This window comes from Nocardia grenadensis (assembly GCF_050942415.1).
Classification (GTDB): Bacteria; Actinomycetota; Actinomycetes; order Mycobacteriales; family Mycobacteriaceae; genus Nocardia; species Nocardia grenadensis.
In genome coordinates, this window is the sequence record NZ_CP192054.1 from 5783142 (window position 1) to 5840132 (window position 56991).

56 protein-coding genes and 4 tRNA genes (2 of these 60 running past the window's edge) are annotated in these 56991 nt (G+C 66.3%); 23 read left to right on the forward strand and 37 right to left on the reverse strand.

Translation table 11 applies throughout. The features are described 5' to 3' along the window. Nucleotides 1–42: the beginning of a helix-turn-helix transcriptional regulator gene (locus tag ACQPYS_RS26275; protein WP_433491117.1), read on the reverse strand. Its footprint begins 975 nt before the window's first position; 42 of the gene's 1017 nt are visible here — the first part of the coding sequence; it begins with the start codon at nt 40–42; its stop codon lies beyond the left edge, outside the window. A 90-nt stretch (nt 43–132) separates the two neighbouring features. Here ACQPYS_RS26275 and ACQPYS_RS26280 point away from each other — a divergent pair, with 90 nt between their 5' ends. The 5 genes from ACQPYS_RS26280 (at nt 133) to ACQPYS_RS26300 (ending at nt 7215) form a co-directional block, all read left to right on the forward strand. Next, nucleotides 133–1434 (forward strand): FAD-dependent oxidoreductase, encoded by a 1302-nt coding sequence (locus tag ACQPYS_RS26280; protein WP_433491118.1) that lies wholly within the window; start codon nt 133–135, stop codon nt 1432–1434. Between the two features lie 151 nt (nt 1435–1585). Continuing rightward, complete coding sequence (locus tag ACQPYS_RS26285; RefSeq protein WP_433491119.1) at nt 1586–3106, forward strand: FAD-dependent monooxygenase; 1521 nt, start codon at nt 1586–1588, stop codon at nt 3104–3106. Continuing rightward, entirely contained in the window at nt 3103–3660 is a 558-nt protein-coding gene (locus ACQPYS_RS26290) for a TetR/AcrR family transcriptional regulator (protein WP_063041873.1), read from the forward strand. Before ACQPYS_RS26285 ends, ACQPYS_RS26290 begins: the two co-directional genes overlap by 4 nt. A gap of 256 nt (nt 3661–3916) precedes the next feature. Further along, complete coding sequence (locus ACQPYS_RS26295; RefSeq protein WP_433491120.1) at nt 3917–6268, forward strand: arylsulfatase; 2352 nt, start codon at nt 3917–3919, stop codon at nt 6266–6268. A gap of 47 nt (nt 6269–6315) precedes the next feature. Then, on the forward strand, nt 6316–7215 hold the full coding sequence (locus ACQPYS_RS26300) for a formylglycine-generating enzyme family protein (RefSeq protein ID WP_433493138.1): 900 nt from the start codon (nt 6316–6318) through the stop codon (nt 7213–7215). 158 nt (nt 7216–7373) lie between these two features. Here the strand turns inward: ACQPYS_RS26300 and ACQPYS_RS26305 are convergent, their stop codons facing one another. From ACQPYS_RS26305 to ACQPYS_RS26345, 9 genes are all read right to left on the reverse strand, one after another. Next, nucleotides 7374–7772 (reverse strand): PIN domain-containing protein, encoded by a 399-nt coding sequence (locus ACQPYS_RS26305; RefSeq protein WP_431941203.1) that lies wholly within the window; start codon nt 7770–7772, stop codon nt 7374–7376. Continuing rightward, nucleotides 7757–8020: a type II toxin-antitoxin system Phd/YefM family antitoxin gene (locus ACQPYS_RS26310; RefSeq protein WP_431941204.1), complete on the reverse strand. Its 264-nt coding sequence runs from the start codon at nt 8018–8020 to the stop codon at nt 7757–7759. The genes ACQPYS_RS26305 and ACQPYS_RS26310 overlap by 16 nt, the downstream gene beginning before the upstream one ends. 117 nt (nt 8021–8137) lie before the next feature. After that, complete coding sequence (gene tuf / locus ACQPYS_RS26315) at nt 8138–9328, reverse strand: elongation factor Tu (protein WP_063041877.1); 1191 nt, start codon at nt 9326–9328, stop codon at nt 8138–8140. Between the two features lie 85 nt (nt 9329–9413). Beyond that, nucleotides 9414–11516, reverse strand: a complete 2103-nt coding sequence (gene fusA, locus ACQPYS_RS26320; protein ID WP_063041879.1) for an elongation factor G — start codon at nt 11514–11516, stop codon at nt 9414–9416. A 126-nt stretch (nt 11517–11642) separates the two neighbouring features. Continuing rightward, nucleotides 11643–12113, reverse strand: coding sequence for a 30S ribosomal protein S7 (gene rpsG / locus ACQPYS_RS26325; protein WP_030525248.1), 471 nt, complete (start codon nt 12111–12113; stop codon nt 11643–11645). A gap of 1 nt (nt 12114) precedes the next feature. After that, nucleotides 12115–12489 (reverse strand): 30S ribosomal protein S12, encoded by a 375-nt coding sequence (rpsL, locus tag ACQPYS_RS26330; RefSeq protein ID WP_063041881.1) that lies wholly within the window; start codon nt 12487–12489, stop codon nt 12115–12117. Between the two features lie 408 nt (nt 12490–12897). After that, nucleotides 12898–13452 carry a DUF3558 domain-containing protein gene (locus tag ACQPYS_RS26335; protein WP_433491121.1) on the reverse strand — a complete coding sequence of 185 codons (555 nt, stop codon included), beginning with the start codon at nt 13450–13452 and terminating at the stop codon, nt 12898–12900. 5 nt (nt 13453–13457) lie between these two features. Beyond that, entirely contained in the window at nt 13458–13988 is a 531-nt protein-coding gene (locus tag ACQPYS_RS26340; protein ID WP_063041944.1) for a DUF3558 domain-containing protein, read from the reverse strand. Nucleotides 13989–14094: 106 nt separating this feature from the next. Then, nucleotides 14095–15069 carry an NADPH:quinone oxidoreductase family protein gene (locus tag ACQPYS_RS26345; RefSeq protein WP_433491122.1) on the reverse strand — a complete coding sequence of 325 codons (975 nt, stop codon included), beginning with the start codon at nt 15067–15069 and terminating at the stop codon, nt 14095–14097. Between the two features lie 249 nt (nt 15070–15318). Here ACQPYS_RS26345 and ACQPYS_RS26350 point away from each other — a divergent pair, with 249 nt between their 5' ends. The 3 genes from ACQPYS_RS26350 to ACQPYS_RS26360 all read left to right on the forward strand — a co-directional run bounded on the left by ACQPYS_RS26350 (nt 15319) and on the right by ACQPYS_RS26360 (nt 17676). Beyond that, nucleotides 15319–15651: a type VII secretion target gene (locus ACQPYS_RS26350; RefSeq protein WP_433491123.1), complete on the forward strand. Its 333-nt coding sequence runs from the start codon at nt 15319–15321 to the stop codon at nt 15649–15651. Next, nucleotides 15648–16778, forward strand: a complete 1131-nt coding sequence (locus ACQPYS_RS26355; protein ID WP_433491124.1) for a transglycosylase SLT domain-containing protein — start codon at nt 15648–15650, stop codon at nt 16776–16778. Before ACQPYS_RS26350 ends, ACQPYS_RS26355 begins: the two co-directional genes overlap by 4 nt. A 127-nt stretch (nt 16779–16905) precedes the next feature. Next, the gene (locus tag ACQPYS_RS26360) at nt 16906–17676 is read left to right on the forward strand and encodes an acyl-[acyl-carrier-protein] thioesterase (RefSeq protein WP_063041892.1); all 771 of its coding nucleotides are present in this window, start codon (nt 16906–16908) and stop codon (nt 17674–17676) included. Nucleotides 17677–17839: 163 nt separating this feature from the next. Here ACQPYS_RS26360 and ACQPYS_RS26365 read toward each other — a convergent pair whose 3' ends face one another. After that, nucleotides 17840–19516: a 4Fe-4S binding protein gene (locus ACQPYS_RS26365; protein ID WP_433491125.1), complete on the reverse strand. Its 1677-nt coding sequence runs from the start codon at nt 19514–19516 to the stop codon at nt 17840–17842. A 176-nt stretch (nt 19517–19692) separates the two neighbouring features. Between ACQPYS_RS26365 and ACQPYS_RS26370 the strand changes: the two genes are divergently transcribed. Next, nucleotides 19693–20184: a SixA phosphatase family protein gene (locus tag ACQPYS_RS26370; RefSeq protein WP_433491126.1), complete on the forward strand. Its 492-nt coding sequence runs from the start codon at nt 19693–19695 to the stop codon at nt 20182–20184. A gap of 3 nt (nt 20185–20187) precedes the next feature. On the opposite strand, the gene ACQPYS_RS26375 is transcribed toward ACQPYS_RS26370, so the two are convergent. After that, nucleotides 20188–20388 carry a hypothetical protein gene (locus ACQPYS_RS26375; RefSeq protein ID WP_063041896.1) on the reverse strand — a complete coding sequence of 67 codons (201 nt, stop codon included), beginning with the start codon at nt 20386–20388 and terminating at the stop codon, nt 20188–20190. A gap of 200 nt (nt 20389–20588) precedes the next feature. On the opposite strand from ACQPYS_RS26375, the gene ACQPYS_RS26380 reads away from it, so the two are divergent. The 4 genes from ACQPYS_RS26380 to ACQPYS_RS26395 all read left to right on the forward strand — a co-directional run bounded on the left by ACQPYS_RS26380 (nt 20589) and on the right by ACQPYS_RS26395 (nt 23468). Then, nucleotides 20589–20891, forward strand: coding sequence for a GNAT family N-acetyltransferase (locus tag ACQPYS_RS26380; RefSeq protein ID WP_063041898.1), 303 nt, complete (start codon nt 20589–20591; stop codon nt 20889–20891). Further along, nucleotides 20884–21867, forward strand: coding sequence for a pirin family protein (locus ACQPYS_RS26385; protein ID WP_433491127.1), 984 nt, complete (start codon nt 20884–20886; stop codon nt 21865–21867). Before ACQPYS_RS26380 ends, ACQPYS_RS26385 begins: the two co-directional genes overlap by 8 nt. A gap of 127 nt (nt 21868–21994) precedes the next feature. Continuing rightward, nucleotides 21995–22441 (forward strand): MerR family transcriptional regulator, encoded by a 447-nt coding sequence (locus ACQPYS_RS26390; RefSeq protein WP_433491128.1) that lies wholly within the window; start codon nt 21995–21997, stop codon nt 22439–22441. A gap of 16 nt (nt 22442–22457) precedes the next feature. Next, complete coding sequence (locus ACQPYS_RS26395) at nt 22458–23468, forward strand: aldo/keto reductase (protein ID WP_433491129.1); 1011 nt, start codon at nt 22458–22460, stop codon at nt 23466–23468. Here the strand turns inward: ACQPYS_RS26395 and ACQPYS_RS26400 are convergent. Further along, entirely contained in the window at nt 23429–24319 is an 891-nt protein-coding gene (locus ACQPYS_RS26400) for a helix-turn-helix transcriptional regulator (protein WP_063041904.1), read from the reverse strand. The genes ACQPYS_RS26395 and ACQPYS_RS26400 overlap by 40 nt on opposite strands. A gap of 101 nt (nt 24320–24420) precedes the next feature. On the opposite strand from ACQPYS_RS26400, the gene ACQPYS_RS26405 reads away from it, so the two are divergent. Then, nucleotides 24421–25434: an aldo/keto reductase gene (locus ACQPYS_RS26405; RefSeq protein WP_433491130.1), complete on the forward strand. Its 1014-nt coding sequence runs from the start codon at nt 24421–24423 to the stop codon at nt 25432–25434. A gap of 156 nt (nt 25435–25590) precedes the next feature. Here ACQPYS_RS26405 and ACQPYS_RS26410 read toward each other — a convergent pair whose 3' ends face one another. From ACQPYS_RS26410 to ACQPYS_RS26420, 3 genes are all read right to left on the reverse strand, one after another. Further along, nucleotides 25591–26064, reverse strand: coding sequence for an SRPBCC family protein (locus ACQPYS_RS26410; RefSeq protein WP_063041908.1), 474 nt, complete (start codon nt 26062–26064; stop codon nt 25591–25593). After that, nucleotides 26061–26216: a hypothetical protein gene (locus tag ACQPYS_RS26415; protein WP_433491131.1), complete on the reverse strand. Its 156-nt coding sequence runs from the start codon at nt 26214–26216 to the stop codon at nt 26061–26063. The genes ACQPYS_RS26410 and ACQPYS_RS26415 overlap by 4 nt, the downstream gene beginning before the upstream one ends. Before the next feature lie 176 nt (nt 26217–26392). After that, on the reverse strand, nt 26393–26812 hold the full coding sequence (locus ACQPYS_RS26420) for a VOC family protein (protein ID WP_433491132.1): 420 nt from the start codon (nt 26810–26812) through the stop codon (nt 26393–26395). Nucleotides 26813–26899: 87 nt separating this feature from the next. Here ACQPYS_RS26420 and ACQPYS_RS26425 point away from each other — a divergent pair, with 87 nt between their 5' ends. Further along, nucleotides 26900–27355, forward strand: coding sequence for a MarR family winged helix-turn-helix transcriptional regulator (locus tag ACQPYS_RS26425; protein ID WP_433491133.1), 456 nt, complete (start codon nt 26900–26902; stop codon nt 27353–27355). Nucleotides 27356–27380: 25 nt separating this feature from the next. Here the strand turns inward: ACQPYS_RS26425 and cynS are convergent, their stop codons facing one another. Then, on the reverse strand, nt 27381–27830 hold the full coding sequence (cynS, locus tag ACQPYS_RS26430; protein ID WP_063041914.1) for a cyanase: 450 nt from the start codon (nt 27828–27830) through the stop codon (nt 27381–27383). A 249-nt stretch (nt 27831–28079) separates the two neighbouring features. Here cynS and ACQPYS_RS26435 point away from each other — a divergent pair, with 249 nt between their 5' ends. After that, nucleotides 28080–28994, forward strand: coding sequence for a formate/nitrite transporter family protein (locus tag ACQPYS_RS26435; protein ID WP_433491134.1), 915 nt, complete (start codon nt 28080–28082; stop codon nt 28992–28994). On the opposite strand, the gene ACQPYS_RS26440 is transcribed toward ACQPYS_RS26435, so the two are convergent. The 17 genes from ACQPYS_RS26440 to ACQPYS_RS26520 form a co-directional block, all read right to left on the reverse strand. Beyond that, nucleotides 28940–31132, reverse strand: a complete 2193-nt coding sequence (locus ACQPYS_RS26440) for a hypothetical protein (protein WP_433491135.1) — start codon at nt 31130–31132, stop codon at nt 28940–28942. The two genes, ACQPYS_RS26435 and ACQPYS_RS26440, sit on opposite strands and share 55 nt — an antisense overlap. Nucleotides 31133–31601: 469 nt before the next feature. Then, complete coding sequence (locus ACQPYS_RS26445; protein WP_433491136.1) at nt 31602–35555, reverse strand: DNA-directed RNA polymerase subunit beta'; 3954 nt, start codon at nt 35553–35555, stop codon at nt 31602–31604. Between the two features lie 110 nt (nt 35556–35665). Then, nucleotides 35666–39190, reverse strand: a complete 3525-nt coding sequence (locus tag ACQPYS_RS26450; protein ID WP_433491137.1) for a DNA-directed RNA polymerase subunit beta — start codon at nt 39188–39190, stop codon at nt 35666–35668. Between the two features lie 557 nt (nt 39191–39747). Continuing rightward, a complete protein-coding gene (locus tag ACQPYS_RS26455) occupies nt 39748–40830 on the reverse strand; it encodes an ABC transporter ATP-binding protein (RefSeq protein ID WP_245664645.1) in 1083 nt (360 codons plus the stop codon). A 258-nt stretch (nt 40831–41088) separates the two neighbouring features. Further along, complete coding sequence (gene rplL / locus ACQPYS_RS26460) at nt 41089–41469, reverse strand: 50S ribosomal protein L7/L12 (protein ID WP_030525645.1); 381 nt, start codon at nt 41467–41469, stop codon at nt 41089–41091. A 75-nt stretch (nt 41470–41544) separates the two neighbouring features. Next, nucleotides 41545–42084 carry a 50S ribosomal protein L10 gene (rplJ, locus tag ACQPYS_RS26465; protein WP_063038094.1) on the reverse strand — a complete coding sequence of 180 codons (540 nt, stop codon included), beginning with the start codon at nt 42082–42084 and terminating at the stop codon, nt 41545–41547. A gap of 209 nt (nt 42085–42293) precedes the next feature. Beyond that, nucleotides 42294–42989, reverse strand: a complete 696-nt coding sequence (locus ACQPYS_RS26470) for an NADPH-dependent FMN reductase (protein ID WP_433491138.1) — start codon at nt 42987–42989, stop codon at nt 42294–42296. A gap of 137 nt (nt 42990–43126) precedes the next feature. Further along, nucleotides 43127–43840 (reverse strand): 50S ribosomal protein L1, encoded by a 714-nt coding sequence (gene rplA / locus ACQPYS_RS26475; RefSeq protein WP_030525642.1) that lies wholly within the window; start codon nt 43838–43840, stop codon nt 43127–43129. 205 nt (nt 43841–44045) lie between these two features. Next, nucleotides 44046–44480: a 50S ribosomal protein L11 gene (rplK, locus tag ACQPYS_RS26480; protein WP_063038098.1), complete on the reverse strand. Its 435-nt coding sequence runs from the start codon at nt 44478–44480 to the stop codon at nt 44046–44048. An 82-nt stretch (nt 44481–44562) separates the two neighbouring features. Further along, entirely contained in the window at nt 44563–45342 is a 780-nt protein-coding gene (nusG, locus tag ACQPYS_RS26485; protein WP_063038100.1) for a transcription termination/antitermination protein NusG, read from the reverse strand. Between the two features lie 116 nt (nt 45343–45458). After that, nucleotides 45459–45860, reverse strand: coding sequence for a preprotein translocase subunit SecE (secE, locus tag ACQPYS_RS26490; RefSeq protein WP_063038102.1), 402 nt, complete (start codon nt 45858–45860; stop codon nt 45459–45461). Nucleotides 45861–45891: 31 nt separating this feature from the next. Then, nucleotides 45892–45964: transfer RNA gene (locus tag ACQPYS_RS26495), tRNA-Trp, on the reverse strand. Between the two features lie 273 nt (nt 45965–46237). Then, nucleotides 46238–47290 carry a fused (3R)-hydroxyacyl-ACP dehydratase subunits HadA/HadB gene (locus tag ACQPYS_RS26500; protein WP_063038110.1) on the reverse strand — a complete coding sequence of 351 codons (1053 nt, stop codon included), beginning with the start codon at nt 47288–47290 and terminating at the stop codon, nt 46238–46240. Nucleotides 47291–47613: 323 nt separating this feature from the next. Beyond that, on the reverse strand, nt 47614–47784 hold the full coding sequence (gene rpmG / locus ACQPYS_RS26505; protein ID WP_011211653.1) for a 50S ribosomal protein L33: 171 nt from the start codon (nt 47782–47784) through the stop codon (nt 47614–47616). 44 nt (nt 47785–47828) lie between these two features. Further along, nucleotides 47829–47901, reverse strand: a tRNA-Met gene (locus tag ACQPYS_RS26510). Nucleotides 47902–47971: 70 nt separating this feature from the next. Then, nucleotides 47972–48044 (reverse strand) — tRNA-Thr (locus ACQPYS_RS26515). Between the two features lie 198 nt (nt 48045–48242). Continuing rightward, nucleotides 48243–48328 (reverse strand) — tRNA-Tyr (locus ACQPYS_RS26520). 196 nt (nt 48329–48524) lie between these two features. On the opposite strand from ACQPYS_RS26520, the gene ACQPYS_RS26525 reads away from it, so the two are divergent. Beyond that, nucleotides 48525–49016, forward strand: coding sequence for a YajQ family cyclic di-GMP-binding protein (locus tag ACQPYS_RS26525; RefSeq protein WP_063038104.1), 492 nt, complete (start codon nt 48525–48527; stop codon nt 49014–49016). A 25-nt stretch (nt 49017–49041) separates the two neighbouring features. Here the strand turns inward: ACQPYS_RS26525 and htpX are convergent, their stop codons facing one another. Both htpX and ACQPYS_RS26535 read right to left on the reverse strand, forming a co-directional pair. Continuing rightward, entirely contained in the window at nt 49042–49911 is an 870-nt protein-coding gene (htpX, locus tag ACQPYS_RS26530; protein WP_431941929.1) for a zinc metalloprotease HtpX, read from the reverse strand. A 457-nt stretch (nt 49912–50368) separates the two neighbouring features. Next, nucleotides 50369–51391 (reverse strand): polyprenyl synthetase family protein, encoded by a 1023-nt coding sequence (locus ACQPYS_RS26535; RefSeq protein ID WP_431941928.1) that lies wholly within the window; start codon nt 51389–51391, stop codon nt 50369–50371. A gap of 541 nt (nt 51392–51932) precedes the next feature. On the opposite strand from ACQPYS_RS26535, the gene ACQPYS_RS26540 reads away from it, so the two are divergent. Genes ACQPYS_RS26540 through ACQPYS_RS26550 form a run of 3 tightly spaced genes read left to right on the forward strand, consistent with a single transcriptional unit; the run spans nt 51933 to nt 54145 of the window. Beyond that, nucleotides 51933–53204, forward strand: a complete 1272-nt coding sequence (locus tag ACQPYS_RS26540; protein WP_433491139.1) for a geranylgeranyl reductase family protein — start codon at nt 51933–51935, stop codon at nt 53202–53204. Nucleotides 53205–53212: 8 nt separating this feature from the next. Then, nucleotides 53213–53662, forward strand: coding sequence for a helix-turn-helix transcriptional regulator (locus ACQPYS_RS26545; RefSeq protein WP_063038118.1), 450 nt, complete (start codon nt 53213–53215; stop codon nt 53660–53662). Nucleotides 53663–53680: 18 nt separating this feature from the next. Next, complete coding sequence (locus ACQPYS_RS26550; protein WP_431941934.1) at nt 53681–54145, forward strand: VOC family protein; 465 nt, start codon at nt 53681–53683, stop codon at nt 54143–54145. A gap of 74 nt (nt 54146–54219) precedes the next feature. Here ACQPYS_RS26550 and ACQPYS_RS26555 read toward each other — a convergent pair whose 3' ends face one another. Continuing rightward, a complete protein-coding gene (locus ACQPYS_RS26555; protein WP_063038114.1) occupies nt 54220–54726 on the reverse strand; it encodes a DUF2505 domain-containing protein in 507 nt (168 codons plus the stop codon). A 160-nt stretch (nt 54727–54886) separates the two neighbouring features. Between ACQPYS_RS26555 and ACQPYS_RS26560 the strand changes: the two genes are divergently transcribed. The 3 genes in view from ACQPYS_RS26560 to ACQPYS_RS26570 are tightly spaced (at most 41 nt apart) and all read left to right on the forward strand, a layout consistent with a single transcriptional unit that may run on beyond the window. Then, a complete protein-coding gene (locus ACQPYS_RS26560; protein WP_431941933.1) occupies nt 54887–55450 on the forward strand; it encodes a DUF3592 domain-containing protein in 564 nt (187 codons plus the stop codon). Nucleotides 55451–55454: 4 nt separating this feature from the next. After that, on the forward strand, nt 55455–56597 hold the full coding sequence (locus ACQPYS_RS26565) for a glycosyltransferase family 4 protein (protein WP_433491140.1): 1143 nt from the start codon (nt 55455–55457) through the stop codon (nt 56595–56597). Between the two features lie 41 nt (nt 56598–56638). Beyond that, nucleotides 56639–56991, forward strand: the beginning of a protein-coding gene (locus tag ACQPYS_RS26570; protein ID WP_433491141.1) for a demethylmenaquinone methyltransferase. 355 nt of this gene lie beyond the right edge of the window; 353 of the gene's 708 nt are visible here — the first part of the coding sequence; its start codon is at nt 56639–56641; its stop codon lies beyond the right edge, outside the window.

Sequence of the window (56991 nt, forward strand, 5' to 3'; positions counted from 1 at the left end):
CAGCGACAGTAGGCGCAGTGCGCGCCGGGAGGTATCGGCCACCGTACCAAAGTAGTGGACATTCGACGGCCACTACCGATGGCAGTGTCGGTCCGGCAATCATCCGACAACAGCTCGAGGGGCCGAAGTACAGTGCATATCATCATCGTCGGAGGCGGAATCGGCGGTCTGGCGCTGGCCGCCGGACTACGCCGGCACGGATTCGAGGTATCGGTTTTCGAGCGCGACCGCGATGTCGCGGAGACCGCGGGTTACCACATCACACTCGACGGCCGCGCACAGGCGGCGCTCCGGGAACTCGTCGCACCGGAGATCCTCGAACGGCTCTTGCGATCGGCGTCGGCGTTGCGGCTGCGCGACCGGGACGCGCTCTGGGACCGGCGCGGGCATCTGCTGGCATTTGGGCCGCGGCTCGAGGACAACCCCGGCGTGGATATCGACCGCATCACCCTGCGGACCGTGCTCGCCGACGCGGTCGGACCCGACCTGCATCCGGGTTGGACGGTCACCGGGATCGCCCGCGCCGCGGACGGCGCACCGTCGGCGGTATTCGCAGACGGGGCCGCGCACCAAGGCGATCTCCTGGTAGGCGCGGACGGTGCCCACTCGATGGTCGCCCGATATCTGGCAGGCGGCCCCACCAACGAACCCACCGGGATAATCGGATTCTCCGGGCGGACCGGCGCCGAACACCTCGGTGCGGCCGAGCGGCACCGCCTCGGAGCGCGTTCGGGTATGGCGATCGGCCCGCACGCCACGGCGCTGTACATCGGTTTCCTCGACCCGGTGGGCAATGCCCTGCTCGACGCGCCCGCGGGCCGAGAGGCGATCACGACCGGACCGACCTATATCTGGGGCGCGATGTTCCCCGAGTCCGCCGCGACCGATGCGATGCGCACGCTCCGCGGCACGGCATTGCGGTCCGCGCTTCTCACTGCTTTCGGCCGCCGCGGCTGGAGTCGGCACACCCTCGAGGTAATCGAACGAGCCAAGCCGGGCAGTATCGCCGCCTTCCGCTTCAACGCCGCATCGACCCGGGCCCAGGACCTGGCCCCATGGGCCGCCGGGTCTGTCACAGCGCTCGGCGATGCCGTCCACGCCACCCCGCCCACCGCGGGTATGGGGGCCGGAGCCGCCATTCGCGATGCCGCGAGTCTGGTCGCGAACCTGCGCGCGGTCGCGTCCGGCACAACCACGCTGCCGGTGGCGGTGAGCAGTTTCGAGGCGGAGATGCGGATACGAGGAAGCGAGACCCTGATCGCGGCCATGCGGACCGTCCGCTGGATGCGAGCCACCGATACCCGGCTCGGCGCGGCTGTCACCGCGACGGCGACGCCGGTGCTGGCCGCGGCCCATCGGCTAGGGCGCAGACACCGAGCCGACCGTCCGGCGGCAGAAGCCCGGACAGGGGACAGGGTCCGGCGACACGGGTGATCCATCGAGTCGGGCCTGCTCACCCACCGGCCCGACTCGAGGATTTACCGGCGCCCTACGATTCTGTCCACCCACACCCACCCTGATGTACCATTTGGTACATGTCGATGTATTCCACTGTGGTCGACAGTTGTATCCGTGGGAGTGTGCAATGAGCGTTCTCGTGGTCGGGGCAGGCCCGACCGGTATGGTGACCGGTCTCGTGCTGGCTGCAAACGGCATCCGGTGTCGTGTACTGGAACGGCGCACCGGCCCGAGCGACGGCTCCCGGGCACTCGGGTTGCAGGCCCGGTCGATGGAGCTACTCGCCGGCCTGGGCCTCGCCGACGAGATCGAACGTGTTGCCTATCGCCTCAGCGGAGCATCCATCATGCGGGGCGACGCGGAACTGTCCCGGTTGGTGTGGGTACCCCCGCGGAGCCCTTACCCCTATACCTATGTTCTCCCGCAACCCGGGCTCGAAAGCATACTCCGCGAGGCACTGCGCGCGGCCGGCGTGGAGATCGAGTACGGCGCGGATGTGCAGTACCTCGACCACGACGACGAGCGGGTAGGCGTGCGCCTCGATGATGGACGTCTTCTCGAGTGCGAGTGGCTGGTAGGCGCCGACGGGGCTCGCAGCACGATACGCGAGGCGCTCGGCATCTCGTTCACCGGCGGCGCAACCGGTGAAACCTACTATCTCGGCGATATCCGCCTGGAATCGAAGATGTCCTTTCAGGACAGTGCCATGTGGCTCGGACCGGCCGGTCCGCTCATGCTGATGCGTCTGCCCGGTGGCGACAGGCTCTGGCGGGTATTCGCCGATATGAGTGATCAAGCCCGTCGAGCGGAACTGCGTGAGCCCGGCATCACCGAGTTGCAACGTCTCGTCGACGAACGTGGTACCGGAGGTACGCGGATCACCGAGGTCGAGTGGACATCGATCTTCCGTACCCGGGTGTGCCTGGCCGATGAGTACCGGCGAAATCGTGTTTTCCTGGCAGGCGATGCCGCCCACGTCTTCCCCCCATTCGGCGGGCAGGGGATGAATCTGGGTATCCAGGATGCGGTCGATCTGGCATGGCGGCTGGCGCAGGTGGAATCGGGCGCATCCCCGAATCTGCTGGACGACTACGAAACCGAGCGTCGGCCGGTAGCCGTATCCACCATTCGCGACGTCGAGAGGCGCCGGCGGATGTACGCTCTGCGCAATCCTGTTGTTCGTTCCCTGCGTGACGCGGCACTCCGGCTCGGGGCAGGGTTTCCGGGGGCTGCCCGGCAGGCGAGTCTGCAGAACTCGCAACTGACGGTGCGATACGGCGACCGGTCACGGTGGCCGTTCACACCCCGCCCGGCCATCGGTGATCGCGCGCCCGACGCCGTCCTCGCAGACGGAACGGTGCACGACCGTCTGGCCGTTACGCATTTCACGCTGCTGCACTTCCGCTCCGGGAACCGAATCGAGGAGTCCGGTGAACTCCCGGAAGCCGCCGGCGCGACCGAACGGATGATCGTGGTACCAATCGATGACGAAACAGATCCGCGGAGCGAGGCACGAAAACGGTATTCGATGCGCGGCGGGGGGTTCGTCCTGGTCCGCCCGGACGGCCACGTGGCATATCGCGGTAACGAATTCACCGAAGTCCACCGCGCCCTCGCGCGATTCACCGGCAGCGACCGAGTGATATGAGCAGCGCACGAGAAGCCCTCCTGGACCGCGCCGTCGCCTGGTTCACCGAACACGGCGTGGGTGATACGAGCATGCGGACGATCGCCGACGGTATCGGTACCAGCCACCGAATGCTGAACTATCATTTCGGTTCTCGCGAGGGGCTGCTGACGGCGGTGGTCACCGCAACGTGGGGACAGCAGTACCGCGCGCTGGCGGACCTGCTCGAATCCCCCATAGATCCCTACACCGCCGCTTACGCCCTCTGGGATCGAATGGCCGATCAAGCGGCGCAGTTGGGGCCGTTGTTCTTCGAGGTCGCCGCAGCGGCGATGCAGGACAAGCCATGGGCCGCGCCACTCGGGCAATGGATCATGGAATGGAAGACCACCCTCGCGATACTGTTCACCCGGATCGGCCGCGATCCGGAACAGGCGGCCCTGTCGGCACAGATGACCCTCGCAATGGCGCGTGGGCTGCTGTTCGAGCTCGCGCTCACCGACGGGAACGACCGGGCCGCGGCGGATACCGCGATCCGCAGTTTCCTCGAGTCGATCCGCACGCCGAATGGGTGAATCCGGCAGCGGAAGATCCGCTCATACCTCGGGTCAGCGCAAGCCTGCCTCGCTGTGGTCCGGTCACAGTTCGGCCGATATCGGGCTACTGTTCGGCCCCGCGCCCTGAGCCGGGCGCGGGGGGCCGATAGTCTTGCGCAGGTCTATCGGTATCCGAGGACAGCCGCGCAGATCTGCTATCGACGCGATAATTCGCCCGGGTCATGAGGACCTCGGTGGTACGCACTGTTTGCCCATCACCGTCTTGGAGGTGGTCATGTCCGAGCAGTTCCGAGGACGTATCGCACTCGATATCCGTGATTCGGTCGCCGACTGGGCGCCATATATAGAGCCCAACGCACCGCAGGACGCACCCAACGTGCTCTACCTGGTGTGGGACGATATCGGCATCGGCACCTGGGACTGCTACGGCGGTCTGGTCGAGATGCCGAATATGCGCCGGATCGCCGACCGCGGAATCCAATTCACGCAATTCCACACGACCGCGCTGTGCTCGCCGAGCCGGGCCTCGCTGCTCACCGGCCGGAACGCGACATCGGTGGGTATGGCGACCATCGAAGAATTCACCGACGGATTTCCCAGTATGTCCGGCCGGATTCCGGCAGAGACGGCGCTGTGCTCCGAGGTCCTGTCCGAGCGGGGCTGGAACACCTATGCGGTCGGCAAATGGCATCTGACTCCACTGGAGGAAGAAAATCTCGCCGCCTCGAAGCGGAATTGGCCGCTGGGGCGCGGTTTCGAGAGGTTCTACGGTTTCCTCGGCGGCGAAGCCGACCAGTGGTATCCGAGCCTCGTCTACGACAACCATCCGATCTCCCCGCCCTACGCCCCGGAGGACGGCTATCACTTGTCCAGGGATCTCACGGACAGATCCATCGAGTTCATCCGCGATTCGAAGGTGATCGCCCCCGCCAAGCCCTGGTTTCTCTATCTGAGTCCCGGCTGCGGCCATGCCCCACACCACGCGCCCGCGGAATGGGCCGACCGGTACCGCGGACGCTTCGATATGGGTTACGAGAAATACCGCGAAACCGTCCTGGACAACCAGAAGCGTATGGGGCTGGTGCCGGAGAACACCGAGCTCTCGCCCATGAATCCGTACTCGTCCGCGACGAGCGCGGACGGCATACCGTGGCCGGCATTGGACACGGTGCGACCGTGGGATTCGCTGTCGGAGGACGAGAAGCGCTTGTTCCGGAGGCAGGCCGAGGTATTCGCCGGGTATCTCTCCTACACCGATGATCGGATCGGCCGGTTGTTGGACTACCTCGAGGAAAGCGGTCAGCTGGACAATACGATCATTGTCGTCCTGTCGGACAACGGGGCCAGCGGCGAAGGCGGCCCGAACGGCTCGGCCAACGAGATGAAGTTCTTCAACGGCTATATCGACACCACCGACGACAGCCTGGCGCGCCTCGACGAACTCGGCTCGCCGACGACCTACAACCACTACAGCATCGGCTGGGCAATGGCGTTCAACACCCCGTACAAGCTGTACAAGCGCTACGCCTCGCACGAGGGCGGTATCGCCGACCCGTGCCTGGTGTCCTGGCCCGCCGGAATATCGGCCCGGGGCGAACTACGCCACCAGTACCTCAATGTCTGCGATATCACGCCGACGGTGTACGAGCTACTCGGCATCACACCACCGGAAACGGTCCGCAACGTGCCGCAGCGGCCCCTCGAGGGCGTGAGCTTCCGAGCCCTGCTCGACGACCCGGACGCCGACACCGGCAAGCACACGCAGTTCTATTCGATGCTGGGCACGCGCGGAATCTGGCATCGCGGCTGGTTCGCCGACACCGTGCACGCGGCCTGCCCGTCCGGCTGGGGGAAATTCGATACCGACCGCTGGGAGCTGTTCCATCTCGAGAACGATCGCAGCCAGCTGCGCGATCTCGCCGAAGAGCACCCGGAGAAGCTGGCGGAGTTGAAAGCGCTGTGGTTCGCCGAAGCGGAGAAGTACAACGGTATGCCGCTCAACGACCTCGACGTCGTATCCATGATGACGCGTGACCGCCCCACCTACGGCAAAGCACGGGATCAGGTGGCCTACTACCCCGGCACGGCAGAGGTGGGACCCGGCGCGGCCCTGGAGATCAGTGGCCGGTCGTTCGCATTGCTCGCCGAGACGACGATCACTGACACGGCAGCCGCGGGGGTGCTGTTCGCCCACGGCGGGCGGCTCGGCGGGCACACTTTGTTCCTGGAGAACGGAATCCTCCACTATCTCTACAACTTCCTCGGCGAAGAGGACCAGGTCATCGTCGCCGATCGTCCGGTACCGGCCGGTGATCACATTCTCGGAGTGCGCTACGAGCGGCGCGGAACACGCTCGGACAACTTCACCCCCACCGGCGAGGCCGTTCTCTATATCGACGAGGAGCCGGTGGGTTCGTTCGCCGATATGCGCATTCAACCCACCGTGTTCTCCGGTGTCGGCGAGGGGGTTCGCGTCGGGCGGGACGGCGGCCGGCCGATGACCACACGCTATCGGGCTCCGTTTCCGTTCACCGGTGGCATCGTGCACAAGGTCGTCGCGGATGTGAGCGGAAAACCGTATCAGGACCTGGAATTGACTGTGGCCTCGGCATTCTCACGCGATTGAGGAGCCAGGATCCGGCCGCCAAGCCCGGCACCGAGACCCGCCGCGGGATGCTCCGTATTCCCGGCGGTGAGTTCGCGATGGGATCCGCGGATTTCTTCCCCGAGGAGCGGCCCGTCCATCGGGTGCAGGTGAATCCCTTCTGGATCGACGCGCACCCGGTGACCAACGCCGCATTCCGGCGTTTCGTCAAGCAGACCGGGTACGTGACCGTCGCGGAGACCGCCCCGGCGGCCGAGGACTATCCGGAGGCGGATCCCGGAAGCCTGGTCGCCGGGGCATTGGTGTTCCGACCTACCTCGCGGCCTGTGCCGCTGGACAACTGGCAACGCTGGTGGCGTTATGTTCCCGGCGCGAATTGGCGCCGGCCACAGGGGCCCGGCAGCACGCTGGAAGGTCTCGACCGGCACCCCGTGACCCAGGTGGCATACGCCGATGCCGCGGCATACGCGGCCTGGGCGGGTAAACAGCTGCCGACGGAAGCAGAGTGGGAGTACGCGGCCCGTGGCGGGCTGGACTCGGCCGCCTACATCTGGGGCGAGGAACCGGAACCCACCGGCCGGCGCATGGCCAATATCTGGACCGGCGAATTCCCCTGGCAATTTTATCCCGGCCGCGGGCAGAAACCTGTCCCCGGCACCACCGCGGTCGGCACCTATGCGCCCAACGGGTACGGCCTGTCCGATATGGCCGGCAATGTCTGGGAGTGGACCGGCGACCGCTACCGGAACGCACACACCCGGCCGTCCTGCTGCGCCCCAGGCAATCCCCACCTCGACCGGCCCGATCCGGATACCGCACGGCGGTTTCCCCGGCACGTCGTAAAAGGCGGCTCCTACCTGTGCTCCGCGAACTACTGCCTACGCTACCGGCCCGCCGCCCGGCAGGGACAGACCGAGGACACCGCCACATGCCACCTCAGCTTCCGGTGCGTGGTGCGTGAACTGTGACCGGCATTCCAGACGAGTACTGCGCCGCTCTTTTCGGAGCGACGCCGTTCGCAGCGATTCCGCGAATCACTCGAGATCTTCATGACGCGACCGGCGCCGACGGTCGGCCACCCTCGCGGATCCTGAAGCGCAGACCCTCGCCCATGCCCGGCCCGGCATCATGGCGTTATCGCTGTGACGCCATCGAGATCGCCGAACTTCGCCTTCGTATCGAGGGAAACGACGGTACGACCGGTTTCCGCGGCATGCGCGGCGATGATCAGATCGTGTGCGCCGCGAGGTCTACCCGATCGCCGCACCTGTGCCAGGAGCTGGGCGTGACGAGTGGCTGTGGCGTCGGTGTACTCGAGGATATCGAGGTCGGCCAGCAGCAAGGCGAGTCGACGGGAGCGTTGAGCCGCGCGCTCGGCGGTGTCGGCCAGTTCGATGCCGACCCGGAACTCCGCGACGGTTACCGCGGCTATCGCGAGATCGTCGTCGTCGTAAGCGGTACGGTCGATCGTTCCACGCTCATAAGCGATCAGAACACCCGTGTCGAGAATCAAGCGCCTGCCCACGGGTCCTCCATATCGTCGGACACCATGGCAAGCCCCGCCGCGATATCGGCTGCGTAGTCGTCGTCGAACGGTGGTGCGTCGGATTCCTCCAACGCGAGCCGCAACGAACGGCCCGTACTCGTCGCGGGCGGCGTCACGGTCGCCACGACCCGCCCATGCCGGACGATACGAATCGTCTCACCGTGCTCGGCACGGCTGAGCACGGCAGAGAAGTTGCGTGACGCCTCGGCCGCGGACATTGTCACCATGAATTCAGATTATCTGAATTGCAGGAGTAGGGCTACTTCTCGAGCTGGTTCCTACCATGCGAAACAAGAACGGCGCCGCTCCTTTCGGAGCGACGCCGTTCGCAGCGATTCAGCGAATCACTTGATGATCTTCGTGACGCGACCGGCGCCGACGGTGCGGCCACCCTCGCGGATCGCGAAGCGCAGACCCTCGTCCATGGCGACCGGCTGGATCAGCTTCACCGACATCTCGGTGTTGTCGCCGGGCATAACCATTTCGGTGCCCTCGGGCAGGGTCACAACGCCCGTCACGTCAGTGGTACGGAAGTAGAACTGCGGACGGTAGTTGTTGAAGAACGGGGTGTGACGACCACCCTCGTCCTTGGACAGGATGTAGGCCTGCCCCTCGAACTCGGTGTGCGGGGTGGTGGTGCCCGGCTTGATGACGACCTGGCCGCGCTCCACGTCCTCGCGCTTGATGCCACGGATCAGCAGACCCGCGTTGTCACCGGCCTGCGCGGTGTCCAGCATCTTGCGGAACATTTCGATACCGGTGATGGTGGTCTTGGTCTTCTCCGGGCGGATGCCGACGATCTCGACTTCCTCGTTGAGGTTGACCACACCGCGCTCCACACGACCGGTGACGACGGTGCCACGACCGGTGATGGTGAAGACGTCCTCGATCGGCATCAGGAACGGCTTGTCGGTCTCACGCACCGGGTCCGGGATGGACTCGTCGACCGCGTTCATCAGCTCGACGATGGATTCGCTCCACTTCTCGTCGCCTTCCAGCGCCTTCAGGCCGGAAACGCGCACCACGGGGGCGTCCTCGTCGAATTCCTGCGAAGCCAGCAGCTCGCGGACCTCCATCTCGACGAGCTCGAGGATCTCCTCGTCGTCGACCATGTCCGACTTGTTCAGCGCGACCAGGATGTAGGGCACGCCGACCTGACGGGCGAGCAGCACGTGCTCACGGGTCTGCGGCATCGGGCCGTCGGTGGCCGCGACCACCAGGATGGCGCCGTCCATCTGCGCCGCACCGGTGATCATGTTCTTGATGTAGTCGGCGTGACCGGGGGCGTCTACGTGGGCGTAGTGACGCTTCTCGGTCTGGTACTCGACGTGGGAGATGTTGATCGTGATACCACGAGCCTTCTCCTCCGGCGCCTTGTCGATCTGATCGAAGGCAAAGCTCTCGTTCAGATCCGGATACTTCTCCGCCAGCACCTTGGTGATCGCCGCGGTCAGCGTGGTCTTGCCGTGGTCGACGTGACCGATGGTGCCGATGTTGACGTGCGGCTTCGTCCGCTCGAACTTCGCCTTCGCCACTGTGGTGTCCTCCTGGACTTGTTGTTGCTTGCAGTTGCAGCAGTGCGGATTGATTTACAAGGGTCGTGCAGACGACCGGGCGATATTACTCGCCGGTCGCCTTGGCGATGATCTCCTTCGACACGTTGGCCGGAACCTCCGCGTACGAATCGAACACCATGGAGTAGTTCGCCCGGCCCTGGGTCTTCGACCGCAGGTCACCGATGTAACCGAACATCTCCGAGAGCGGAACCAGCGCCTTGACGACACGGGCACCACTGCGTTCCTCCATGGCCTGGATCTGGCCACGGCGGGAGTTCAGGTCGCCGATCACATCGCCCATGTAGTCCTCGGGCGTGATGACCTCGACCGCCATCAGCGGTTCGAGGATCACCGGACCGGCCTTACGGGCCGCTTCCTTCAGGGCCTGCGCGCCGGCGATCTTGAACGCCATCTCCGAGGAGTCGACGTCGTGGTACGCACCGTCGAGCAGGCTCACCTTCAGATTGACCAGCGGGTAACCGGCGAGCACACCGTACTGCATGGCGTCCTGCGCGCCCGCGTCGACCGAGGGGATGTATTCCTTCGGCACACGGCCACCGGTGACCTTGTTCTCGAACTCGTAGGTGGCGCCGTCTTCACCGACGAACGGCTCCAGCGCGATGATGACCTTCGCGAACTGACCCGACCCACCCGTCTGCTTCTTATGGGTGAATTCGAGCTTCTCCACCTTCTTGGTGATCGTCTCGCGGTAGGCCACCTGCGGCTTGCCGACGTTCGCCTCGACCTTGAATTCGCGCTTCATCCGGTCGACCAGGATGTCCAGGTGCAGCTCGCCCATACCGCCGATGACGGTCTGGCCGGTCTCCTGGTCCAGCTTCACCGTGAAGGTCGGGTCCTCTTCGGCGAGCTTCTGGATCGCGGTGCCCAGCTTCTCCTGGTCGGACTTGGTCTTGGGCTCGATGGAGACCTCGATGACCGGGTCCGGGAAGGTCATGGACTCCAGCACGATCTGGTTGTTCGGATCGCACAGGGTGTCACCGGTGGTGGTGTCCTTCAGGCCGATGACCGCGTAGATGTGGCCGGCGCCGACCTGGGGTACCGGGTTCTCCTTGTTGGAGTGCATCTGGAACAGCTTGCCCAGCCGCTCCTTCTTGCCCTTGGTCGCGTTGATGACCTGGGCACCGGAGTCGACCTTGCCCGAGTAGACGCGGACGTAGGTCAGCTTGCCGAAGAACGGGTGCACCGCGATCTTGAACGCCAGTGCCGCAAACGGCTCGTCGGCGCTCGGCTTACGGGTGATGACCTCGTCTTCCTTGCCGGGCACATGCCCCTGCACGGATTCGACATCCAGCGGCGAGGGCAGGTAGTCCACCACGGCGTCGAGCATGGGCTGCACGCCCTTGTTCTTGAACGCCGAACCACACAGCACCGGGTACAGCTCGGAATTGACCGTCAGCTTGCGGATGGCGCCCTTGATCTCGTCGATCGAGAGCTCTTCGCCACCGAAGAACTTCTCCAGCAGGGCCTCGTCGGACTCGGCGACCGTCTCCAGCAGTTCCTGGCGGTACTGCTCGGCCTTCTCGGCGAGGTCGGCCGGGATTTCCTGGACCTCGTACTTCTCACCGAGCTTGGTCTCGCCGGTCCAGACCTTCGCGTTCATCTCGACCAGGTCGACGATGCCCTCGAAGGAGTCCTCCGCACCGATCGGCAGCTGGATGACCAGCGGCTTGGCGCCGAGGCGGTCCTTGATGGTCTGCACGGTGAAGTAGAAGTCGGCACCGAGCTTATCCATCTTGTTGACGAAGCAGATCCGCGGCACGTCGTACTTGTCCGCCTGCCGCCACACCTGCTCGGACTGCGGTTCCACGCCCTCTTTGCCGTCGAAGACGGCCACGGCGCCATCGAGAACCCGCAGGCTGCGCTCCACCTCGACGGTGAAGTCCACGTGGCCCGGGGTATCGATGATGTTGATCTGATTCTGGTTCCAGAAGCAGGTCACCGCCGCGGAGGTGATGGTGATACCGCGCTCCTGCTCCTGCTCCATCCAGTCGGTGGTCGACGCCCCGTCATGGGTTTCGCCGATCTTGTAGTTCACACCGGTGTAGAAGAGGATGCGTTCGGTGGTAGTGGTTTTGCCCGCATCGATGTGGGCCATGATGCCGATGTTGCGGACCTTGTTCAGGTCGGTGAGCACGTCCTGTGCCACGGAAATCTTCCCCGCTCGTAGCTAGTTGGGATTCTCGCAGACGACCTCGCGATCGTCATATGTCGTCAAAGCGGAAGCAGAGCTTCCGTAAGCCTCCCGACCCCGGAGCGATGGGCCGGGCAGACATCACCAGCGATAGTGCGCGAAGGCCCGGTTGGATTCGGCCATCTTGTGAGTGTCCTCACGGCGCTTCACCGAGGCGCCCAGACCGTTGCTGGCATCGAGCAGTTCGTTGGCCAGACGCTCGATCATGGTCTTCTCACGGCGGGCCCGCGAGTAGTTGACCAGCCAGCGCAGCGCGAGAGTGTTGGACCGTCCGGGACGGACCTCGACCGGAACCTGATAGGTGGCGCCACCGACGCGGCGCGGCTTGACCTCGAGGGCGGGCTTGACGTTGTCCAGCGCGCGCTTGAGCGTGACGACGGGATCGGTGCCCGTCTTCTCGCGCGCCTGCTCCAGCGCACCGTAGACGATGCGTTCGGCAGTGGACTTCTTGCCGTCGAGCAGGATCTTGTTGACCAGCTGCGTCACCAGCGGCGACCCGTAGACCGGGTCGTTGATCAGCGGACGCTTGGGAGCGGGGCCCTTGCGAGGCATATCAGCTCTTCTCCTTCTTGGCGCCGTAACGGCTGCGGGCCTGCTTGCGGTTCTTCACACCCTGGGTATCGAGCGAGCCCCGGATGATCTTGTAACGCACACCCGGAAGGTCCTTCACACGACCGCCGCGCACGAGCACCATCGAGTGCTCCTGCAGGTTGTGGCCTTCACCGGGGATGTAAGCCGTGACCTCGACCGCGCTGGTCAGCTTCACACGCGCGACCTTCCGCAGCGCGGAGTTCGGCTTCTTGGGGGTGGTGGTGTACACGCGGGTGCACACGCCACGACGCTGCGGGCTCCCCTTGAGGGCCGCGGTCTTGGTCTTGGAGACCTTGTCGCGGCGACCCTTGCGGACCAGCTGGTTGATGGTTGGCATATACCGGCTTTCCTTTTATCGGTTATGGCGGTGTCAGGGCTGTTCATCGAGCTTTCACCCGCACGTCCAACCACGTTTCTCGCGTCCCGAGGTCGGGCGTGTCGCGCGCAGTTCAGCGCCCGATTTACAGGCACGCTGGAATCGTCAGCCGCTCTCGCTGGCCTACGTCTACGCTCGAACTTGCCCGTATCCTTCCGGGCACAGCGGTCCACTGTACTCGGGCGTGGTGAATAGGGTCAAAACCGGGGTGATGTTGTGATATGGCGGGCCGCTGTCGGCCCCTCGGATTCCGGCTCTCGGCCCTCCCCGGGCATTCTCGCGATCCCTTCTCAACCGCCGGACACCCGCCGCTTGTTCCCCGACCTGCCCGGATTCGCAGGGCGCGTACCGCGCCGCACATCGGAGCAGCTAACGGGCGATATTGAGCGTCAGCTCGAGCAATTTCTTGGCGGCGGCGCACGGGTCGGCCGTCCCGCCCGAGGAGTTCACCCACCAGCCGATCACCCCGGAATCGGCGGCACTCGCGGTCATCCCGCACGACCTCGGATCGTTCGGCCGCCGGATCTCCAGTGCGATCGTCCCCTGCACGGTGGTTTTGGTGCTGGTGTAACCGAGTTTGTCGTTGGTCGCCTGTTCGGTGCGCAACGACCCGTTCTCGTACCAGTTGAGCGTGAGCATTCCCGAGCCACCGCCGATATCCCACATGCAGACGGCCCCGAAGAACGAGTCGCTGATATAGGTGTTGCCGCCGAGCGCGTCGATGATCTGCTGGTCGGTCACCACATCGCATTCACGGAGCAGCTTGTCGATGTGGTCGGTATTCACCGATTCGCCGCCACCGACCGGTAGCGCGGTCCCTTCCACGGTAGTGCCGCAGCCGACACCGAGCACCGCGATCACCGGCAGGGCCAGTGCCGCGGCGGCGGTGCGCAGTCGCCGGTGGCGGGTTCGCAGACGTCGCATCCTCTTCACCCCAGCCGCTCGATGGTCAGTTCGGCCAGCGCTCGGCTGCGATCGCACGGATTGCCGCGGTCGGTACCGAACGAACCCAGCGAGGTCGACCATTCGAAGAAATCGTCGTCCAACTGGACCGCGAGATCGCAGATGGTGCCGGTGGGATCGAGTGCCGCGAAACCGTTCCGGCCGCCGACGGTGATCGGTTCCGGCGGCCGGCCGTGCGTGGTGACCCAGGCCTTCTCTCTTTCCAGCGGGCTACCGCGGTAGGAGGCGAAGGTGATCGAGGCACCGCCCAGTCCACCCGACTGCCAGTTGCAGCCGACCGCGTTCTTGTACGACTGGACGATCTGCCGCAGGCCCCCCAGGTCACGCACCTCGTTGTCGGTGACATGTCCGCATTCCCCCACGAACGGACCGAGCGCGGCCACCTTCGGCGCCGGACCGCGCGGCCCGTCGGCTTCCTCGGAGCCCTGGTCGGATCCGCAGCCCGTCAGAGCAAACGCCGCGGTTAACCCGAGGACTATCGCCGACCTGATCCGCATGCCGTGCACAATACCGACGAAAGATCGCTCCCGGCGGCGGTGCAGGTCGCCGATGGTTTGCGGCCGGGTGGTCCGGCCCGCGGCTCGCACCGCGGGCCGGAGGTATTCAGCGAACGGCGACCACGACTTTGCCGGTGGCGGCACGCTTTTCCAGCGAGGCCACCGCCTGCGCGGCCTGCTCCAGCGGGAACAGCACCGCCTGCGGCGCGGCGATCTTGCCGGCGGCGAACAGCGGCTCCACCTCGGCCCATTGCTCGGCCAGATATCCCGGGTGCGAGAGCATCCATTCACCCCAGCCCGCGCCGACGACCTCGACATTCTTCAGCAGCAGCCGGTTCACCTTCACCGTCGGGATATCGCCGCCGGTGAAGCCGACCACCAGCAGCCGGCCGCCGCGGGCCAGCGAGCGGATGCTGTCGGTGAAGCGATCGCCGCCCACCGGGTCGAGCACGATATCGACCCCGCGGTTGTCGGTGAGTTCTTTGACCCGGTCCAGCCAGCCGTCGGTGAGTACGACATCGGTGGCGCCGTGCGCACGAGCGATCTCGGCCTTCTCCTCGGTGCTCACCACCGCGATCACCCGGCCGGCGCCCAGTGCGCCCGCCAGCCGCAGGGTGGAGGTGCCGATCCCGCCGGCAGCGCCGTGGACCAGCACGGATTCACCTTCGGCGAGGCGGCCGCGGTTGCGCAGGCAGAAGTGCACGGTGAGATCGTTGAACAGGATTCCGGCGCCCGCCTCGAAGGAGATGTTGTCCGGGAGTTTGAAAACCATCTCGGCGGCGGTACTGGCGACTTCGGCCATGGCGCCGCCGAGCATGGTGAGGGCACAGACGCGGTCGCCGGGTTTCACATGCGATCCCGCGGGCGCCTCGCGCACCACACCCGCGACCTCGCCACCGACCACGAATGGCAGCTGGGGTTTCATCTGGTAGAGCCCGCGGGTCATCAGTACGTCGGGGAAGGCCACCCCGGCGGCGTGCACATCGATCACCACACCGCCGGGCAGCGGCTGCGGTTCCGGGATGTCGACGATCTCGATTGCCTCCGGTCCCCCGAGTTTGCTGACCTGAGCTGCGCGCATATGCCGACCTCTCTGTTCGCCGACCGGCGGTTATAGATACGCGCCAGTCGATATGTACCAATCCGCCCGTCCTCATCAACTTAATCGGCGCCACCGGCCCGAGTCCATCCCCGCCCGGGCCGGGCCGGGCCGCACCGGCGCGTACGAGCGACGGCGTCGACCGATCACCGCTGGTCGAGCACGCCTCGGGGAAAGCGTCGTTTTGTTAGGCTCGGCCACGAACAACGGGCGGGAATCCCTGGGGGACAGATGAACGAAGAGGCGAGCGCACCCGGTACCGCGGTCCGGGTCGATCCCGGGCTGCTGCGCGGCTTCGCCGGTCGGCTCGACACCGAGGCGGACGCCGTCACCGCACTCGACGCCGCCGGGGTGTTCGCCGCGGCGGCCACCGCACTACCCGGCACTGTTTTCGGCCCGCCCGCACAACGCGCCGCCGACCTCGCCGCCGACTGCCTGCGCCGGGTGAGCGACCGGCTCACCACCATCGCCGACACCCTGGGCACCAGCGCGGGCGACTACGAGATGACCGAAGCGGAGGTCACCGAGGCGCTCACCACCGTGGGAATGGAGACCTCGGTATGACCCTCACCCTCGGCAACGTAGAACAGTGGCAGACCGATCACCTCACCGCGGCCGCCACCCACGCGACCACCCTGGCCGGCCGGCTCGACCAGCTCACCGGCGGCGCGGTCACCGACACCCGGGCGATGAACTGGGCCGGGCCCGCCGGGGCCGCCGCTAATACTCGGATGGACACCGAACGGACCCGCACCGGAGCGGTGAGCGCGGCGCTGCTGAAACTCGATACCGCCCTGCGCGCCGAACTGACCAATCTGATCGAGGCCAGGAACAAGGCCCTGCGGTGGCGTGATACCGCTCGCGATACCGCACAACCACCGCTACCGGCATTCGAGGTCGCCGACGACGGCACCGTCAGCGCCCAGGCGCGGATCGACTACCTGCGCCGAGCCGCCGGAGATACCGCCGATTCCCCCGAGATGCAGCGCACCGAACTCGGTCAGCGACTCGTGGCGGCCTCGCATCAATGGCATCTCGTGAACGCCCTGAAAACCGCCGAGGACACCGCCGAGCGGGCCGCCAACCAGGTACAGCAGGCCGTCACCGAACTCGAGAACGCCTACGCCACCCTGGGCGAACCGGGCACCCCACCCGCCGCCGCGCCCACGGTCCCGGCCGCCACTGCGCCGCCGTCCACAGGCGACAATCCGCAGACCGCCGCCGGATACCCCACCACCAGCGGCTCGCCGACGAGTTCGCTGATGGGCGGCACCGCCACCGACAGCGGCGGCCCCGCGCTCTCCTCCGGCACCGCCCCCACCACCATGCCCACCGGGGACCGGGCCGAATGGATCGAGGAAGCCATCCGGGTGCTGCGCGAGAACGGCTACGACATCGACGATTCCGAGGCCGCCACCATCGCGCTGATCATCGAACGCGAATCCGGTGGCAATCCGAACGCGATCAATCTGTGGGACAGCAACGCCGCGGCCGGTATCCCGTCGAAGGGCCTCATGCAGACCATCGACCCGACCTTCAACTCCTATTCGCTGCCCGGTCACGGCGATATCTGGAACCCGGTGGACAACATCATCGCCGGTACGCGATACGCCATCGACCGGTACGGTTCGCTCGGCAATGTGCCAGGAGTGGTCGGGGTGTCCAACGGCACCGGCTACGTCGGATACTGACCGCCGCCACCCGCCGAGCACGGCGAACCGACGGCTCGGCGTGGCGCGGTGACACAGGCCCCGTAAAGTCGTCTCACAGGAAACACGTAGAAGTACCGCGGCCCAACCCGCCGCGCGAGGAGCACAAGTGTCACTCGATCAGCCGCTCGCCCCGCTTCCCCAGGAGGGCACGGGGTTCGCTACAGCGTGGCCGGTGCGAGCCGGCGACGTGGACCCGTACAACCGTGTGCGCCTCGACGGTGTCGCCCGCTACCTCCAGGACATCGCCTGGGAAGACCTCCAGCAGTCGATCCTGGAACAGAGCGACCCGAGCTGGATCATCCGGCGCACGGTCATCGACGTGGTCCGCCCGGTTTTTTGGCCCGACCACGTCCACCTGCGACGCTGGTGTTCGAGTATGTCCACCCGCTGGGCGAATATGCGAGTGCGCATCACCAGCGACCGGGGCGGTCTGATCGAAACCGAAGGTTTCTGGATCAATATCAACGAGTCGAACAATATGCCCGCCCGGATCAGCGATGCGGGCCTGGCCTACCTCGCCCGGACCACCGCCGAACAACGACTCCGCTGGCGCCCCTGGCTCACCGACCCCGCGCCACCCGAATCCGACACCGACCTGCCGTTCCCACTGCGGGCCACCGATATCGACCAGTACAACCATGTGAACAACACCTGCTACTGGCAGGCCGTCGAGCAGTATCTGGTCGACTACCCCAAACTGGTCAGTGGCCCGCACCGCGCGGTCATCGAATACGTTGCGCCGGTCCTGGCCCGGCAGCACATCAGCATCCGCAGCCGATACGAACCCGGAGACCGGACCACGGGCCGGCCGACCCTGCGCCTGTGGTTCGTGGTGGACGGGATCACCACCACGATCGTCCGTATCGCGCCGCTGTAGACCACGAGAACCGGCCGGGAGTCGGCGGTGGTGGCGGTGTACCGGGAAGCTCGGGGTCGGGGCGTCCGACCCCGAGCCTTTCGGTCGCGGCGAACGACCTGGAGGGGGCACGGACCCACTCCGCCGCGCGGCCCGGTAACCGGCCCGCCGCCGCGACTCGCCGTCAGCTACCGCCCTTGGCCGCCTGGAGCAGGTCGGCGAGGGTGGTGAATTTGACCCGAGGCCGGCCGGAGTCCTTGCCGGCGCCGCGTTCGGCCTGGTCGATGGCCTTCCAGCCGACGCGGTCCACCAGGTCCGGCTGGCGTTCCCGGACCAGGGCGCGCAATGCGTCCCGGTCGGCGGTCGGAGCGGCCAGCTTGCCGGCGATGAAGTCGGCGATCAGGCCCTCGACCGTTTCCTCGGAGTCGACCCGGTTGGAGCCGATGACACCGCGCGGGCCGCGTTTGATCCAGCCGCTCACGTACACCCCGGTGAGAGGCCGACCGTCGGCGCCTATCACGCGACCGTGTTCGTTGGGGACCACCGCGCGCTTGTCATCGAAGGGCAGGTCGGGGACCGGCCGTCCACGGTAGCCGATGGACCGCAGCACCAGCGACGCCGGGAGGCTACCGACCTCACCGGTGGGGCGGGCGTTGAGGATTCCGTCCTCTTCCACCAGTTCGTTGCGGGCGTACTCGAGTGCTTCGACCTTGTCGGTACCGGTGAGCGCCGTGGGGGCGGCCAGGTACTTGAACACGATCCGCTTGTTGCCCTCGGCCGGCGGTTTCGCGGCGAATTCCTCGGCGAGCGCGTACTTCAGTTTCAGCGAGGGTTCGACGTCCGGGTGGTCGAGCAGCGCCTGCGAGGCCGGATCGAGTTCCAGTTCGGCCGGGTCGATGACGATATCGACTCCGGACAGGTGCGCCAGCGCCAGGAACTCCGGTGAGGTGTAGGCGGCTTGCAGCGGACCCCGCCGGCCCAGCACCACGACCTCGCGAATATTGCTGCCGCGCAGGGCGGCCAGGGCGTGGTCGGCGATATCGGTTTTCGCCAGCTCGTCGGGATCCACGGTCAGCACGCGGGCGACATCGAGCGCGACATTGCCGTTGCCGACGATGACCGCCCGTTCGTCGGAGAGGTCGAAGACCCGGTCGGCGTAGTCGGGATGCCCGTTGTACCAGGCCACGAACTCGGTCGCGGAATGGCTGCCCGGCAGATCTTCGCCCGGGATACCCATCCGCCGATCCGAGGACGCGCCCACCGCGTAGAGAACCGCGTGATGATGGGCCAGCAGTTCCTCGTGGGTGATGTGCTTGCCGACCTCGACGTTCAGGTAGTACTGCAGGGTGTCGCGCCGGAATGCCGATTCGAACATGCCCGCGACCGTTTTGGTGCCGGGATGGTCGGGGGCCACCCCGGCGCGGACCAGGCCCCACGGCGTGGGCAGCCGGTCGAACATCTCCACCTGGACATCGCAGCGCCGCAACAGTTCGTCGGCCGCGTAGGCGGCCGCCGGGCCGGCGCCGACGATGGCGACCCGCAACGTACCCAGATCCTTGGGCGGCCGCACGGGGGTCGCGATCGGATCCAGGTTCGACTCCAGCGGATGCCGCTCGAACCAGGCCGCGTTGATCTCCCGGAAGCGGGCCAGCGACGCGGACAGATCGTCCTCGGAGAAGATGGCCTCCACCGGGCACGCGTCGACACAGGCGCCGCAGTCGATGCAGGTGTCGGGGTCGATGTAGAGCATTTCGGTCGTGGCGAATTCCGGCTGATCCGGAGTCGGGCGGATGCAGTCGACCGGGCACTCGGAAACGCAGCTCGCGTCGTTACAGCAACGCTGCGTGATTACGTAGGCCATATTTGTGCAGATCCTCGAGACTTATATGCGGGCTGGTGCCGTCCGGGTCGCGGGTGGCAGGGCGTGACGACTGAGCATGGACCGGGATCACCGGGCCTCCCTCCATTGTGACGCCGCTTTCAGTTTGCCTCGAGTGTGTTGTGGATCTCCGCACCGAGGGTGCCTACGGTGGAGCCATGGTTCGGACTCTGATCTTGATGCGGCACGGGAAATCGGCGTACCCGGCCGGAATCGAGGACCACGAGCGCCCGCTGGCGCCGCGCGGGAAGCGAGAGGCGGCATTGGCGAGCACCTGGCTGCGGGCGAACCAGCCGCCGATCGACGCGGTGCGTTGTTCCACCGCGACCCGTACCCGGGAAACGCTCACCGCCACCGGTATCACCGCGCCGGTCGCGTTCGAGTCCGGGATCTACGAGGCCACGACCGACTATCTGATCGAACTGGTCGGGCTCACCGACCCCGCTGTCTCCACCCTGCTCGTGATCGGGCACGCACCCGGTCTGCCGTGGACGGCGTGGGACCTCGCCGCCGCGCGCGATACCGAGGATGCCGTGCGGTTGAGCCGCAAGTTCCCCACGTCCGCGCTGGCGGTGCTGCGTATACCTGGCGCATGGGACCGGGTCGGCCCGGGTACGGGCGACTTGGTGGGCTTCCACGTACCGCGCTGACACTCAGCGCAGCAGTTTACCGCCGAACACCGCGCCGGCGCCGAGCACGACGAGCAGCAGGAACGCCGCCCAGCCGCCGATCAGCCACCAGACCAGACCGAACACCACCACGACCGGCGCCACCGCGATAGCGGTGATCACCGGGCTCTCCCGGACCGTGGCCCACGCCGAACGCGCCCGGACCCGGTCGATTTCCTTGGCCATCCTCCCAGGCTACGTGCCGGACCCCGGATGCGCTGGCACGTGCGCGTTCCGGCCGGTGACCCCCCTGGACAAACCCGGCCATGTGGCCCGTCGGAGCGCGGCGTCGGGTCTCGGACGGCTGAGTACGCTGGCGCTCGGCGGTACGGCCCCGGGTCGTGGCGCCATGCGCAGATAGCCCGACACGGAAAGGAGCCGCGGAGATGACCGAAGCGACCGAGCAGAGCAAGGTGGTGCGCAACCCCGGCGAGAACCGTTACGAGGTGTGGTACGGCGCCGAACTGGCCGGGTTCGCCGAGTACACCGAGCGCGGCGGGGAAACCGTCTTCACCCATACCGAGATCGGGCCGGAGTTCGGCGGTAAGGGGCTGGGCAGCCGGCTGGCCGAGTTCGCGATCTCCGACACCGTGGACCGCGGGCGCAAGATCCGGCCCGAGTGCCCGTTCATCCGGAGCTATCTGGAGAAGCATCCGCAGTACAACGAGCACGTGGTCGGCGGTGAGTGACCTCGATCCGCACCCCACCGAGACCCTGTGCGAGCCGGGGACCGGGCCGGGGCCGATAACGCGGCTGTATCCGGCCCGGGAAGTGCCGCTGGGCGGTGTGCGCGGCACCTATGTGGAACGGACCCTGCCGCAGCGCGAGCTGTCGACCGTCGGGGCCTGGTGTTTCCTGGACTATTTCGGCGCTCCGACGGTGACCGTCACCGACGCGCCGCCGGATATCGATCCGCATCCGCATATCGGCCTGCAGACCGTCACCTGGCCATTCGAGGGAATGATCCGGCACCGGGATTCGGTGCGCTCGGATGTGCGCATCGAACCCGGCCAGCTCAATCTGATGACCTCCGGGCGCGGGATCGCCCACTCGGAGTACACGGTGCCCGAGGCGCCCGCCGGGCGCGGGCTGCAGTTGTGGGTCGCGCTGCCGGAGGGGCACCGCGATATCGCGCCCCATTTCGAACAGCATCGGGATCTACCCGTCCGCACCGCCCCGGGTCTACGCGCGACCGTGCTGCTGGGTTCGCTGGCCGGGGTGACCTCGCCGGCGACGATCTACACCCCCTTGGTGGGAGCCGATATCGAGATCGATCCCGCGACCGCGGCCACGCTGCCACTGGAGCCGGAGTACGAGTACGCGCTGCTGGCGATCGAGGGCACGTTCACCGCCGCCGGGTGCGAGCTCACGCCGGGCCCGCTGCTGTATCTGGGCACCGGCCGCGACAGCCTCGACCTGTCCAGCGACTCCGGCGGCCGGTTCGCCTTGATCGGCGGGGAGCCGCTGGCGGAGGAACTGGTGATGTGGTGGAACTTCGTCGCGCGCGAGCACGCGGAGATCGTGGCGGCCCGCGCGGATTGGGAGTCGCACAACACCGAGCGTTTCGGTGATATCACCGGCCATACCCCGGACCAGCGCATTCCTGCGCCACCCATGCCCGGTGGGCAGTTGAAACCCCGGGCCCGGCGACCACACGGCAGCTGATCCGCCGAGCAATGCTTGCCTGGAGTGCACTCCAGGTGGATAACGTTGTCCTCGTTCGACGAGAGGATATCGAGCGCCACACGGAAAGCATTGTGGTGCAGTATTTTCGGCAAGGAGAGTAGGCGGCGTGAGTATCTCCGACCCCGGCCCGGACCTCACCGATCCGGCTCGGGAACTTCCCCGGCATTCGATCGGGGCGGCGGCCCGGCACTGCGGCCTGAGCCAGGACACGCTGCGCTGGTACGAGCGCATCGGCCTACTGGCGCATATCGGCCGCGACCACACCGGCAAACGCCGGTTCAGCGACCGCGACCTGGACTGGCTGACGCTGATCACCCGTTTGCGTACCACCGGTATGACGGTGGCGGACATGATCCGCTACGCCGAACTGGTCCGCGCCGGCTCGAGCACCATCCCCGAACGGCTCGCGATGTTCCGCAAGACCCGCGCCGACGTCCTCGAACGTATCGCCGAACTCGAACAAACCGTGGCGGTGCTGGATCACAAGATCTCGCTCTACGAGCAGCACGTCCCCGGCGACGCCACCCGGTCACCCGATAACGCAGCATCGTGAAGGGATATCCGAGACCATGACCGAAGTACTGCCGACCGCCCCGCTGGGCACCACCGGAATCCGGGTGGGTGTCCAAGGGCTGGGCTGCATGGGTATGAGCGAGTTCTACGGCCCCACCGACCGCGCGGAATCCCGCGCGACCCTGGACCGCGCCCTCGAACTCGGCATCACCCTGTTCGACACCGCCGATATCTACGGTTCCGGCGACAACGAGGAATTCCTGAGCGATTTCGTCCGCGCGAACCGGGACCGGATCGTGCTGGCCACCAAGTTCGCGATCGTCCGCCGGGCCGACGACCCGCACTATCGCGGCATCGACAACTCCCCCGACTACATCCGGCAGGCCGTCGACGCCAGCCTGCGCCGCCTCGGCACCGACACCATCGACCTGTACTACATGCACCGACGCGATCCCGGGGTACCGATCGAGGACAGCGTGGGGGCGATGGCGGAGCTGGTGCGCGCGGGCAAGGTGCGCGCGCTCGGCTTGTCCGAGGTCACCGGGGCGGAACTGCGCGCCGCGCACGCGGTCCATCCGATCGCGGCGGTGCAGTCGGAGTGGTCGCTGTTCTCTCGCGACGTCGAGCGCACGGCGGTTCCCGCCGCCGCCGAACTGGGTGTCACCTTCGTGCCCTATTCACCGCTGGGCCGGGGTTTCCTCACCGGCGCCCTGCCCGGCACCGACGACCTGAGCGACAGCGATTTCCGGCGACAGATGCCGCGTTTCACCGGCGACAATGCCGCGCACAACGCCGCCCTTCTCGCACCGCTGCACGCTATCGCGCAAGCGCGCGAACTCACGCCCGCCCAGATCGCGCTGGCCTGGGTGCAGTCGCGAGGACAGGTGCACGGGCTGCCGGTGGTACCCATTCCCGGCACCCGCCGCCGGACCCGGCTCGCGGAGAACGCCGCCGCGGCCGCGGTCACCCTGACCGCCGCGGAACTGGATCGGCTGGAGCCGATCGCCGCGCAGGTGGCCGGACCGCGCTACGCCGATATGTCGTTCACCTCGGCCGGTCGCGAGTAGGACGGCTGCTCCGGCTCCCCCAGCCGCTGGTTGCCGATGACGCGCAGCAGTTCCATCTTCTCCGCGGCATCGGTACCCGGCAGTGGCCAGTAGATGAGCAACCGCTGGGTGGCGCTGGGGGTCAGCATGGTCTCGCAGAACATGTCGATCACGCCGACCTCCGGGTGCACCGCGCTCTTGGTATCGGAGTGCCGGACCGCCACCTCGTGTTCGTTCCAGAGCCGCTCGAACTCCGGACTGTTCGCGCGCAGCGCGCCGATGAACTCGATGACGTCGGGATCCTTCGGCCGGCGCGCGGCGGTCGCCCGCAGATCGGCCACCTGCCGGCGGGCGAGCCCGTCGGTGTCCTGTACCCGGGCGAGCGCGCGGGCTTCCGGTTCGGTGAACCACCGCCAGGCGTAGAACCGGCCCCAGCCCTGCTGTTCGGCCTGATCGCCGAACAGCAGAGTGTGCATCCGGTTCTGCACCAGGCATTCGCCGAGGTCCGTGATGACCGCCGCCGGGATATCGTCCAGTTTCGCGAGTACGTGCATCAGTCCCGGCCCGACGTGCTTATCGGTCCGGCTGCCGCCGGGCGGCGCGTGTTCGCACAGGAGATAGATGTGATCGCGTTCGTCGGCGGTACAGCGCAGCGCACGGGTCAGGGCGGCGAGCACCTGGGTCGATGGCCGGGGGCCGCGCGCCTGCTCCAGCCGCGTGTAGTAGTCGGTGGAGATCCCGGCCAGCTGCGCCACTTCGTCACGGCGCAGGCCCGGGGTGCGGCGGCGGGTTCCCGGCGGCAGGCCGACCGACTCGGGAGTCAACTGCTCCCGGCGGCGACGGAGAAAATCGGCGAGTTCGCTGCGATCCATACCTCCACTGTCGCGCACCGCCGCGCGGTCGGCCAGGGATCGCCGCTCCCCCGATAAAGCGTCTCTGCCACGGGCGCGCCCCGTCCACCACCGTGGTCGGTATGACGAATACACAGATCGCGGTCGCACAACTCGGCAGCACCGGGCCGACGGTCGGGCGGATCGGTCTCGGCGCGATGGGAATGTCGGGATCCTACGGCCCCGCCGACGAGACCGAATCGACGGCCACCGTGCACGCCGCACTCGATTCCGGCGCCCGACTCGTCGATACCGGCGATTTCTACGGTATGGGCCACAACGAGTTGCTGGTGGGTCGGGCCATCGCCGACCGTCCGCGGGAGGAGACGATCCTCAGCGTGAAGTTCGGCGGCATGATCGGACCGGATGGCAGCTGGCAAGGGTTCGACAACCGTCCGGCGGCACTGCGCAACTTCCTGAGCTACAGTCTGCGCCGACTCGGGGTCGAGCATGTCGACATCTACCGCCCGGCACGGCTGGACCCGGCGGTACCGATCGAGGACACCGTGGGCGCCATCGCCGAACTCGTCGACGCGGGGTATGTGCGGTATATCGGCCTGTCCGAGGTGGGCGCCGAAACCCTGCGCCGGGCGGCGGCGGTACACCCGATCGCCGACCTGCAGATCGAGTACTCGCTGTTCTCCCGCGGAATCGAAACCGAGATCCTGCCCGTCTGCCGCGAACTCGGCATCGGCATCACCGCCTACGCTGTGCTCTCACGGGGCCTGCTCAGCGATACCGCGCCCGGCCGCACCGCCGGTTTCCGTCCGGCCGATTACCGCGCCCACACCCCGCGTTTCCAGGGCGACAACCTCACCGCGAACCTGGAACTGGTCGGAGCGCTGGCCGCGCTGGCGCGGGACAAGGGCGTTTCCACCGCCCAGCTGGCCATCTCCTGGGTACTGAGCCGCGGCGACGATATCGTTCCGCTGATCGGGGCGCGCACCCGCACCCGCTGGTCGGAGGCCCTCGGCGCGCTCGATATAGCTCTCACCGCGGCCGATGTCGCCGCGATCGAGGCCGCGGCTCCGGCCGCGGCGGTAGCGGGTGGCCGGTACGCGGAGGCGCAGATGAGCGCACTCGACAGCGAGAGCTGAACCCGGCCGAGCGGGAAAGGGACCCGATCGGGCAAGAGCACCTCACCTCGAACAACCGGCCGACGCCGGAGCGGAGCCCCGCACCCGACCCGGATCGGTTGGCCGACACGCCTCGTCGCGGGCCCCGGCGGACGGCCGGGGCCTGCGACGAGGGACTCATTTCGCCAGCAGTGCGTCCAGCGCCCGGTAGCTGGCATTGAGCCCGTCGGCCATCCCGGATTGCAGCATGCCGTCCCGCTCCTCCGGAGTATGGAATTGGCTGACCGTGACCACCCGGGTCCGCCCGTCACCCAGATCCTCGAAGGTTGCGGTGTCGATGGCGACGTGTGCGGGCATCCCGTCCCATTCGAAGGACTGCACGATCCGCTCCTGCGGCACGATCTCGCGGATCCGTCCTTCGAACCCGTGCGACTGCCCGTCGGCCTCTTCGACGAACCGCCAGTGTCCGCCGACCCGGAACTCCCAGCGCTCGACATCGATTCGATTGCCCCGGCCCCACCATTGGGTGAGTTGTTCAAGGCGGGTGTAGGCGTCCCACACCCGTTCGCGCGGGGCGTCGAAAACCCGCTCGATCCTGATCTCGCGATCCGCGGCCGCGGTGACGACGGCTTCTCCGGTGGCAGTGCTCATGGTTTGTGCTCCGTTCCTTGCAGGAATTCGCCGCGACGGTCCATACGTGCCTCCAGCATCTGCCGGTAGACCTTCAGCCAGGCCACCTCACTCGGAAAACATCGGGCCCGACCCGGCAGTACCGGATCCGGCCCTGTTTCCCGTGACACCATGCCCGCGTCCTCTAGCAACCGGATGCTTCTTGATGCCGGTGAGGGTCATCGAGAAGTCCTGCGCCAGCTCGCTGACGGTGGCCGGGCACAGCCGAGTAGCTCGAGGATGCCCCGCCGGGTGGGGTCCGCGAGCGCCCCGGAGGAAGCGTCCATGGACTCATACTGAACCATCTAGTTCAGAATTGATCGCCCGGCGCGCCCTGCCAACCGGCGACGCTGAATATTTCGTAGCTGTGCCCTTCCGGCGATCGGACGTACACACCGCGGCCGCCGCTCAGATGGTTGATTTCCCGGTCCCAGCCGTTCTCGGGCCCGGACCCGTACTCGACCCCGGGCCATCGCGCCAGCCTTCGCAGCACCGCGTCGAAGGTGACCTCGTCCACCTGGAAGCCGTAATGACCCGGCTCGACCCGGCCGCGATCGTCGAAATCGAAGGTCAGATCCTCGTTCACCCGCACCGGCACGAACGGGGCGGCCGGATCACCCACCGCCAACCCCATGAGTTCGGCGAAGAACCTCGCCCCCGCCGCACGATCCGACACCGGGACGATGGTGTGGTCGAGCACGATGCGCGGGGCGCTATTCGGACCGGACATGGGACCCCTCCTCTCAATTGCATGCATTACACATATAATTTACATGCACATCACACATAAATTCTCGAAGAGGATAGATTGGTCCATATGAGCGGCAGCTCCACCCCCGCAGACGGCGGGCCCGCCCTGTTCCGCCTGGTCCGGTTCTGGTCCCGGCGCTGGATACAGCGCGCCGCCGGGGGCGCGGAGCTGGGCAACGCCCAGCACGTCCAGGTCGTGGAGGCGGTGGCAGGTGCCGCCGAGGCCCCCGCCGAGGCGACCATCACCGCGGTCGCCCACCAGCTCGGTCTCGATCATTCCGGAGCCAGCCGGATGGTCCGTGACGCCACCACCGCCGGTTACCTCTCACGCCGCGAATCCGACCTGGACCGGCGCCGCACCGCCCTGCACCTCACCCCGGCAGGTACCCGCCTGCTGGCCGACGCGCACAATTGGCAACGGCAGGTATTCGACCGGCTCACCGGCGATTGGTCCCCCGCCGACCGCCGCCGGTTCGCCGGCTACCTCCAGCGGCTGGCCGACGAACTACCGCACAACCAATGAGAACCGGTCGGGCGGCGGTCCCGGATCACCACCGGTAGTCGAGGAACTTCCCGTCGAAAGTGATGACCACGCGATCGCCGTCGGGGTCGGGACGGCGGGCGAAGTCGACCTTGAAGTTGATGGCACTCATGATCCCGTCACCGAACTCCTCGTGGATGAGTTCCTTCAACGCGGGCCCGTACACCGAGAGCGCCTCCACGAAGCGATAGATCGTCGGATCGCTCATCAGTGCCGGATCGGCGCCGCGGGCCGGCTGTAAGGCCAGGCTCTCGGCCACCGTATCGTCCAGCCCTAGCAGTCCACATACCGTGCCCGCCTGCTCCGCCGTCATCGGATGCTGCCCGAGCAACGCCGCGGTCGTCCACACCAGCGGGGCACCGAGAGCGTCGGCGATATCGGCCCAGGACAAGCCCTGGCGGATACGGGCGGTGACAACGAGGTCGGCGGCCGCGCGCTTGCTCATGATCGGTTCCATACGAGACTCCTAGCATCGGGAAACATCGAAAGCCTCCCATCGCCGAACGCGCCGAACCGAATCGGTATCACAATGTTTACCTCCGAGACATCACGGTCGGCGTGGCCGTCACTCGAGGTCACGCGCGAGGCACACACACCGCGCGGCTCCGGTGAGGGCTCGGTAACACGGGTGCGCTCGGCGCGATACCGGCGGGAAATCTCGGCATCGCACACTTCGGCACGGAAGACCACAACCGAAGGGCGTGCCATGTCTTATCTCAAACCAGCGGACTTCGTAAAAGAAATGATCGACGCCGGCGAAGCGAAGGCATTCATGTCCACGCGCGACACCGTGATCCGCGCCTGTATGGCCGGGGCGATCCTGGCGCTCGCTGCGGCCTTCGCGGTCACCGTCACGGTCCAGACCGGCCAGGCGCTGCTCGGCGCGGTCCTGTTCCCGGTGGGTTTCTGCATGCTCTACCTACTCGGGTTCGACCTGCTCACCGGCGTATTCACCCTGGTACCGCTGGCCTGGCTGGACCGGCGCCCCGGCGTGACCTGGCGAGCCCTGCTGCGGAACTGGGGTCTGGTGTTCACCGGTAACTTTCTCGGCGCGTTCACCGTCGCGGTCATGATGGCGGTCATCGTGACGATGGGTTTCTCGATGGATCCCAATGAAGTCGGACAGAAACTCGGCGAAATCGGCGTTTCCCGCACGGTCGGCTACGCCGACCACGGTGCCGCGGGCATGCTCACGCTTTTCATCCGCGGTGTGCTCTGCAATTGGATGGTTTCCACCGGGGTGGTCGCGGCGATGATGTCGACTTCGGTGTCCGGGAAGGTCATCGCCATGTGGATGCCCATCATGCTGTTCTTCTACATGGGATTCGAGCATTCGATCGTCAATATGTTCCTCTTCCCGTCCGGCCTGCTGCTCGGTGGTGACTTCTCGATCGGCGACTATTTGATCTGGAACGAGATCCCCACGGTGATCGGCAATCTGGTGGGCGGTCTCGCCTTCGTCGGCCTGACGCTCTACGCCACCCATGCGCGCACCGCCACGCCGCGACCCCGGCCGACCGATACCACCGGTACCAACTCCGCGGTGGCCACCACGGATGCCGAGACTCAGCCGGCGGCGAAGGCCGACGCGGGCGCGCGGGTCGCTTCGGCGGCCCAGTAGTCGGTGTCGACGGCCGCGTTCTGCGCCGCGAAGAAGCGGCGGCGATTCTCGATATCGGCCGGGTCGACGACGAAGGCGGTCATCGCGGTGGAGACCCGCTGCGCGTGTTCGTCACCGATCCAGCGCAGGATCCGGGCCGCCTCTTCCTCGGAGTACTCCGCCGTCTCCTCGCCGGTCGCCACCCTCTGGATCCGGTTCAGCTTCGCCCGGGCCGGCGCGGACAGATACTCTTCGCCGGCCCGCCGCGCCGCGCCGCGCAGTTGGATCCCCTCCCGTCCGAGAGAGTAGGCGAGCACAGCCCGCTCCAGTTCCGCGTGGGCCGCCGGAGTGTTCATCGCCGCAGCGTAATTCGAGGCCGCGACCACTTCGGCCAGGTTCTTGTCGGCCAGCGACACATCGCCCCCGTGTTTCACCACATAACCTCGTGCCTCCACCGCGCGCTGGATCATGTTCTCGTCGGTGAAGCCGGCGCCGCGCAACGATGCGGCGACCTGCCCGAGGAATCCGCCACCGCCGACGAGCACCCCGTCGACCGCGGCGGCCGCGCCCCGCACCGTGTTCACCCCGCCCCGGCCGGCCATATCGGCGACTGCGGTCGCGTCCCTGGCGGCATGGGAGAGGTGCAGCCGATCGAGGAAGGCGTGCGTGAACAGACCGTCCGGGCCCCCGATCTTCTCGTCGTTCCACCGCATGTTCCACGCACCCCACTGGTCGAGCATGGCGCTCTGCCGTTTCCGGGAATGCGGTTCCAGCGGCGCGACCCGGTCGAACAGCCATGCCGCCGCCGGGGTGCTGTTCAACGTACTGAGCGCGGCGGCCCCGGCGATCAATCCGAGTCCCGGAACACCGGAGTTGGACAGGCCGCTGGAACCCATGCCGAGCGCCGAACCGCCGCCGGCACCGCCCGCACCACCGCCCGGCGCCTGCTGTAGAGCGAGCGAGAACCGATCGACAATCCACTCGTTGCCCTGCCGCAGCGCGGCGGAGAACCGCCGGAACTGGAGCAGGCCGACGATTTCCACCACCGCGCCGAGGATCAGGACCAAGGTCGCTTGATCGCCCGCCTGGTCGAACAGGTTGCCGAGGAACAGTACATACAAACCCAGATAAATGACATAGGCCGCCATCACCACGGCACCGTAGAAGCTGTCCACGAGGTTGCGGACCAGGAACGTCTGCGTGGGACCGTAGACGAAACCACCCGCCGCGAAACCGAATATCGCCGCGAAACCGTGGAAGATCGAATCGAGAGCCGACCAGATGATCTTGATCGAGAGGTAGGTCCCGAACGCGAGCAGAATACCGGCGCAGATCAGTACGACCAGCCCCGAGCCCACCTGTCCCATGGTCGGGTTCAGCGCCGCCTGGTGCGCCGCCGCATCACCGCAGGCACGCAGCCCGGAGGCCAGGGCCGAATCCGAACCCGACCGCATTCCGGCCGACCAGACAGCCGCGCAGCCCGGCCGGTCGTCGAGCACATGCCCGAAGTTCCACACCTGGACCTGCCGCCGGGCGAAATTATCGGCCAGATTCACCTGCATCGTCGCGACCAGCCCGGTCGGGTCGCTGTGCATATGCCCGGTGAGCCCGGCCGCGACCGCGATACCGAGATCCCGCCCCTGCGACATCAGCCCGTGCGAAGAGAGGACATCCTCGAGCGGTTGGGCCATGAAGGCCGGCCCGATCACGGCGACCCCGACCATGGTCACCGCCTGGGTGGCCGCCCGCGCATGGTGGCCGCGCAACACGAACCACGCCACAATGAACGCACCGAGCGAAGCCGCGACGATGAGCACCATCGGGATACCGATCTGCGCGTGCAGGCTCCGGGCGACTCCGGATAGCGCGTCCCCGAACGGATCCAGCCAATGAAAGCTCATCGTGTAGCCGATCACCCAGATCGCACCTGTCACAATGACGATATAGCCGGCGAATTCGAGTCCGAGTACCACCGAGATGGCCGTTTCCAACGGCTCGAACAGACTGCCGTGTGTGGTGACGAACCGATAGTGGGTCAGTTCGACGCCGCTGGAATCGCGGACGTTCATCCAGTTCAGTGCCGGAAAACCGGCGGTTGCCACCGATTCGGTGTCCCCGGCCGCGGCCAGCGCGGCCGCCCCGAGCGTTGCGGGGAGCACGAACAGAACTGAACCGAGCACCGCGAGCCGCCGGAACCATCGGCGGCGACGTGCCGGCTTCGTAACCTTTACACCGGCATCCTGCGCACGCCCGGCGCGTGCCCGAGTACCGCGCACGAGCTGGGTGATTCGGAATGTCATGGGCCCTCCGGCGGTCGTCGGTTCGGCAACTGTTCGACGACTCCGGCAGACAGTGCGCTGCCACGGTATTCACCACTGTTCGACCCAACGACGTTTGTACGCAATGTGATCGAAATGCCCGGTTTATATTCCCACTGCTGAACCGATCCGGCCGCGGCCGGGGCCGGATACCACGCCGCACCCGACAGCAGTTTCGAATTCCGCCCGGCCGCGCTGCCGGACGGCCTGCGGAAAAGCTCCCGGCCCCGGCCGGCGAACAACGGGCCCGGAACGCACTTCGGCCCCGCACCGAAACGGTGCGGGGCCGAATGCTGTTGCTACCTACCGATTACCGGTAGTCGCTGAACCCGTAATCGTCCAGCGGGACCGCGGCACCGGTGGTGGCGCCGAAGCCCTCCGGGCTGTAGTAGGTGTCGTCGTAGGACGGCACCGCGTACGCCGCGGCACGCGCTTCCTCGGTCGGCTGAACCTGGATGTTGCGGTACCGGTTGATACCGGTACCGGCCGGGATCAGCTTACCGATGATCACGTTCTCCTTGAGGCCGATGAGCCGGTCGGAGCGGCAGTTGATCGCCGCGTCCGTCAGGACTCGGGTGGTCTCCTGGAAGGACGCCGCCGACAGCCACGAATCGGTGGCCAGCGACGCCTTGGTGATACCCATCAGCACCGGACGTCCCGCCGCGGGCTCATTGCCCTCGGCGACCACGCGACGGTTGGATGCCTCGAACTCCGAACGCTCGGTGAGTGAACCGGGCAGGAACTCGGTGGCACCCGAATCGATGATCGTCACCCGGCGCAGCATCTGGCGGACGATGACCTCGATGTGCTTGTCGTGGATGGACACACCCTGGCTCCGGTAGACCTCCTGGACCTCGTGGACCAGGTGGATCTGAACCTGCCGGGGGCCCATCACGCGCAGCACCTCGTGCGGATCCGCCGCGCCCTCCAGCAGCTGCTGGCCGACCTCGACGTGATCGCCGTCGGAGAGCAGCCGCTCGGTGCCGTCGTCGTGCTTGAACACGCGCAGCCGCTGGCGCTTGGACAGCTTGTCGTAGACCACATCGTCCCCGCCGTCGTCGGGAATGATGGTGATCTTGTAGAAGCGGTCGTCGTCCTCCAGCCGTACCCGACCCGAGACCTCCGCGATCGGTGCCTTGCCCTTGGGCACACGAGCTTCGAAGAGCTCCTGCACACGGGGCAGACCGCCGGTGATGTCGTCACCCGCGACACCACCCTGGTGGAAGGTACGCATGGTCAGCTGGGTACCGGGCTCACCGATGGACTGGGCGGCGACGATACCGACGGCCTCGCCGATATCGACGAGCTTGCCGGTGGCCATCGAGCGGCCGTAGCAGGTCGCGCAGACTCCGGTGCCGGTGGTGCAGGTCAGCACGGAGCGGACCTTCACCTCGGTGATACCGGCGTCCAGCAGCGCCTCGATCGCGGGATCGCCCAGGTCCGCGCCCTTGGTGACCACGACGTTGCCGCTCTCGTCGAGCGCGTCCGCGGCCAGGGTGCGGGCGTAGGCCGAGGTCTCCACGTGCGGGTCACGGATGAGCAGGCCGTCCGGCTGCTTCTCCGCGATATGCACGGTGATACCGCGTTCGGTGCCGCAGTCGTGCTCGCGCACGATCACGTCCTGCGAGACGTCCACCAGACGACGGGTCAGGTAACCCGAGTCGGCGGTACGCAGCGCGGTGTCGGCCAGACCCTTACGAGCACCGTGGGTGTTGATGAAGTACTCCAGCACCGTCAGGCCCTCACGGAAGGAGGACTTGATCGGCCGCGGGATGAACTCACCCTTCGGGTTCGTCACCAGGCCCTTCATACCCGCGAGGGTACGGGTCTGGGTGAAGTTACCCGTGGCGCCCGAATCGACGATCGTGATGATCGGGTTGTCGGCCGGGTAATGCGCGCGCAGCGCCCGACCGACCTCTTCGGTCGCTTCCTGCCAGATCTTGACCAGGGCGTTGTTGCGCTCCTGATGATCGAGCGCACCACGCTGGTACTTCTTCTCGATCTGATCGGACTGCGCCTCGTAGCGCTCCATGATCTCGGCCTTCTCCGGCGGAACGAGCACGTCCGACATGGAGACGGTGACACCCGAACGCGTGGCCCAGTAGAAGCCGGCGTCCTTGAGCTTGTCGACGGTCTGCGCGACCACGATCATCGGGTAGCGCTCGGCGAGATCGTTGATGATCGTCGCCTGCCGCTTCTTCGGCATCGGCTCGTTGATGAACGCGTAGTCACCCGGGAGCAGCTCGTTGAACAGCACCCGGCCCAGGGTGGTCTGGGTGGTCCACGCGTCGCCGCGCCGCCAGCCCTCCGGGAACAGTTCCGCCTCGACGTCCCTGGGCGGACGCTGATCGGCCAGCCGCACCTTGATGGTCGACCGCACGGTGAGCTCACCGCGGTCCACCGCCATCTGCGCCTCGGCCGGCGAGGAGTACACGCCCTGCTCCGGACCGTCGGCCGTCGCGGGCCGGTACTCGCCCTTGGCGCCTTCGTCGAGCCGGGTCAGGTAGTACAGACCGGTCACCATGTCCAGACGCGGCATGGCCAGCGGGCGACCCGACGCCGGGGACAGGATGTTGTTCGAGGACAGCATCAGGATGCGGGCCTCGGCCTGCGCCTCCGCGGACAGCGGCAGGTGCACGGCCATCTGGTCACCGTCGAAGTCGGCGTTGAACGCCTCACAAACCAGCGGGTGCAGCTGGATGGCCTTACCCTCGACCAGCTGCGGCTCGAAGGCCTGGATACCGAGGCGGTGCAGGGTGGGCGCACGGTTCAGCAGCACCGGGTGCTCGGCGATGACCTCTTCGAGGACGTCCCACACCTGCGGCCGCTGCCGCTCGACCATCCGCTTGGCGGATTTGATGTTCTGCGCGTGGTTGAGGTCGACCAGCCGCTTCATCACGAACGGCTTGAACAGCTCCAGCGCCATCAGCTTGGGCAGACCGCACTGGTGCAGTTTCAGCTGCGGGCCGACAACGATCACCGAACGGCCGGAGTAGTCGACACGCTTACCGAGCAGGTTCTGCCGGAAACGACCCTGCTTACCCTTGAGCAGATCACTCAGGGACTTCAGCGGGCGGTTACCCGGGCCGGTGACCGGCCGGCCGCGACGGCCGTTGTCGAACAGCGCGTCGACGGATTCCTGCAGCATCCGCTTCTCGTTGTTGACGATGATCTCGGGGGCACCGAGGTCGATCAGTCGCTTGAGGCGGTTGTTGCGGTTGATGACGCGACGGTAGAGGTCGTTCAGGTCGGAGGTGGCGAAGCGGCCACCGTCGAGCTGGACCATCGGCCGCAGCTCCGGCGGGATCACCGGAACGGCGTCGAGCACCATGCCCATCGGGGAGTTGCCGTTGGTCTGGAATGCCGCGACGACCTTGAGCCGCTTGAGCGCACGCAGCTTCTTCTGGCCCTTACCGCTGCGGATGGTCTCGCGCAGGCTCTCGGCCTCGGCCTCGATATCGAAGTTCTCCATCAGCTTCTGGATGGACTCCGCGCCCATCGCGCCGGTGAAGTACTCGCCGTAGCGATCGGTGATCTCGCGGTAGAGGACCTCGTCCACGATCAGTTGCTTGGGAGCCAGCTTGGTGAAGGTGTTCCAGATCTCCTCGAGCCGGTCCAGCTCACGCTGGGCCCGGTCGCGGAGCTGCTTCATCTCCCGCTCGCCGCCGTCCTTGACCTTGCGGCGCACATCGGACTTCGCGCCCTCGGCCTCGAGCTCGGCCAGATCGGCCTCGAGCTTCTGGGCCCGGGCCTCGAGGTCGGCGTCGCGCTGATCGGCGACGGTCTTCTTCTCGACCTCCATCTCGGCCTCGAGAGTCGACAGCTCGTTGTGCCGCATCTCGTCGTCGACCGCGGTGATGACGTAGGCGGCGAAGTAGATGATCTTTTCCAGATCCTTCGGCGCCAGGTCGAGCAGGTAGCCGAGGCGGCTCGGCACACCCTTGAAGTACCAGATGTGGGTGACGGGGGCAGCCAGCTCGATATGGCCCATCCGCTCACGGCGCACCTTCGCCCGGGTCACCTCGACGCCGCAGCGTTCACAGATGATGCCCTTGAAGCGGACGCGCTTGTACTTACCGCAGTAGCACTCCCAGTCCCGGGTGGGACCGAAGATCTTCTCGCAGAACAAGCCGTCCTTCTCCGGCTTGAGCGTGCGGTAGTTGATGGTCTCCGGTTTCTTCACCTCGCCGTAGGACCACTGGCGGATGTCGTCGGCGGTGGCCAGGCCGATCCGGAGTTCATCGAAGAAGTTGACGTCTAGCACGTAACTTCCTTTCCCCTGTGCGGGTCGAATACGAGCAAAAGTTCTCTATTGGATTCGAACGCGTTGGCCGGGTACCGCGCCGTAATTCGTCACGGCACCCGGCCATCGCCCTAGTTCGCCAGATCGTCGACGGTGGCCGCTTCGTTCCTGGACAGGTTGATGCCCAGGTTGGCCGCCGCCCGCTCGAGATCCTCGTCGTCGCCGTCGCGCATCTCGATCGCGGCGCCGTCCGACGACAGCACCTCGACATTGAGGCACAGGGACTGGAGTTCCTTGAGCAGAACCTTGAACGATTCCGGGATGCCCGGTTCCGGAATGTTCTCGCCCTTGACGATCGCCTCGTAGACCTTCACCCGGCCCACCACATCGTCGGACTTGATGGTCAGCAGTTCCTGCAGCGTGTAGGCCGCGCCGTAGGCCTGCATGGCCCAGCACTCCATCTCACCGAAGCGCTGACCACCGAACTGCGCCTTACCACCGAGCGGCTGCTGGGTGATCATCGAGTACGGGCCGGTCGAGCGGGCGTGGATCTTGTCGTCGACCAGGTGGTGCAGCTTCAGGATGTACATGTAGCCGACCGCTACCGGGTACGGGAACGGCTCACCCGAGCGGCCGTCGAACAGCATCGACTTGCCGTCGTCGTTGACCATGCGCTCACCATCACGGTTGGGCAGAGTCGACGCCAGCAGCCCGGTCAGTTCCTCCTCACGCGCACCGTCGAAGACCGGTGTCGCGATATTGGAATCGGCCGGAGCGCCCAGCATCTCCTCCGGCAGCGCCTTCGCCCAATCCGGACGGGTGCCGTCGGCGGCGACATCGACTTCCCAGCCGGCTTTACCGATCCAGCCGAGGTGGGTTTCCAGGATCTGCCCGATATTCATACGACGCGGCACACCATGGGTGTTCAAAATAATGTCCACCGGCGTGCCATCGGGCATGAACGGCATATCCTCGGTCGGCAAAATCTTGCCGATCACACCCTTGTTCCCGTGCCGGCCCGCGAGCTTGTCACCGTCCTGGATCTTGCGCTTCTGCGCCACATACACCCGGACCAGCTCGTTCACACCCGGAGGCAGATCATCGTCATCCTCACGCGAGAACACGCGGATACCGATCACCTTGCCCGACTCACCATGGGGCACCTTCAGCGAAGTATCACGCACCTCACGCGCCTTCTCACCGAAAATCGCCCGCAACAACCGCTCTTCCGGCGTCAGCTCGGTTTCACCCTTCGGAGTGACCTTCCCGACCAGAATGTCACCATCACGCACCTCGGCACCGATCCGCACGATCCCACGCTCGTCGAGATCAGCCAAAACCTCATCGGAAACATTCGGGATATCGCGAGTGATCTCCTCGGCACCCAACTTCGTATCCCGAGCGTCGATCTCGTGCTCCTCGATATGAATCGAGGTCAACACATCATCTTCCACCAGACGCTGGGACAGGATGATCGCGTCTTCGTAGTTGTGACCTTCCCACGGCATGATCGCCACCAGCAGGTTCTTACCGAGCGCCATTTCACCGTTCTCGGTGCAGGGGCCGTCGGCGAGGACCTGACCGCGCTCGACGCGCTGGCCTTCGTCCACGATGGGACGCTGGTTGGCACACGTGCCCTGATTCGAGCGGGCGAACTTCCGCATCCGGTAGGACTTGCGGGTCCCGTCATCGGCCATGACCGTGACGTAATCCGCCGACACTTCCTCGACCACACCGGCCTTGTCGTTGACCACGACATCACCGGCATCCACCGCGGCCCGCAACTCCATACCGGTACCCACCACAGGAGCCTCGGAACGAATCAACGGCACGGCCTGACGCTGCATATTCGCACCCATCAAGGCACGGTTGGCGTCATCATGCTCGAGGAACGGAATCATGGCCGTCGCCACCGACACCATCTGCCGCGGCGACACGTCCATGTAGTCGACCTCGGTGGCGTCGACGAATTCCATTTCCTCGTTACCGCGGCGGCACAGCACCCGGGCCTCGACGAAATTGCCGTCGGCATCGACCGCGGAGTTGGCCTGGGCCCGGACGTGCCGGTCCTCTTCGTCGGCCGTCAGGTACTTGACCTCGTCGGTGACGCGGCCGTTCTCCACCTTGCGGTACGGCGTCTCGATGAAACCGAACGGGTTGACCCGCGCGTACACCGACAGCGAACCGATCAGGCCGATGTTCGGACCTTCCGGGGTCTCGATCGGACACATGCGGCCGTAGTGCGAGGGGTGCACGTCGCGGACCTCGAGGCCCGCGCGCTCACGGGACAGACCGCCGGGGCCCAGCGCCGAGAGGCGGCGCTTGTGGGTCAAACCCGAGAGCGGGTTGTTCTGGTCCATGAACTGCGAGAGCTGGGAGGTTCCGAAGAACTCCTTGATCGCGGCCACGACGGGGCGGATGTTGATCAGGGTCTGCGGCGTGATGGCCTCGACGTCCTGGGTGGTCATCCGCTCGCGGACCACGCGCTCCATCCGGGACAGGCCGACCCGGATCTGGTTCTGGATGAGCTCGCCCACGGTCCGCAGACGCCGGTTGCCGAAGTGGTCGATATCGTCCACATCGACCGGGACCTCGACACCGCCGGGGGCGGTCATCGTGCGGTCGCCGGCATGCAGGCGCACCAGGTACTCGATGGTCGAGACGATGTCCTCGCGGGTCAGCACGGACCCGTCGATGGCCTCACCCGGGTGCAGGCCGAGCTTCTTGTTGATCTTGTAGCGACCTACGCGCGCGAGGTCGTAACGCTTCTCCTTGAAGAACAGGTTCTCCAGCAGGGTCTGCGCGGACTCCTTGGTGGGCGGTTCGCCCGGGCGTAGTTTGCGGTAGATATCGAGCAGCGCCTCGTCCTGGCCGGCCGTGTTGTCCTTTTCCAGCGTGGACATCATGATCTCGGAGAACCCGAAACGCTCGGTGATCTCCTCGCTGGTCCAGCCGAGGGCCTTGAGTAGCACGGTCACCGGCTGACGCCGCTTGCGGTCGATACGCACACCGACGGTGTCCCGTTTGTCGACGTCGAATTCCAGCCACGCGCCACGGCTCGGGATGACCCGCACGCTGTGCAAGTCCTTCTCGGTGCTCTTGTCGACGGAGTGATCGAAGTAGACGCCCGGCGAACGCACCAGCTGGGAAACCACGACACGCTCGGTGCCGTTGATGATGAAGGTGCCCTTGTCGGTCATCATCGGGAAATCACCCATGAAGACCGTCTGGCTCTTGATCTCGCCGGTGTTGTTGTTGATGAACTCCGCGGTGACGAACAACGGCGCCGCGTAGGTCATGTCCTTGTCCTTGCACTCGTCGATCGAGGCCTTGACCTCCTCGAACCGAGGATCGGAGAAGGACAGGGACATGGAGCCGGAGAAGTCCTCGATCGGCGAGAGCTCCTCGAGTACCTCCTCGAGCCCGCCGACCAGCCCGCCGTCACCGCGAGCGGCAGCCCGCTCACGCCAATCCGGTGTGCCGACCAACCAGGCGAAAGATTCCGTTTGTAGATCGAGAAGACCGGGCACCTCCAGCGGCTCCCGGATCTTCGCGAAAGACACCCGCAACGGAGCCCCGGGAATACCCCCGGAAACTCCCAGCTTCGTATTGGCGCTTGTCTGGGTGGAGACTGCCAAGATGCGTCCTTCCAGCACCTCACGCGCGTCGCGTGGTGGTCCGCGACCGTCGCTTGTCTGCTACATTTTGGGATTCTCGCTGGTCACGACCCGAACGAGACTCGAACAGCAAACAACGGAAGCAACACCGGAAGGGTGGGACTTTCGTAGTGCGATCAAGGAATGGACAGGAGGCAGCCAGCGCAACGTCCAAACCTACACCTACCTATACGGAGGTGTCAAAGTACCACCCCGGCGAAGCGTTGCGTGGCTGACGCGCCGGGCCGGTTCCGCTGGCTGCGTTCCGGTCCACGGGCGGAGCCTCCGACAACGAATTCGGCGCTGGCGGTCGTCCACTACCGACGGCGGCCGAAGCCGCCACCAATAGCGTGACTGGTCCGGCGAAACTCGTCAAGTGGCCGTGCCGACCTGGTGTCCTTCCAAAGGCCGGCCGCGCTACAAGATCACTAACGACCCACCGCATCGGCCCAGTTCCGGCCGGATACGGCGGCCGCCGCGGCCCGGAAACACTCCCCCGGGCACAAAACAGCGCGCCGGGTGCGAACCCGACGCGCTGCTTTCGGAAACACGCTTTCTTACACCTTGGGGTACTGCGCGGTGTCGAAATCCGACCCGGGGAACTCGCTACCGCGGTCACCGGCGCGCTGGCCCGAGTTGTAGGACATGACCATCGTCTCGTCGTTCTGATCGAGCGACTCGCGGATGGCCACCTGCGCGGCATGCGGCAGAGTGTGCATGATCTCACGTACCCGGTTCTTGCGGCGTTCCACCGCCTGGCGCACCGGCATCCCCGGCTGAGCCTTCATCTGCGGGATGATGCCATCGACCTCTTCGGCACCACCGTGATGATGGCCGGCGTCCACCATCGCCTGCTCGCGCGCCATCTGGGCCTCGTCCTTTTCCTCGGACATACCGATGGGGCCGATCATGCGGCCGTTGAGGAACTGTTTGACCACCGGCTCCTCGCTGGTGAGCAGCACCTCGCGCGGGCCGAACATGACCAGCTGACGGCGGAACAGCATGCCGATATTGTCCGGCACGGTACGGGCCAGGTTGATGTTGTGGGTCACGATGAGGATCGTGGCATCGATCTGGGCATTGATATCGATGAGCAGCTGGCTCAGATACGAGGTACGCACCGGATCCAAACCGGAGTCGGGCTCGTCGACCAGGATGATCTGCGGGTCCAGTACCAGCGCCCGGGCCAGCCCGGCCCGTTTGCGCATACCGCCGGAGATCTCGCCGGGCAGTTTGCCCTCGGCGCCGAGCAGACCGGTGAGCTCGAGCTTCTCCATGACGATCTTGCGGATCTCGGACTCGGACTTCTTCGTGTGCTCGCGCAGCGGGAACGCGACATTGTCGAAGAGGTTCATCGAGCCGAACAGCGCACCGTCCTGGAACAGCACCCCGAAGAGCTTCCGGATCTCGTAGAGCTCCTTGTTGGAACAGGTGGTGATATCGGTACCACCGATGAAGATGGAGCCGCGCTCGGGCCGGAGCAGGCCGATCAGCGACTTCAGGAATACGGACTTACCGGTCCCCGACGGGCCCAGCAGCGCGCTGACCTCACCGGCAGGCAGGGTAATAGAAACGTCCTGCCAAATCCGCTGTGAACCGAATGACTTGGTTACACTCTCGGTCCTGACCTCGACGCCCACGCCAACCTCCACATTTCTCAGCGAGCTACCCGCTTTGCACCACCGACCCGGTAGCGGTGCGTCACGTCACAGCGAGTCCGGTCACTGTAACCCATGGCACCCTCATAGCACACCCGACCTGACCGAAGAGTAACCCTGGTTGCCGAGTTCGATACCGCAGAACCGCCGTTAACCAGCACCCGAGAAAACCGGTCGTAATACGAAGAAAACGGGCGGTCCCCGTGGGGAACCGCCCGTTTCCGGCAGTGCCGGTCGGTATTACTTGACCGAGACCTTGGCGCCGGCGCCTTCCAGCTTCTCCTTGGCGGCCTCGGCGGCTTCCTTGGCCACCTTCTCCAGGATCGGCTTCGGCGCGCCCTCGACGAGGTCCTTGGCCTCCTTCAGGCCCAGGCCGGAGACGATCTCGCGGACCACCTTGATGACCTGGATCTTCTTGTCGCCGGCACCCTCGAGGATGACGTCGAACTCGTCCTGCTCCTCGGCGGCCTCGGCGGCGGCCGGGGCTGCACCGGCGGCGGCGACGGCGACCGGAGCAGCAGCGGTGACCTCGAACTTCTCCTCGAACTTCTTCACGAAGTCGGAGAGCTCCAGCAGGGTCATATTGCCGAAGGTTTCGAGCAGCTCGTCAACGTTGGCCATTGATATTTCCTTTCGATAGTGAATGTCTGTGCGGGCGAGCCGGAGTCGACCGCTCCGCGAATGGGGACGCGGGTCTTACTCCGCGGCGGCTTCGCCACCTTCGGCCTGCTTCTTCTCCTGCAGCGCGGCGGCCAGGCGGGCCACCTGCGAGGCGGGAGCGTTGAACAGACCGGCGGCCTTGGCCAGGTTGCCCTTCATGGCACCGGCCAGCTTGGCCAGCAGGACCTCGCGGGACTCCAGATCGGCGATCCGCTCGACCTCGGACACGGACAGCGGAGCGCCGTCCATGTAGCCGCCCTTGATGACGAGCGCCTTGTGATCCTTCGCGAAGGTCTTCAGCGCCTTGGCGGCGTCGACCGGCTCACCGGAGATGAACGCGATCGCGGTGGGTCCGACGAACAGATCGTCCAGACCCTCCACGCCGGCCTCGGCCGCAGCGCGCTTCACCAGGGTGTTCTTGGCGACGGAGTACGTGGCGTCGGCACCGAGCGCACGACGCAGTTCGGTGAGCGCACCGACGGACAGGCCACGGTATTCCGTGACGACTGCGGCCGTCGAGTCCTTGAACTGCTCGGCGATCTCCGCGACCGCGGCAACCTTTTCGGGTTTCGCCATACTTCGCCTCCTCTCTGATGTCGGTATGGATATGCCCTACCGAATCAGGGGCCGGCAAAAGAACAAGCGCCCCGAACGCAGAGCGTCCCGGGGCGCGAAAGAAAATATCGGCACGGCTGCGCGTGCGGATTCTCCAGCCTCGGCTCTCCCTGCGTGGGCCGCCGGCACTCTCGCCGGACCTTCGACCGATTCCATACGAAATCGGCGACCTACGGTCTTCGGTAGAACGGATTGGTGGTGCCGAACTGGTCGACAACCTGATCGAGCATAGCCGGGCACTGCCTCATCTGGCAAAACGGTCGCGATAGGCGGGTTGACCGGGGCGGTGCCGGCGCCCACTCCCAGCGGATATCGTCGCCGCGCCGACCGGTATCGGAGCTGCGCCGACGCGTGCCGAGCCGACGCAGCACTTCGGCCGCACCGGCCCGGAATTCCGGCGAGACGACCAGCCCGTCGCCCCCGATATCCGTGCGCGACAGGGGCAGGCGAGCGCAGGCTCCCTCGTCCACGTCGGCACCGACGTAGCCGAGCACACTCGCCAGCGTCGCCGTGGCGCCGTCACCACGTCCGGGCGCCGCGACGGTGAGCCAGGCAGCCGGCTTCCCGTAGAGGTCGCCCGTACCCACGGTCCAGTCCAGCAGGTTCTTCAAGCTGCCCGGCAGTGTGCCCGCGTACTCCGGGGTGCAGAACAGCACCGCGTCCGCGGCCGCCAACTGCCGGCGTAACCGCAGCACCGCGGGAGGGGCGGGTTCGGGGGCCTCGGGGACGAAGGCGGGCAATTCGGCCGGTCCGCCGTACCAGCGCGCCTCGATCCCGTCCGGGGCCACTGCCTGCACTGTGCGCAGCGCGGCCGTATTGGTCGACCCGGCGCGCGTACTCCCGGAAATCAGCAGAACCACCGTCACGCAATGCGGCAACCACCGGCCGCACGAAACTAGTCCTCCGGCGCCCGTGCCGTATCCGGAAGCATTCCGATACACGAAACGGCGGGAGCGTCGGATGACGCTCCCGCCGTTTCGCGGTTCTGTGTTCGGAACAGCGCTTACGCGTCCTCTTCCAGGAGGTTGCGGGTGCGGTTCGGGTCCACCGGGATGCCCGGTCCGGTGTTCGTCGAGACCGTCACCTTCTTGACGTAGCGCCCCTTGGCAGTCGACGGCTTGGCCCGCAGGATCTCGTCCAGCGCGGCGCCGTAGTTCTCCACCAGCTTGCTGTCGTCGAACGACGCCTTACCGATGACGATGTGCAGGTTGGCCTGCTTGTCGACCCGGAAGTTGATCTTGCCGCCCTTGATGTCGTTGACCGCTTTGGTCACATCGGTGGTGACCGTGCCGGTCTTCGGGTTCGGCATCAGACCGCGCGGGCCCAGAACACGCGCGATACGGCCGACCTTGGCCATCTGGTCGGGGGTGGCGATCGCGGCATCGAAATCCAGCCAGCCGCCCTGGATCCGCTCGATCAGATCCTCGGCGCCCACGGCGTCGGCACCCGCGGCTTCCGCCTCGGCCGCCTTCTCACCGGCCGCGAACACGATGACGCGAGCGGTCTTACCGGTGCCGTGCGGCAGGTTCACGGTGCCGCGAACCATCTGGTCGGCCTTGCGGGGATCGACGCCGAGCCGGATGGCGACCTCGACGGTCGCGTCCGTCTTGGTGGTGGAGGTCTCCTTGGCCAGCCGCGTCGCCGCCAGCGGCGAGTAGAGCTTGCTGCGGTCGACCTTCTCGGCGGCGGCGAGGTACGCCTTGCTTCGTTTTGCCATGTTTCTCTGTCCTGTTTCTATTGGCGGCGTTCCCGGGGCGCTTCGTGGTTACCGCGCCCGGCGCTCGCGCCGCAATGTCGTGGTTCAGCTGTGGTTATCGGGCCTGGCCGGCCCTCCCACCGAAAGCGGGATCGCGAAGTATCACTTCGCTGCGCCTATAACGACCTGTCCCATGCGGACGCGGGGCCCGCAGCGGAGGTTCGTATCAGCCTTCGACGGTGATACCCATCGAGCGCGCGGTCCCGGCGATGATCTTGGCCGCCTGATCGATATCGTTGGCGTTCAGATCTTCCTGCTTGGTCTTCGCGATCTCGCGCACCTGCTCCATGGTCACCTTGGCGACCTTGTTGCGGTGCGGCTCGGGCGAACCCTTCTGCACACCGGCGGCCTTCAGCAGCAGCTTCGCGGCCGGCGGGGTCTTCAGCTTGAAGTCGAAGGACCGGTCCTCGTACACCGAGATCTCGACCGGGATGACGTTGCCACGCTGCGACTCGGTCGCGGCGTTGTACGCCTTGCAGAACTCCATGATGTTGACGCCGTGCTGACCGAGTGCCGGACCCACCGGCGGAGCCGGGTTCGCGGCGCCGGCCTGGATCTGAAGCTTGATGATCCCGGCGAGCTTCTTCTTCTTGGGGGGCATCTTTCTTTCCTAGGGTGTGGTGTTCCTTGCTCTCTGCAAGCTCCGACCCGGGGCCACCGCCCCGGGAAAACACAGGCGCCGCCTAGATCTTGGCGACCTTGGTGAATTCCAGCTCGACCGGGGTCTCGCGTCCGAAGATGGAGACGAGCACCTTGAGCTTCTGCTGTTCGGCGTTGACCTCGGAGATGGTGGCGGGCAGGGTCGCGAACGGACCGTCCATCACCGTCACCGATTCGCCGACCTCGAAATCGACCTCGATGGTGGGCTTGGCCTTGACCTCGCCACCGACGGCCTCGGTACCGGCCGCGGCGGCGGCCGGCGTGGCCGCCTTCTTCTGCTGCGAGGCCGGAACCAGGAATTTCACCACTTCATTGATGGTCAGCGGCGAGGGGCGCGAGGTCGCGCCCACGAACCCGGTGACACCCGGCGTATTGCGGACCGCACCCCAGGACTCGTCGTTCAGATCCATCCGGACCAGGATGTAGCCCGGCAGCACCTTGCGGTTGACGCTCTTGCGCTGACCGTTCTTGATCTCGGTGACCTCTTCGGTGGGCACCTCCACCTGGAAGATGTAGTCCTCCAGGTCCAGGTTCTGTACACGGGTCTCGAGATTGGTCTTCACCTTGTTCTCGTAACCGGCGTAGGAGTGGATGACGTACCAGTCGCCGGGAGCGCGCCGCAGGACGGCCTTCATCTGCTCGACCGGGTCCGGTTCCTCCGCGTCGGCGGTTGCGGGTGCGGCCTCGTCGGCAGCCTCGGGCTCGGCGTCGGACGCCGGCTCCTCGACGGATACGGCGGCCTCCTCGGCCGTCTGATCGTCGACCGGGAACTCGTCGGTGGTGTCGTTCTCCGGGGTGCTCACTGGGCACTCGCTTCCTGTGTCGTCACGTGCATCCTCTGCGTGCCGGGTTCGGGCGCGGCGTGGGACTTGTGTCCGGCCCGCGGCGCGGATCGGTTCACGGCGCCGGTGTCACCTGGCTAACCGAACAACCAGTCGACACCCTTGATGAACGCCAGATCCAACCCGCTGATGAACGCGACCATGAAGATCACGAACACCAGAACAACGGTCGTATAGGTGACCATCTGCTTCCGGTTGGGCCAGATAACCTTCCGCAGTTCCGCGATCACCTCACGCAGGAACTTGAACAAACGCACGAACGGATTGCGTGACCGTTCGCGATCGCCGCGGCCCGACTTCGACTCGGCCTTGCGGGCGGGCCGATCCAAGGTCGCGAGCGAACCGGTATCGGACGCCGAGGACGAGACGGATCGACTACGCCGAGCGGAACGCTTTCCGCTCGGCCGCTGCACGGCGGCGGTGTCATCGCCGTCGTCGGCGCCGTATCCGCCGCGGCGAGTGTCCCGCTCGTCGGTCACGTCGATCCTCTCTCGTCGCCGTTATCCAGGGCAGGGGCGACAGGACTTGAACCTGCAACCTGCGGTTTTGGAGACCGCTGCTCTGCCATTTGAGCTACGCCCCTTCGGCTGAACCGGACTGTCGTGGTCCAGCCACATGCGATATTCAGTTGTCGGCGCTGGTGTCACACAACACGCGCGCCGCCCCGGCAGGTGCCGGCCCCGTCGGCGGGGCCGGTGCAACCGGTCGGTCCGAGCCTACGCAGCCGGTACGGCCACTGGTCGGAAACCCCGCCTGGAACCAGCCTTGCAGAGCAGCGCGCATCGGCTGGTGACCCCAGAAACCCGAGTGTACGGCACGGCCGGTGACAGAAGCCAATCAGGTGCGCTCGACCAGGTCAGGACAGCTGGACGGTGGCCGTGGCCCGGCCGAAAATCTTACGACCGCCGGATTTGGCCACGATCGCGATCACGGCGGTCTTCGTTTCCGGATCCGCCGATTTGATCTTGCCGGTGAACTCGACCTCGGCCGGTTCGGTGGCGCTCACGAACACCGGGCTGGTGAACCGGACGTTGTATTCCTTCACCGCGCCGGGATCACCGAGCCATGAGGTGACGAAACCCCCGCCCAGGCCCATCGAGAGCATGCCGTGCGCGACGCAGTTGTCGAGATCCACCAGTTTGACGACCTCGTCGCTCCAGTGGATGGGGTTCGCGTCACCGGAGACACCGGCGTAGTTCACCAGGTCACCGCGGGTCAGTTGGACGATCCGGGCGGGTAGTTCGTCACCGACGGACACCTCGTCGAACGACCGGGCGAACCGGGTCGGCACGATCTCGCCTACGGCCGGCGCGGGAACGACGTGCCGGGTACGCGGGGTGTGATCGGGAACCGCCGCGTCCATCCCGTGCATCAGCACCTTACGGACGGCGTCGTTGAGGTTCGGATCGATATCGCCGCCGCTGCGGCCGACCAGCGTCGTGTAGGTGGTGAGCACGAGCTCGTTGTGCTGGTCGGTGACGATGTTCTTGGTGACGATGATGTCGCCACCGAACGCCTGCCGGAAGGAGTGCAGGTGCACATCGCAGATCAACTGGTCGCCGACCACGATCGGGCGGTGGAACTCCAGGATCTGGTCGGTCTGCATGATCTGGCTCAGGTCGTAGCCGGTGACGACCGTTTCGAACAGTTTGCGCTGTGCCAGGATCCCGACGAGGGAGATGAAGGTGAGCGGGGCGACCAGGCCGTCGTAGCCGAACTCCAGGGCGATATCTTCGTCCCAGTGCGCCGGATGGCCGTCCTGGACGGCGCGCGCGTATTCGCGCACCTTCTCGCGGCCGACTTCGTAGTAGTCGTCGACACGATAGTGGTGACCGACCATGGCGGCCGCGTGGGCGGCGGGATCGAAATCCGTATCCGTCGCGACCGCTTCGTCTGTACCGGTGTTGATTGTCACGGGAGGACTGTACCTATCTGACCCCGCAGCACGGAGTCTGCACGGCGGCTGGGCGTCGGGCCCGTAGATAGAAGTCGGCGTGACCGAAAGAGCCGAGCAGCCACCTGATCATCACCACGGCCGACGATCGGCCGCGGCGTCGGTAGTTCTAGGACCAGAACGCCGCCGTCGAGTAGGAATACGAACCCCGCAGCACCCCGATCGCCGAACCGGGATCCGGCGAGAACCTACCATCGCGGTGCCGTGAACATCCGACACGCCGAAGCCGTGCACGAATGCTCGGGACCCGCTGCTACCGCAGCGGCGTCACACGAGGATCAGCGAGATTCGCGATGCGCCCGGTGCGTACCGCAGTTCGGGCAGAACTTCTTCAGTTCCAGCCGGTCCGGGTCGTTGCGCCGGTTCTTCTTGGTGATGTAGTTGCGATGCTTGCACTGCTCGCAGGCCAAGGTGATCTTTGGCCGGACATCGGTGGACTTCGCGGCCACGATATGCCTTCTTTCCGGTCAACCAGAGGGTCAATCAGTATGGGTAGCGATGGCCGGACTCGAACCGGCGACACAACGATTATGAGTCGTTTGCTCTACCGCCTGAGCTACACCGCCTTATACGCCATCTGCGACGGCGACGCCGCGGCTTGGAGTGCCGAGTCGGGACACCACCGGCAATCCGGCGAGCCCCCTAACGGAATCGAACCGTTGACCTTTTCCTTACCATGGAAACGCTCTGCCGACTGAGCTAAGGGGGCGCGACCTCTCAGCAGCGGGAACCGACTGAAGTCCTACCCGTTGCCTCGAAGACTTGAACGAGAGTACACACTGACCACCAGGAGCACCAAACCGAGTGGTCAGAGGCTATTTTCCGGTGAATTGACCGGCTCGCGCCGGGGCCCGGAACCACCCCGGACGAAGAAAACCCCCGCCGGTCTTCACCGGCGGGGGTTTCCTGGTGGCAGGTGTAGGATTCGAACCTACGTAGGCTTTCACCGACAGATTTACAGTCTGCTCCCATTGGCCGCTCGGGCAACCTGCCTCGTACCGCACTTTCGATCTTCCGATCACTTTCCCAGTGCGCTCAGCAGGATACAACGAACCCGCACCCCGAATGCAAACCCGCTGGCCAGATGCCCCGAACCGGCCTCCACCACCATGGCCGCACAGTGTCGCCGCACCGACCAGGTAGCTTGCGTAAGCACCCAGGGTGATCCAACAGTGAACAGGAGCGCAGTGTGGCCGATTCATCATTCGACATCGTCAGCAAGGTCGAGCGGCAGGAGGTCGACAACGCCCTGCACCAGGCCGAGAAGGAACTGAACACCCGCTACGACTTCCGGGGCACGGGCGCGGGCATCGAATGGTCCGGCGAGGACAAAGTGGTACTCACCGCGGAATCGGAGGAGCGGGTGAAAGCCGCGCTCGAGGTGTTCAAAGAAAAACTCATCCGCCGCGATATCTCGCTCAAGGCCTTCGACGCCGGCGAACCGGTGGCTTCCGGCAAGACCTACAAGATCACCGGGACCCTGGTCCAGGGCATCGACTCCGAGCACGCCAAGAAGATCTCCAAGAAGATCCGCGATGAGGGGCCCAAGGGCGTCAAAGCACAGATCCAAGGTGACGAATTACGCGTCACCAGCAAGAAACGCGACGACCTGCAAGCCGTTATCGCGCTGCTCAAGGGCGACGATTTCGGGATCGCCCTGCAATTCGTGAACTACCGGTAGGCGCGGGCGGTCACCGCCCGAACCCTCAACGACCGGCCATCTGCTCCAGGCGCGCGATCCGTTCCGCCATCGGTGGATGCGTCGAGAACAACCGGGCCATCCGATCGCCGGCACGGAACGGATTGGCGATCATCAGATGCGACTGCGCGGTCAGCCGGGGTTCGGGCGGCAACGGTGCCGCCTGCACCCCACGCTCCAGCTTGCGCAACGCCGACGCCAGCGCCAGCGGATCACCGGTCAGCTCGGCCCCCGACTCATCGGCCTGATACTCCCGCGACCGCGACACCGCCAGTTTGATCAATCCCGCGGCGATCGGCCCCAGTAGGGAAACCAGCAGTACACCGAAGATATTCGGCCCGGAACCACCCCGGTTCCCACCGAAGGCCGCCGCGAAATACGCGAAATTCGCCAGCCCGGAAATCACCGCGGCCATGGCCCCCGCAACCGAGGAGATCAAGATATCCCGGTTGTATACATGGGACAGTTCGTGACCCAGTACGGCCCGCAATTCGCGCTCGTCCAAGATTTGCAGAATACCGCTGGTACAGCAGACCGCCGCATGCCGCGGATTACGCCCGGTGGCGAAAGCGTTCGGCGCATTCGTAGGACTTATGTACAGCCGCGGCATGGGCTGCCGAGCGGTGGTCGCCAGCTCACGGACGATCCCGTAGATGGCCGGCGCCTCGATCTCGCTCACCGGCTGCGCCCGCATGGCCTTCAGCGCGAGTTTATCGCTGTTGAAATACGCGTAGCCGTTCATCGCCACGGCGAACAGAACCGCGACGACCAGAATGGTCGTATTCCGGAACGCTGCCCCCGCCAGGACTATCAGCGCGGAAAGCCCGACCATGAGCCCGAACGTTTTCATCCCATTCGCAAACCCGTGCCCGTGCATAGCACTCCTGTATACGTGGCGCGCGACCGAACGCGCGAATTTCGGCCAGAACCGCTACAGGAGGACAACGATCCCAGGCCCGGTGAAGTTCCGTGTTCGCGGGCATCGGCCTGCTGCCGAGCGGGACCGGAAAGGGCGGTCGAGGCGGGCGGGCTCGCCCAGTCGAATCGCCGACGTGAGAAGTCGGCCTGCTGGTGAAAGTGAGAGCGCGAGCCCGCTCGCCAAGGCGCTGTGCTGTGTTTGGCGCCGCTTGGGGCGGCGCAGGGTCCAGGCCCCTCGGTCTCACCGTTTTCGGCCTCGCGCCCGCGATATGCGGTGGGCCGTCCGCAGAGCGCGACCGTTGAGCACCTTCGGCCAAGGGGTGAGACAGGCCTCAACCCTTCGAGATGTCTGGCAACACTCGACACATGCGGGTTGCCTCGCCGAGCGATGTCCGTGTCCGGGCCGGTTTCAGGGGTCAGCCGACCCGTTCGATGGTGTACTGGACCAACTGAACCAAGGCGTCATTGGCAGGCCCCGCAGGAAGGGCCTTCAGCTCCGCGTGGGCGATATCGGCGTATTCGCGCAGCTTCTCCTTCGCCCGGGTCATACCCGGCGAACGGCCGAGCAGGTCCAGTGCCTCGGCAACCTCGGCATCCGTTTCCAGAGGTCTCGCCAGGAGGGTCCGGAGACGGTCGCCGTCGGGGCCCTCCTCGCTCAGTGCGTAGAGGACGGGGAGAGTGTGGACTCCCTCACGCAGGTCGGTGCCGGGGGTTTTGCCGGACTGGGCCGATTCGGAGGAGATATCGATGATGTCGTCGGATATCTGGAAGGCGGTGCCGACGGCGTCACCGAGGCGGGCGAGGCGTTCTACATGGTCGTCGTCCGCGCCGGAGAAGGTCCCGCCGAAACGGCCGGAGGCCGCGATCAGCGAACCGGTTTTCTCCCAGACCACGCGCAGATAGTGGGCGACGGGGTCGCTCTCTTCGCGAGCGCCCATGGTTTCCCGCATCTGACCGGTGACCAGTTCGGCGAAGGTTTCGGCGATGATGCGGACGGCGTCGGGGCCGAGGGTCGAGGTCAGCCGGGAGGCGTGCGCGAACAGATAGTCGCCGGCGAGGATGGCCACGCTGTTGCCCCAGCGGGAGTTCACGCTCGTCGCGCCGCGCCGCATGGTGGCCTCGTCCATGACATCGTCGTGGTAGAGCGTGGCCAGGTGGACGAGTTCGACCACGGTGCCGGCGGTGACGAGGTCCGGATCGCCGGGGCGGGGGCCCAGCTGGCCGGTGAGGATGGTGAACAGCGGCCGGAATCGTTTACCGCCGGCCCTGGCCAGGTGCAGCGCGGCTTCCTGGAGGAAGGACGCCCCGGAAGACAGCTCCTCGACCAGCAGTTTCTCCACGTCGTCGAGGCCGTTGCGTACGGTCTCGGCGAGCGCAGGATCCCCTAGGTCCACCCCCGCCACCACCGTGCCGGCTTCGCTCACAGCAGATGTGCTCATACCTTCTCCCAAGGACGCGTCCGACCCCACGGTGATGAACCTAGCGTGTTCATGTCGGAACGCCCATGAACACCATCACTGTATTGATCGAGCATGAACGAGGCCGGCGACCGGTCATCATGCCGACGCGGAGGCCGGAGCGTAGGCGTAGGTCGCGCTACCGCCTCCGGGCCTGACACGCTCATGCTGTACCGATCGAGCATGAACGTGGGCCCTCCGTGGTCACGCTGCGCTACCGCCTCCGGGCCTGACACGCTCATGCTGTATCGATCGAGCATGAACGTGGGCCCTCCGTGGTCACGCTGCGCTACCGCCTCCGGGCCTGACACGCTCATGCTGTATCGATCGAGCATGAACGTGGGCCCTCCGTGGTCACGCTGCGCTACCGCCTCCGGGCCTGACACGCTCATGCTGTATCGACCGAGCATGAACGTGGGCCCTCCGTGGTCACGCTGCGCTACCGCCTCCAGGCCTGACACGCTCATGCTGTGCACCGTACCGCCATCGACATCACTACCGCCCACCTGTAACTATTGACCGCATGGGTGCACCCGAAGCCACACCTTCCGAAGCCGACCGCGACGCGTTGCCCGCACACGTCGAGGTGCTGGTGGTGGGGGCGGGCCCCGCAGGTTCGGCGGCCGCGGCGTGGGCCGCCCGGGCGGGTCGCGATGTACTGCTGGTGGATTCCGCGACCTTTCCCCGGGACAAGACCTGCGGTGACGGTCTCACCCCGCGTGCCACCGCGGAACTCGAGCAGCTCGGGCTGGGTGAATGGGTGCGGGCGCACACCGTCAACCACGGTCTGCGAATGACCGGTTTCGGCGCCGAGGCGTTGCTGCCGTGGCCGGGTGGTTCGTTTCCCACCTACGGCAGTGCGATCCCGCGCACCGAACTGGACGACAAATTGCGCGATACCGCGGTGAAATCCGGGGCGCGGATGCGCGACGGCGCGAAGGTCGTGGCAGTGGCCCGCGACGGCGACCGGGTGACCGGGGTAACCGTGCGGGTGGGGACGGCTTCGCACGAAATCGGCTGCCGGAACCTGATCGTGGCCGACGGGGTGCGGTCCCCCGTCGGCAAACTGCTCGGCCGCACCTGGCATCGCCGCTACGCCTACGGGGTGGCGGCGCGCGCCTATATCTCCTCCGGCCGCAGCGACGATCAGTGGATCACCTCACATCTGGAGTTGCGCAATGCCGAAAACGAGCTGGTACCCGGCTACGGCTGGGTCTTCCCGCTGGCCAACGGTGAGGTGAATATCGGCGTCGGTTCGCTGGCCACCGAACGCAGGCCCTCGCATATAGCGTTGAAACCACTGCTCGAGCACTACACGGAGCTGCGCCGCGACGAATGGGAACTGAGCGGTTCGGTGCGTGCGGTCTCCTCGGCGCTGCTGCCGATGGGCGGCGCTGTCTCCGGTATCGCGGGCCGCAACTGGGCGCTGCTCGGTGATGCCGCCGGCTGTGTGAACCCGCTGAACGGCGAGGGAATCGACTATGGTCTGGAGGGCGGCCATATGCTCGCCGGGCTACTGGACGAACCCGATCTCACCCGGGTGTGGCCGGCCCTGCTGCGCGCGAGATACGGCCGCACCTATTCGGTGGCGCGGCGGATCGCCGGCCTGGCCACCCACCCGCGGATGGTTCCGCTCGGCGGCCCACCGGTGATGCGTTCGAAATTGCTGCAGCGCACCGCGGTCCGGGTGATGGGCAATCTGGTCACCGACGAGGATGTGGACCTCACCGCCCGTGCGTGGCGCGCCGCGGGCCGGGCGTCGATACGGTTCGACGACCTCGCGCCTTTCTGTTGAGCGCCGTGGTGACGCGGCCGGTACCGCGGGATCTGCTCCCGCATCTGCGGCGAGCCCGTGATCTCGTGGACCGCGAATATGCTCGGCCGTTGGATCTCGATGGTATGGCCGCCGCAGCCGGGGTTTCGAAATACCATTTCCTGCGCTGTTTCGCGGCCACCTACGGCCGGACGCCCGCGGTGTACCTGGCCGAGCGCCGGATCGAGCGGGCGCAGGATCTCCTGCGCGCCACCAACACCACGGTGACCGAGGTATGCCTGCTCGTCGGCTACAGCAGTCTGGGTTCGTTCTCCCGGAAATTCACCGAACTGGTGGGAGTTTCACCTTCGGAATACCAGGCGAAGTTCGCCGACGGAGTGCCCCGTATCCCCGGTTGCTACATCTTCATGCACGGGTTGTCCGATCGCCGGCGCGATACCGCAATTTCGGAGAAGCCCGGCGGCCCGGTCCGCCCATAGTCTCGGACCATGACTCCGATCATTGCGAATATCTCCCTGGTCACCGTGTACGTGTCCGATCAGACAGCGGCCAAGAACTGGTACATCGAAACCCTCGGTTTCGTCGAGACCGCCGATATCCAGATGGGCGACAACGGTTTCCGCTGGGTGACCGTCGCCCATCCCGACCACCGGGAACTCGAGGTCACCCTGATGCTGCCGGGTCCACCCCTGGACGAGAATCTCGCCGACGCGATCAGCAGGTCGCTGGCCAACGGGAGCCACGGCTCACTGGGGCTGAACACTCGGGACTGCCATAAGGCCTATGCGGAGCTCACCGCAAAAGGTGTCGATTTCGTCCAGCCCCCGTCGGAGCGGCCCTACGGGGTGGAAGCGGTATTCCGGGACAATTCGGGGAACTGGCTGGTGCTGGTCGAGCCGAAGGAGTTCGATCCCACGGCCGCGGCTGCCGCGGCAATGGACCCGCCCTGCGCCGAACTCTGAAACCGCCCGACCCGATAAGCCGGGACCGCGGTGTATGTCCGGAGCCGCGCGGTCCGCGCGGCCCCGGAGGACTGTCAGACTCCGGCGCGATTCTCGAACCAGTAGACGATGTATTTGCGTTCGCTCTCGGCGACCCGCCGCTGCAACTGTTCGGCGAGCGGTTCGATGGCCCCGCCCACCAGGGGAACCTTGACCTTCACCGAACCGGAGATCACCACCTCCGAGCCCTCGGCGGTGGGACGCAGTTCATAAGTGCCCTTCATCTCCGAGGAGATGGCCGAGGAGGTGCCCTCGAAGGTCCCCGCCGCGGTGGACCCGTCGAGGGTCTGCCAATGGTCGATACGGGTGACTACCAGTTCGGTTTTCAGCAGCTTGCGCACGACGCCGGGGACCTTGTCCTGCCGGATCGTCTCGCTCATCTTGATACGGGCGGTACCCGGGCCACCGGGGTGCGACAGGTCGAGGGTGGCCGTCGGGGCGCCGGTGAACCGGTCTCGCCACATTTCTTCTCCGGTGAGCGCGGCGTGCAGATCGGACACCGGGATCGGATAGGACAGCGTGAAGCCGAATTTTCGGGCCATGAGCGCTCACCCTAGCCGACCCCGCTAGCCTGTTGCGGTGCCGGAAACCAGCCGCCGCGGACCGCGCGACCCCGGTTACCCGGGCGACGGTGCGCGCGACGGCACAGCCGCCCCGGCCGTGGACGATTCCGGAGGAGGCAACGTGCCCGAGCAGGCAGAGATGGTCGCGCCGCCGGTCGTGGCCCCGGAGCCCGCTGCCCGACCGGTGCGCGCGCCGGACCCGGCCGCACGTTCTGCCCGGGCCGAACGGTTGCGCAAGGTGTGCGTCGGCGTGGTGATCACCGCGGTATCGGTGAGCGTGCTGGTGGTGCTGCTGTTCCTGGCGGCCTGGCGCAATGACTATCTGATCGAATCCGACAAGGGCGAGACCACCGGTGAGGTGCTGTCCGCCGGTCGGCTGCGCTCGGCGGTGATGTACGTGACCCCGGACGGCGTCACCCACAATCCCAAGGTCGGCGTGCTGTATCCGACCAACCTGACCGCGGGTGAGCGGATCAATGTGGAATACAGCCGCGCCGATCCCGACCTCGTCCGGGTCGCGGGCCGCGATGTGCGGGTCGCGGTGCTGCCGGCACTGTCGGTCCTGGCTGTTACCTGGGCCCTCACCCTGCCGACACTGTGGCTGCTGATGCGGGCAGCGACCGGTTCGATGAGCGTTCGCCCGATCTTCGATCCGGCGTCATATCGGCGACGCGTCCCGGGGGACCGCGACCGCGCAGACTGAGCGAGTGCGCGTAGCCATCGTTGCGGAGTCGTTTCTCCCGAATATGAACGGCGTCGTGAACTCGGTGCTCCGGGTGCTGGATCATTTGCATCGGCACGGGCACGACGCTCTTGTCCTCGCACCCGATTCGCTGCGCGAGCAGCCGCCCGCCCCCCGCCACCACGGGAGGTTCCCGGTACACCGGGTCCCGGCGGTGATGGTGCCGAAGATCAGTTCGCTGCCGGTGGGCCTGCCGCAGCCGGGCATGGTCGGTGTCCTCGGCGATTTCGATCCCGATGTGGTGCATCTGGCCTCACCGTTCCTGCTCGGTGCGGGCGGAATGGCGGCGGCGCTGCGGCTGGACCTGCCCGCGGTGGCGGTGTACCAGACCGATGTGGCGGGTTTCGCGGAAAGCTACGGGCTGGGCCTGGCGGCCCGGGCCGCCTGGGGCTGGACCCGGCGAATCCACGAGGGCGCGGTCCGGACGCTGGCGCCGTCGAGCGCGGCGGTGGAGGACCTGGCACGGCACGGGATCCCCCGAGTGCACATTTGGGGCCGCGGTGTCGATACGGTGCGGTTCACCCCGGCCGCGCGCAGCGAAGAGCTGCGCGGGCAGTGGCGCGGCGATACCGCGAAACTGCTGGTCGGTTTTGTCGGCCGGCTGGCCCCGGAAAAGCATGTGGACCGGCTCTCGGTGCTGGCCCACGATCCGTCGGTACAGCTGGTGATCGTGGGCGACGGCCCGGAGCGGCAGAAACTCGCCGGTCTGCTGCCGGGCGCGATCTTCACCGGCGAACTCGGCGGCCACGAGCTCGCCCGGGCCTACGCGAGCCTGGACGTGATGGTGCATCCGGGTGAGCACGAGACGTTCTGCCAGGGCGTGCAGGAGGCGCTGGCGTCCGGGGTACCGGTCGTCGGGCCCGATGCCGGCGGCCCGCGCGATCTCATCGCGCACTGCCGCAACGGCTACCTGCTCCCGGTGCGGGACTTCACCGAACTACTGCCCGGCACCGTCTCGGCGCTGCGCGACGCGCAGGTGCGCGACCGGTTCGCCGGGGCGGCCCGTAAATCGGTACTGCACCGCACATGGCCCGCCATCTGCACCGAACTCATGAACCACTACGCCGAGGTCATCGGCACCGGATACCGGTTGTCACGCTCGGCGTGACCGGACGCGGCGGACCGCCCTGCACCCATTAGGGTCGGGTTGTGGTGAAAACACAATCGGTCCGGGCCTCGCTGGACAAACAGCCGCACGAGGTCGCGTCGATGTTCGACGGGGTGGCGCGACGATACGACCTGACCAACACCGTGATCTCGGCCGGCCAGGACCGCTACTGGCGCCGGCTGACCCGCAAGGCCATCGATCCGCGTCCCGGTGAGCAGGTGCTCGACCTGGCCGCCGGCACCGGGGTGTCCACCGTGGAACTCGGCCGCTCCGGCGCGTGGTGCGTAGCCGCCGATTTCTCCCAGGGCATGCTGGCCGCGGGCCGGTTCCGGCAGGTGCCGATGGTCGCCGGCGATGCCATGGCGCTGCCCTTCGCCGACAATTCCTTCGACGC

Coding starts and splice junctions, on each gene's coding strand:
- ACQPYS_RS26380 (WP_063041898.1), top strand. CDS start 20,589: ATGACCGAAGCGACCGAGCAGAGCAAGGTGGTGCGCAACCCCGGCGAG.
- ACQPYS_RS26350 (WP_433491123.1), top strand. CDS start 15,319: ATGAACGAAGAGGCGAGCGCACCCGGTACCGCGGTCCGGGTCGATCCC.
- ACQPYS_RS26540 (WP_433491139.1), top strand. CDS start 51,933: ATGGGTGCACCCGAAGCCACACCTTCCGAAGCCGACCGCGACGCGTTG.
- ACQPYS_RS26285 (WP_433491119.1), top strand. CDS start 1,586: ATGAGCGTTCTCGTGGTCGGGGCAGGCCCGACCGGTATGGTGACCGGT.
- ACQPYS_RS26410 (WP_063041908.1), bottom strand. CDS start 26,064: ATGAGCACTGCCACCGGAGAAGCCGTCGTCACCGCGGCCGCGGATCGC.
- ACQPYS_RS26340 (WP_063041944.1), bottom strand. CDS start 13,988: ATGCGGATCAGGTCGGCGATAGTCCTCGGGTTAACCGCGGCGTTTGCT.
- rplA (WP_030525642.1), bottom strand. CDS start 43,840: ATGGCAAAACGAAGCAAGGCGTACCTCGCCGCCGCCGAGAAGGTCGAC.
- ACQPYS_RS26395 (WP_433491129.1), top strand. CDS start 22,458: ATGACCGAAGTACTGCCGACCGCCCCGCTGGGCACCACCGGAATCCGG.
- ACQPYS_RS26365 (WP_433491125.1), bottom strand. CDS start 19,516: ATGGCCTACGTAATCACGCAGCGTTGCTGTAACGACGCGAGCTGCGTT.
- ACQPYS_RS26405 (WP_433491130.1), top strand. CDS start 24,421: ATGACGAATACACAGATCGCGGTCGCACAACTCGGCAGCACCGGGCCG.
- rplJ (WP_063038094.1), bottom strand. CDS start 42,084: ATGGCGAAACCCGAAAAGGTTGCCGCGGTCGCGGAGATCGCCGAGCAG.
- ACQPYS_RS26415 (WP_433491131.1), bottom strand. CDS start 26,216: ATGGTGTCACGGGAAACAGGGCCGGATCCGGTACTGCCGGGTCGGGCC.
- rplK (WP_063038098.1), bottom strand. CDS start 44,480: ATGCCCCCCAAGAAGAAGAAGCTCGCCGGGATCATCAAGCTTCAGATC.
- ACQPYS_RS26420 (WP_433491132.1), bottom strand. CDS start 26,812: ATGTCCGGTCCGAATAGCGCCCCGCGCATCGTGCTCGACCACACCATC.
- ACQPYS_RS26310 (WP_431941204.1), bottom strand. CDS start 8,020: ATGGTGACAATGTCCGCGGCCGAGGCGTCACGCAACTTCTCTGCCGTG.
- ACQPYS_RS26375 (WP_063041896.1), bottom strand. CDS start 20,388: ATGGCCAAGGAAATCGACCGGGTCCGGGCGCGTTCGGCGTGGGCCACG.
- ACQPYS_RS26290 (WP_063041873.1), top strand. CDS start 3,103: ATGAGCAGCGCACGAGAAGCCCTCCTGGACCGCGCCGTCGCCTGGTTC.
- rpsL (WP_063041881.1), bottom strand. CDS start 12,489: ATGCCAACCATCAACCAGCTGGTCCGCAAGGGTCGCCGCGACAAGGTC.
- ACQPYS_RS26370 (WP_433491126.1), top strand. CDS start 19,693: ATGGTTCGGACTCTGATCTTGATGCGGCACGGGAAATCGGCGTACCCG.
- ACQPYS_RS26535 (WP_431941928.1), bottom strand. CDS start 51,391: ATGAGCACATCTGCTGTGAGCGAAGCCGGCACGGTGGTGGCGGGGGTG.
- ACQPYS_RS26425 (WP_433491133.1), top strand. CDS start 26,900: ATGAGCGGCAGCTCCACCCCCGCAGACGGCGGGCCCGCCCTGTTCCGC.
- ACQPYS_RS26345 (WP_433491122.1), bottom strand. CDS start 15,069: ATGCGCGCAGCTCAGGTCAGCAAACTCGGGGGACCGGAGGCAATCGAG.
- cynS (WP_063041914.1), bottom strand. CDS start 27,830: ATGGAACCGATCATGAGCAAGCGCGCGGCCGCCGACCTCGTTGTCACC.
- ACQPYS_RS26295 (WP_433491120.1), top strand. CDS start 3,917: ATGTCCGAGCAGTTCCGAGGACGTATCGCACTCGATATCCGTGATTCG.
- ACQPYS_RS26560 (WP_431941933.1), top strand. CDS start 54,887: ATGGTCGCGCCGCCGGTCGTGGCCCCGGAGCCCGCTGCCCGACCGGTG.
- rpsG (WP_030525248.1), bottom strand. CDS start 12,113: ATGCCTCGCAAGGGCCCCGCTCCCAAGCGTCCGCTGATCAACGACCCG.
- ACQPYS_RS26435 (WP_433491134.1), top strand. CDS start 28,080: ATGTCTTATCTCAAACCAGCGGACTTCGTAAAAGAAATGATCGACGCC.
- ACQPYS_RS26355 (WP_433491124.1), top strand. CDS start 15,648: ATGACCCTCACCCTCGGCAACGTAGAACAGTGGCAGACCGATCACCTC.
- ACQPYS_RS26555 (WP_063038114.1), bottom strand. CDS start 54,726: ATGGCCCGAAAATTCGGCTTCACGCTGTCCTATCCGATCCCGGTGTCC.
- ACQPYS_RS26400 (WP_063041904.1), bottom strand. CDS start 24,319: ATGGATCGCAGCGAACTCGCCGATTTTCTCCGTCGCCGCCGGGAGCAG.
- ACQPYS_RS26335 (WP_433491121.1), bottom strand. CDS start 13,452: ATGCGACGTCTGCGAACCCGCCACCGGCGACTGCGCACCGCCGCCGCG.
- rplL (WP_030525645.1), bottom strand. CDS start 41,469: ATGGCCAACGTTGACGAGCTGCTCGAAACCTTCGGCAATATGACCCTG.
- htpX (WP_431941929.1), bottom strand. CDS start 49,911: ATGCACGGGCACGGGTTTGCGAATGGGATGAAAACGTTCGGGCTCATG.
- ACQPYS_RS26300 (WP_433493138.1), top strand. CDS start 6,316: ATGCTCCGTATTCCCGGCGGTGAGTTCGCGATGGGATCCGCGGATTTC.